We start from the raw sequence: 49,190 nt of genomic DNA, 5'->3' as shown, positions 1-49,190 counted from the left end.
CAGGCTTCAAAAAAGTGGACGATGCCCATACGCAACTGGAAACCGGCAATGGCGCAGTTCGAGATTATGTATCAGGATCGGATTTAACAGTGCAATCAGCCATTTACACAAAATCTTTTACAGTCTCCTTAGAACGAAAAAGCCTCTTCTATGTTACCCGTAAGGTATTTAGCAAAAATGCAAACGAAGTTGCGGATGCTTTGATTGAAATGTTACAACCTTGTCAATCACTTGTGCAGACGATTACTGCGGACAATGGTTTGGAATTCGCCGAGTATAAGTGTATCGCCAAGGCTTTAGATGCAGATGTGTACTTCGCTGACCTGTATGCGTCTTGTCAGCGAGGCGCAAACGAAAATGCAAATGGTCTATTGCGTCAATATGTTCCGAAAGGCACCAGCTTGCGGACATTGACCAATGATATGCTAGCCAAAATGCAGCAGCGTATAAACTACAGACCACGTAAAGTTTTAGGGTTTAAGTAACCACATGTGATTTTAAAAGAGCAATTGCAGTACGCGCAAAGCGAGTGTTGCAGTTATTAGTTGAATCTAGAGTAATATTTTCAAGATCTCTTTCCCTTTCCACAATATCCCCTTCGTTCTGAATGCCCTAACTAGTAAAGAGGTAGTGCTTACATAGCGTTCTCATAAGATATTCTAAGCAGTATCCTTTAGTGTGTTTTTTAAAACACTCTTACCAATAAAGACACTCATAACCAACCAATAAATCGCGTAGTTAATTGTGTGCGCTATCGCGACGCCTTCCAAGCCATAACTATTTGTAAGTAAATACGTCCAACCGTAAAACCCTGCTGCAAAGAAGATCTGACTAGCTATAAATAACTTCATCATAGCTTTACCAAGCATTAAATAAGCCAATATCCAGCTCCCAATCTTCAGTGTATCCCCAACCATTTGCCAAGCAAAGAGCTCACGCATGGGCATAAAGTCTTCGGTAAATAGAACAGTAATAATAACATCGCGTAGATAATAAATAGCTAAACCACATGCAGCTGCTGCGGGCAGGATAATTTTGTAACCTTGAACGATTTCCGCTTTTATTTCCCTTGGGTCTTTCAGCTCCGACAGTCTAGGTAAGTAATACAGACTTAAAGTTGTAGTTACGAGCATTAAGTATGCACCACTCAAGCGCCACATTGCCTCCCAGTACCCCGCTGCTTCCGGCCCTAGAGTTTCTCCAAGATGTGTCCGGATCAGTATGTGACTTACCGGTATACAAGCAGCAGTAGTCAAGGCCATTGCTGTGAATTTGCTTAAATTAAGTAAAATCTGCTTATTCAAGCTTCCAAACAAATAGCTCAATTTAAACCAATCTGCTTTGTAGCAAAGATATAGTGTAATAATAAACGAAAAGGATGGATGAATCGCCAGTGCAGTCAGTGCACCAAGTAAACCAAACTGAATTGCTAATATGCTTGTGACTACTAATGACAAAAGGCTTCCTGCAATGTTGGCAATGATGTAGCGGTGGATTTCTTTTTTGCCATTTAGTACTGCGAGTAAAAGTGTATTAAAAATAAAGAAGAGAAGCGTGACTGAGAACCAGATAAAAACAGTGTTGTAACTTTCGTCCCGTAAAAACCAGAGCGCTATTTGCTTGCTGAATACAGTTACCCCTATTCCAGTAATAACTGATCCGAGCACAGCAATTGTGCCGGCAGTGCGCCACACTTGCCGCTGTTTCTCTTCATCGTTATGGTATTCAGCCGTGTACTTCACCACTCCGGTATTAATGGCACCGCTTGCAAAAGTACTAATCATTTGCACAGCGTTTTGAAAGTTACCTATGGCTGCATAACCTGCTGGACCAACGTAGATAGCGAGAATCTTGTTGAGCCCAAGCATGGTGAACATCTTTATCACTACTGCAATGCCGTTGAGCAGGCTAGTTTTTATTAGTGTCACAAGATTAATTCTTGATGAGTAATTTTAAATTTTGAATATGTTTATAGCTGCAATCACTTTTTTGACGTCTTCCATCGTAACGGTCGGCCCCATTGGCAAGCTCAGCACCTGCTGGTGAATTATCTCCGACACTGGATAGCTTTGCATATTCCACTCTTTATAGGCTTGTTGCTGATGCGGTGGGATTGGATAGTGAATTAAAGTATGAATGCCATGTTTTAGCAAGTGCTTTTGCAAGGCTTCCCGCTGTTCGCAGCGAATGACGAACACATGGAATACATGAGCTTCGTTCACTAATTTTGAATTACTAGAGTTCAATCCTGACTGAATAGCCGGCAGTGTGATTGCAGGATTAGATATGCCATTTAAGTAGGCTTGAGCTATTTTGCGGCGGTGTGCTGTTTCGGTGTCTAGATGTTTTAGCTTGACGCTGAGCATAGCCGCTTGGATTTCGTCTAGGCGGCTGTTGGAGCCTTGAAACAAGTTTCTATATTTCTCGTGCGAGCCATAGTTTCGCAGTGCGCGCAGTGTTTCGGCTAGTTGGTCATCGTTGGTCGTGACTGCACCGGCATCGCCTAATGCTCCGAGGTTTTTACCCGGGTAAAAGCTGAAGCCACTGGCATCGCCCCAGTTACCCGCCTTTCTACCGTTTAGTTCTGCACCATGGGCTTGCGCGGAGTCTTCCAGAACCAATAAATTGTGACGCTGAGCAATATCCGAAATTCTCGGCATGTCCGCTAACTGACCGTAAAGATGCACAGGTAAAATGGCGCGTGTTTTAGCTGTAATTGCAGCTTCTGTTTTGGCTGGGCAAAGGTTATAAGTTGCTAAATCAGCCTCAACCAACACCGGCACAAGGCCGTTGGCACTAATAGCTAGGATGCTGGCAATGTAGGTGTTGGAGGGAACGATCACCTCATCACCCTCTTTGAACTTGCCCTGCTCTTTCCAAGCACGCAGGGTCAGAACAAGTGCATCAAGGCCATTGGCCACACCGATTGCATGTTTAGTGCCGCAGTAGCTGGCGAACGCTCGTTCAAACTGTGCGAGTTCATTGCCAGCGATATACCAGCCAGAATCGATAACGCGGATACAGGCGGCGATAAGTTCGTCACGATATTGGCCGTTGATGGCTTTTAAATCTAAAAAAGGGATCATTTAGCTTATTTTCTCTTTTAATCTATATTTTTCTTTGAACACTGATTCTAGGGGTATTTCAAACAATAAATCCAGTTATGTTTCAGCGGCTTGATTTACACCCATCTTTTATCAAACAAAATTACATTAGCATTTTCTTTTCTAACATCAAAATGAGATTTCGTATAGCCAAGCTCTTCAAAACCAAATTAATACACCAAAAAATCACTTTTAGTTTTAGCAGAACGGGTTTTATCTTTGTCTAGTATCCAGTTGCACCAGCAAAAAGAATCTTCACGCAAATCGTAGACTCTTAACGTGCCGCAAGTTTCTCTATCCGAGCGTTCAATAATGCAATAGAAATTTTTTTTAGCTGCTTCGTCTGCTTTGTATCTTCTTATCAAGCCTTTTTGTATTTGCACATCTAGGTTTACACTGGATAGAAACTTATTGTATCGTTCGACCAAACGCAGCTTTTAAATAAGCCAGCATCTGATTCTTCGACATAACGTATGCGAGTAGTTTTGCTGGTTAGTGCCTTCATGCTGTGTACCTCGCAGCATAAAAGCTACTTACTCTGCCTATTAATAGTGTTCATGGCTAAATCCTTATTTTGTTGAATTATTTTTGCTGGATTACCAACCACAACTGCATAATCAGGTACATTTTTAGTAACAACTGCACCTGCACCGACTATCGCTTTTTTACCAATAGTAATACCCGGTAAAATGGTAGCGTTCGCCCCGATACTACAACCTTCCTGTAAAGTTATGCCTTGAAAAGCTTCGGGATATTGTTTAGAGCGAGGTGTTTTGTCATTGGTTAATGTGGCATTGGGACCAAGAAAAACATTGTCCTCTATTCGCGTACCATCCCATATCTGCACCCCTGACTTTACGGTAACGTTGTTCCCGATAATGACATCGTTTTCAATCAGTACATGCGCGTTTATATTGCAGTTTTTCCCCATTACTGCGCCTTCCAAAACCACGCAAAATTGCCACACTTTGCTGTCTTTACCTATATTCTTACTGTGTACATCAGCTAGCGGATGAATGTAACTCATAAAATTCAGAACCTGTCATAAATGTATTTAAGTTAGGCATAAAGTTTAGCTTTAGATTGTCATGTCGCTGCGCTTCTAGCATTAATGGAAATATTAATTTTTGCCAGCAAAGTGGTAGAGTTCATCTTTTCCATTTAAAATTCAAATTAAGCATTCACGATCTTTTTGAACTCATCATAATCACGAATATAATCAGCTTCATCATAATGTTCGCTGGCTAGCACTAACAATAAACAGTCTTCACTGAAGTCGTGCATTTCCCCCCAAATCAGGGCATCTTGAAATAGGCCTTTACTGGGGTGATTTAGCTCATAAGTTTGCTTTACTTTGCCGTTATCCAGCGTAACCTTGCAACTACCATTAACGGCTATTAAGTACTGCTGAATGGCATGGTGTGAATGCTGCCCGCGCGGAACGCCAACTTGAGTTCCAAAAATATAAAAAATACGTTTAATTTCAAAAGGGATATCTATACCCGCCTCTAATGCGACTAGCTTACCCCGATGATCACCTAAGATCTTATGTTCTTTAATCGACATTTAAGCGCTCACTAATTCCAATAAGTACTGCCCATAACTATTTTTACTAAGCTGCTGACCTATACGCCTTAAATCTTCTTTGCTAAGCCAGCCATTATTGAAGGCTATCTCTTCTAAGCAAGCAATTTTATAGCCTTGGCGTTTCTCAATGGTTTCGACAAACATACCAGCCTCAAGCAAACTTTCGTGTGTACCGGTATCCAGCCATGCAAAGCCACGGCCAAGCAACTCAACATCTAAATCGCCGCGCTCTAAATAGGCTTGGTTAACGCTTGTAATTTCTAACTCGCCACGCTCTGAGGGTTGCACTTGTTTGGCGATTTTCACCACATCGTTATCGTAAAAATACAGGCCTGTCACGGCATAGTGTGATTTTGGTTTCCGTGGCTTTTCTTCAATGGAAATCACACGTTGATTCTCATCGAACTCAACGACTCCAAATCTCTCGGGGTCTTTGACTTCATAACCAAACACAGTTGCACCACTTGGTTGCTTGGCAGCATGTTTAAGTTTGGGACTAAAGCCTTGACCGTAAAAAATATTGTCGCCTAGTACCAAGCAAACGCTATCGTTGCCAATAAATTCTTCACCAATTATGAATGCTTGTGCAAGGCCATCAGGGCTCGGTTGTTCTGCATAGGAAAGCTTGATGCCAAACTGTGAACCGTCTTTGAGCAATTTCTTAAAGTTGGGTAAGTCTTCAGGTGTAGAGATAATAAGTATCTCATTAATGCCCGCTAACATGAGAACAGAAAGTGGATAATAGATCATGGGTTTATCATAGATAGGAAGCAACTGCTTCGACACTCCCATAGTGATGGGATACAAACGAGTACCCGAGCCTCCTGCCAATACAATTCCTTTCATACCCTTTCTCCCTTTGTGTGAGATTGCCCCAGACGCTCTCGCTGGTAGCTACCGTCTTGCACGCGTTGGCACCACTCTCTATTCGATATATACCATTCCACCGTTTTACGTAATCCTGATTCAAAAGTTTCTTGAGGTTTCCAACCTAGTTCGACTTCGATTTTAGTTGCATCAATCGCATATCGAATATCATGTCCTGGGCGGTCGGCCACAAAGGAGATTAAATCTCGATAACTCGTTACGTTTTCTGGTTTGCTGGGTGCTAACTCTTCTAGCAGTGAACAAATAGTTTTTACTACCTCAATGTTCTGCTTCTCATTGTGCCCACCAATGTTGTAGGTTTCCCCTACTTTTCCTTCCTTCACGACTGTCAGCAGCGCGCGCGCATGATCCTCTACATATAACCAATCTCGAATTTGATTACCCTTACCATATACTGGCAATGGCTTGCCTTCTAAAGCATTCAATATCATCAAAGGGATGAGCTTTTCCGGGAAATGATAAGGGCCATAATTATTTGAACAATTCGTGATAATAGTGGGTAGCCCATAGGTACGTTGCCAAGCTCTCACCAAATGGTCGGAGCTTGCCTTACTCGCAGAATAAGGCGAGCTTGGTGCATAGGGAGTGGTTTCTGTGAATAGGTCATCCGTCCCCTCCAAGTCACCGTAAACCTCATCCGTTGAGATATGATGAAAGCGGAAGCTTTGCTTCTTCTCACTACTTAGCCCTTGCCAATACTTGCGAGCGACCTCAAGTAATGTGTATGTCCCCACAATATTGGTATGGATAAAATCAGCTGGACCATCGATGGAACGGTCCACATGACTTTCCGCTGCTAGGTGCATCACTGCATCGGGTCGATGTTTTTGGAAGACTACTTCTAATGCGCTCGTGCTACATATATCAATTTTTTCAAACGCATAACGCTCGCTTTCTGCAACACTAGCTAAGTTTTCAAGGTTACCCGCATAGGTCAGTTTATCGACGTTTACAACTTTATCCGTTGAGTTGCGGATTATTTCGCGTATTACCGCGGATCCTATAAATCCCGCGCCACCAGTCACTACAATCTTCATAATTTTTATGGTTCTTTATATAAGAATAAACTTACTAGTTTTAAGATTAACTTCGGAAAATATTGATCGCTAGAACGATAACAAGACCAAGAAAGCCACCCAAAAAGGTTCCAATGATTGCAATCAGTGCTCGAGAAGGTTTGGCGCGCTGCTCAGGGATAACGGCAGGGTCTAAAACTCGAAAAACATACTCAGGACGGACATTAGCTAACATAATTGTCTGAGTTTGTTGTTCGAGAAGGGAGGCGTAAACCTGTTGTGTGTTTGCTAAACGCGCTTTCTCGAATTCATTTTCGATATATTGAATACTACGCTCTGCTTCCTCGATGTCTCTTCTGCGCATTTCATTATTGATATCTTCAATCAACCAATCGACCCAATTCTTGGCGACGATGGGTGATTGATGCTCAATAGAGAGTGACACAATACCCGTTGCAGTATCCTGACTAATTCTTAAAATTTCTCTTAATTCTTCGACAAGCTCCCACGCAGTCGGAATCGTTTGTTTGGGGTGCCTTACTTCACGCATCCAAGTTTGGGTTTGTGCATTATAAATCTCTGGGTCATAGCTGATTTCACCCGTGCGTGGGTCCCATTTCTCGACAGCTATGAGATCAGGAGCGATTTGTCGACGCTCCGCAAAGTCCGCGAGAAATGCGCGCGAGCGCATAATTTCTTGCGCCATACGCGCGTTATCCACTTGACCGCGGGGGAGATTCACACCGGCAAGGGATGCTAGGCCACCTAGCTGCCCAAGGCTTCCGATACCATTTCCTTGGCTCTCTTTGGTGGGTGCTAGTTTCGCTTCGGCTTGGTAAATATTGGGAAGGCTCAATGCATAGAGCACAGAACCCACTGCAAACACAAAGGTGACCACAATAATGATCCATTTACCATTCCAGAGAATGCGAAATAGTTCGCGGAGGTCGATCTCGTCGTCGGCGAGTTGGCGTGTGGGTTGGTCAGGATTTTGATGTTGAGTCATTGGGTGTTCCTGAGATATGCGTGGAATTTGGGTTGGTGCTATGCCGAGCGGTGCACGGCCTACGATTATATTCCTTCGGGTTTACGTCCGCGCCGTGCGGTGTACGGCCTACGTTAATCACTGTTGAATAGGTCTCGGGTATACACTTTGTCCTGCACGTCTGTCAGGTCATTCGACAGTCGGTTGGACACGATAACGCAGGCGGTGTTTTTAAATTCTTTTAAATCGCGGATCACGCGCGAGTTGAAGAAGTGTTCGTCTTTGAGTGCTGGCTCGTAAACTACCACTTCAATCCCTTTGGCTTTAATCCGCTTCATGATGCCTTGGATTGCTGAAGAGCGGAAATTGTCACTTCCCTCTTTCATAACCAAGCGATAGATACCCACCACCTTCGGGTTTCTAGCGATTACGGCATCGGCAATGAAATCTTTGCGGGTGCGATTCGCTTCCACAATGGCCTGGATCAGGTTTTGCGGAACGTCGTCGTAGTTAGCCAACAATTGCTTGGTGTCTTTCGGGAGGCAATAGCCACCGTAGCCAAAGCTTGGGTTGTTGTAGTGGGCGCCAATCCGTGGGTCTAAACATACGCCATCGATAATTTGGCGTGTATCTAAGCCGTGAATTTCTGCGTAGGTATCGAGTTCGTTGAAGTAAGCTACGCGGAGCGCTAGGTAAGTATTAGCAAACAATTTTATTGCTTCTGCCTCGGTGCTGTCTGTAAACAACACGGGAATATTTTGAGCGATCGCACCCTGCTGTAAGAGGCTCGCAAAAACCTCCGCGCGCTCCGAACGTTCCCCCACAACAATGCGGCTAGGGTACAAGTTATCATGTAGTGCTTTCCCCTCTCGCAAGAATTCTGGGGAAAAGATGATGTTGTTAGTATTGAATTTTTCTTTAAGTTCTTTCGTGTAGCCTACCGGTATAGTGCTCTTAATCACCATCACTGCACTTGGGTTTACATCCATGACCTGTGAAATAACAGATTCTACCGAGTTCGTGTTAAAGAAATTTGATTTTGGGTCATAGTCAGTGGGCGTTGCGATAATCACATACTCAGCATCTTCGTATGCTGATTGAGCATCGGTCGTTGCACTCAAATAAAGCGATTTATTGGCTAGGAATCGCTCAATATCCTTATCCTGAATTGGTGATTTCTTATGATTCAGCAACTCAACTTTCTCTGACACCACGTCTACTGCTGTGACTTGATTGTGTTGCGCGAGTAAAACTGCGTTCGAGAGGCCTACATATCCCGTTCCTGCGACAGCGATCTTTTTCATCCCATTACTTCTTCTTATTTAGCGGTAAACAAACTGCACCAGTGAAACCCAAAACCTCAGCAAAAATAAGCTTTCTCGTTAATTGTCTAAACACTCTGAAAATAATCACGGTACCAACGAACAAACTTGGGAATTCCCTCGTTCAACGAGTAGCGAGGTCGATAATCGATTGCAGCAAACAAGTCTTCTGTTTCCGCCCATGTCGCCACCACATCCCCTGCTTGCATACCTCTTAACTCTTTTTCCGCTTTTTGGCCAAGTTCTAGTTCAAGCGTATTGATAAAATCCATCAGCTTTGTTGGACGACCCGCACCAATATTGAAAATTTTATACGGAGCACTGCTTGTATCCGCCGCGCCGTCCTCAGGAGACCAATTTGGATTCCGTACCGGAATAACCGGGATGAGTCTGACAATTCCCTCTACGATGTCATCCACATACGTAAAATCACGTTCCATCTTTCCGTGGTTGTTAACGTGAATCTTATCACCCTGCACGATCGCCTTTGTAAAAATCATCGGCGCCATATCCGGGCGTCCCCATGGCCCATATACCGTAAAGAATCGAAGCCCCGTCGTTGGTATGCCGTACAAGTGTGAATATGTGTGACTCATCAATTCATTAGCTTTCTTGGTTGCAGCATACAAACTCACTGGATGATCAACTGAATCTGCCGTTTTGAATGGCATCTTTGTATTCATCCCATACACCGAACTTGAACTTGCATAAATAAGGTGTTTAATTTTGCTATGACGACAGCCTTCTAAAATGTTTAGATGACCGACCAAATTCGAGTCAGCATAGACATGCGGATTTTGCAATGAGTAACGGACACCCGCTTGAGCTGCAAGATGAATCACATAATCAAACCCAACGTCAGCAAAAAGCGTCGCTACACCTTGACGGTCTGCAATATCTAGCTTTAAGAAATGAAATTTTTCCGCATTCTCATGCTTCTCAAGTTCATTCAAGCGTGCCTCTTTTAACGACACTTCGTAATAGTCGTTGAGGTTGTCAATGCCTACCACATCGAAACCATCACTCAACAGGCGCATACACGTATGAAACCCGATAAACCCAGCAGCGCCTGTAACTAAAACTCTATTCATGATGCTAATTCGTTTCTCATTCTTAAAGGTTTGAAATTCCACTCTCCAGACACGCTACCGCCCTTAGGTTCAGGGCCCTAAATCCCGAGGAACGTTTGGTTGCGGCCCAACGCGGTGCGTTGGCTACGCGTTGTCTTCTCCTGCCCAACGCGGTGCGTTGGTCACGTGTATCCAGCCCATCGCGCCGTTACAAAACGTGCGTTGGTTACGGTTTCGTTAAGCTTTGTGCTTCAATTTCTAGTTGTTGCTGCTTGCCGAGCATCTCGAGCAGCACAATGCAGCGGTCTTCGCCTTTTGGCATTTGGTACACCGCCTGCAACCCAGCAAACGCCCCGGATATAATAGTCACAGAGCTGCCTGCGGCGAACTCTGGAATAACATCATTTTGAGCGCTTTCTTCCGCCGTTTGCCGAATCTTTGCAATTACAGCCGTCGGGACTTTGGCAAGATTCCCCCCAAAACGCACAACGCCGCGAACACCACGCGTGCTTCGCAGCGCATTTAAATTCATTTGTTCAGGTTCAGCTTCAATAAAGACGTAATTGGGGAATAAAGCTTCACGCACGAGCTTACGTTTGCCTGCAACACGTTTTTGTTGGGTAAACATGGGACACAAGGCACGAAAGCCCTGGTTTTCAAGATTTGCGATGGCACGCTCTTCCTGGCGTGCTTTGCAATGGAGTACATACCATGCCGGCATAATTCCGATACATCCTTAAATATCGCGAGATAAAACACGGCGAACTCCTGTTCGCACACTGACCGTCCCTGGGCGCAACAAACCCGTTACCTTATTCTCATTTTTCTATTCGGAACGGCACAGATTGTACGTTATTTTCGGTGCCCGTAAAAGGCCCAAAAGCCACAGAATATCAGCAGAAAAACAAAAACAAGGCTTGAACCGAGCCCTACCTCACGAATACTATAAATCTTAAATTTCAAAGGGCGCGTATGTTACCTACACTCTAGGTGAACCGCCGCATACGCTCGGTACGCACAACCGACCGAGCCATCAACACGAACTGTTAACATAAGTGATAAAAGGACTTAGGCCCATGAACGACACCCATCGCTACAGCGAATCTCACCTCACCCGTGAGACATTCCGCACCGAGCTCAATGGTTTAGTGTACGATTGGAGCTATCAGTTCCTTACCCACGAACAACTTCGTGATTACGCCCAGTATAAACTACCCGAGGACTTTGCGACAAAACGTGACGCATTGTTGGCAGGTGAATACCTTAACATCTCCGAGAGCCGCGAAGTCGCCCATACCCTCTCGCGCGGCAAATACTCGGTGGTGCGTGAAGGTGAAAAATCAAAGTTCGTCCAAATGGTACGCAAACTGCGCTCCGGCAAATGGCGGGGCGCCACCGGCAAGCCGATCACCGACATCGTCAATATCGGAGTCGGCGGCTCCGATCTCGGCCCCTTGATGGCCTCGTTTGCGCTACGCGAATTTGCCACCGACATTCATGATCACCACGTTGATACCCATTTCGTCTCCTCCATGGACGGCGGCCAACTCTATGCCGTGCTGCCTATTTGTGATCCCGAAACCACCCTGTTTATTATCTCCTCGAAGTCCTTTGGCACCATCGACACGTTCGCCAATGTCGATACCGCCCGCGAGTGGATGCTCGAGCATTTCGAGCCATTAAACTTAGGCGTTAACGATTGGCTTGAGCACCACATTATTGGCGTTTCCGCCAACGCCAAGAAAATGGACGCCTATGGTATTCCGGCGCCCCACCAGCTGCTCTTCCCAGAGACCATCGGTGGACGTTTTTCCCTGTGGTCGGCGATAGGCCTCTCGATTGCCACCACCTGTGGCGTGCAAGTATTTCAACAAATGCTTGAAGGCGCGCGCCTAATGGACGAGCACTTTGCCACAGCCCCTGTGGATGAAAACATCCCCATGCTGATGGCCTTAATTGGGGTGTATAACCGCGAGGAACGCGACATCAATAACTTGGCAATTTTGCCCTACGATGGTCGCTTTCGAATGCTCCCTTCCTATTTGCAGCAGCTCGATATGGAATCCAACGGCAAGCAATACAATGCCGCCAACGAAGCGATAGATTACCCGACCGGCCCGATTGTCTGGGGTGGTTTTGGCCCCAACGGCCAGCATGCGTTCTTCCAGCATTTGCACCAAGGATATGATCAGTTCACTGCAGATTTTGTGTTAGTGCTGCACAGAACCGATAAACGTTTTTCCAAACGTGTCCAAACATCGCTCGCCGAGCAACAGCGCTTGTCCGTGGCCAACTGCTTGGCCCATCGTCGCTTGATGGCTTTTGGCTCAAAATCCGACGTGCCGTCTGAGAACTACCCGGGCGGACACCCGACATCACTGCTCGCATTGCGCGAGCTGACCCCCGAGAGCTTTGGGGCGATCATTGCCGCGTATGAGCACAAGATTTTTACTCAAGGGGTGATTTGGGGACTGAATTCATTTGATCAGCCCGGTGTGGAAAAAGGCAAGCAAGTGGCCTTGGATACGTTCAAGGCCTTGCATGGGGAAGATATCTCGTTCGACCCATCCACCGATGCGATCATCAAGATGGTTTGATGGGTTGGAGCCTTGCCCCAACGCGGTGCGTTGGCTACCGGTGCGTTGGGTTGGGTTCGACCCTGGCCCCAACGCGGTGCGTTGGTTACGGGTATGGTGTATGTAGCCAACGCAATGCGTTGGGTTCGAATCTGGCCCCAACGCAATGCGTTGGTTACGGGTATGGTGTATGTAGCCAACGCAATGCGTTGGGTTCGAGTTGGGTACATAGCCGCGCCAAATTTGCTAAAAACAGGCTCTATGTGTATCTTTTAAACACAGTTGGTCGCTTTAAACAGGGAGATCATGTTATGAGCAAACAAGCCAATCAAAAAGCTCGCGTTCTCGTTAGAAACGATGGCGGATTTGAGCTAAACATAGCAAACGAACAAGTTCGAAAGGACTTCGTGCGTTCGCTGCACTCATTTGATGACACCAAACTGATGCAAGCGATGCGTCGCCTATCAGACGCGCAGGAAAATGCGAAAGCATCTACTGGGTAACTACACCTATTCATCAACAAGGACAACCACGGATGGTAACCTTTTCTCTCGTTATTTTACTGATATCGTTTGTGGGCTTTATATCAATAAAATACAGCCCTGACGGTGGTATCAAAATCAAGCGCACACCAACCGCACTGCTTTCTATGCAAATTATAGTAAGGGGCGTTGGCTTTTCTGTTCTTGCAGCTTTTTTCACATATATTTTTGCTCATCTTGGAAACTCTCTTGCAAAGTTCTCGGGCGGACGTCAACATCTTGGACTTCAAACCTCGTTGAACGCGCAGGCTGCCGGTTTTGACGTTAACCTTACTGCGGGACATCTCCTGTTTCTTTTATTCTTACTTATCATTCTGTTTTTAAATTCAAAGGCCTGGCAGCATCTGAGTTCCGATCACGACGACAATAATATAGAGCGCCATACAACTAACGAGATGGAGAAATTGTTTCTTGGTGCATTACGGAAGGAGAATGAGACCCCGCTTGGTACCTCTTCGGCTGCACTTCTACGAGTTAACTTAGATAACAGAAAGGTTTATATCGGGAATTTGATTAAATCAGATCTTGAGCAAGGAGAACTGGAGAATATCGTTATCGTGCCGTTCTACAGTGGTTATCTCGATGAGTCGACACTTGAGTTGACCTTAACGGAGTTCTACCGCGAGCACTACACCTCCAAGTTTCAGAAGGAAGACACGCCAAATCAAACACAACTTGAACTCTTTTTGGAGCAATATGCTGTGACGATTCCAGCTAGCAAAATTATTTCAGCGAGCATGTTTCAAATCGATGTTTTTACGGCTTTTTTAGATAACAAAACCCAAAGAATTTGAGCAACTTTCCACGTTGCTCCGTTATCAATCCGGCCCCGCTCCCCGCACCCAGCCATCATCTTCTGACTAAAAGTTCCCATGCGTACCTTAATGACTATTTGTTTCATTTTATCGGGCGCATTTACGGTCGCGACATCTGTCAATCGGCAGGCTATGGATATGGATCCTAATATTGATCTTAACCCCGAGACGATCGAGTGGGTGCTGTTTAAGCGGCAAGCTTGGTTATCTTCCAAACGCTGTAACATGGATCGAGTATCAGATCTGATGAACATCGCCCCACCACGGTGCACGTGATGTAGCCAACGCATGGTCCGCAACGGTGCGTTGGGTTCGAGCCTGCCCCCAACGCAATGCGTTGGCTACGGGATGAAAAAAGGGCCGAACTATATCAGTCCGACCCCCGGGTCCCCCGATGACCCCAAGTTAAATGCTTTCACTCAACGCAAATTCAACGCTTTAACATGCGCAACGAGCCACGTATCCGTTGCTTTCAGCTCTGTGATTCGTCCGTCAGGACTATAAATGCACGCATGCGTCGCCTGCTCTGTTTTATTGAGTTCTTTTAACACCGTTTCCGTCACAACAAACACAGACTGCGTCGACGGGACCTTCAATGTAAGTACCACCTGATCTCCGACCATGATGAGTGCCTGAAAGTTCTGTTGATTCATGATCTCGTTCATCTCTTTCCCTAGATTAAATGCAACCCGTAAGGCTGGATTTGCGTTGATTTTCTTGCATGTCCGTTAACTTCATACAATAACCTGAGATTTCCATCACACAAGTCAAAAATAGGGGAAAACCCCTAAATGTTTGAGGAACTGACTATTTTGAAAATTATGATATGGTGATGTAACCAACGCATGTTCCGTAACGGCGCGTTGGGTGCGGGGCCGATATGATCACAGGTACCGAGACGATACGTTGGATACGACAAATAAGGGAACAACATGGACGTGAAATTACAACACCACGGGGCGCGAGTCGGTGTCACTGGCTCGTGTCACGAACTTTGGTATACCGAGACCGACTCGGTTCTGATCGATATTGGCCTGTTTCAAGGGGCGGAAACCTCGCCCGGCTCCGCCACACAAGACAACCAAGCTGTCGATTTTCCGCTTGATAGCGTGCGTGCGCTGATTGTCACTCATTGCCACATCGACCACGTCGGTCGTCTGCCCTGGCTTTTAATTGCCGGCTTCCGTGGGCCAATCTACTGCACCGAAGCGACCGCTCACTTACTCCCTCTGGTCATCGAAGATGCCCTCAAAGTCGGCATGACCCGCAATGGCGCCTTGATTGCACAAGTGGTTGGGCTTATCCAAGAACTTCTGCGTCCTGTGCGCTATGAAGAGACCATCACTGTTGCCGAGAACCTTGAGATTTCATTTCATCAAGCAGGCCATATCCTTGGTTCATCTTTTGTGCGGTGCCGGCTGCCAAACAGCAGGCGCCAAATTGTTTTCTCCGGCGATTTAGGCTGTAAAAACACCCCCCTTTTGCCAGATCCCGCTCCCCTCCCCGCACACACCGACTACCTTGTGCTGGAAAGTACCTACGGGGATCGTAATCATGAAAATCGCGCCGAACGGGCACAACGATTGCAAGCCATTGTTGAACATTGTGTCGCGGATCGCGGTGCGATCTTAATTCCCGCATTTAGCATTGGGCGAACCCAAGAGTTGCTCTATGAACTCGAGGATATTATTCATCGGGAAGGTAGCAATCCAGACTCGCCCCACCACGATACTTGGCGCAAGATGACCGTGATTGTGGATTCGCCAATGGCGGCACAATTCACCCAACAATATCGGCGTATGAAAGAACTCTGGGATGAAGAGGCAACGCAACGGGTGCACGAGGACCGTCATCCACTCAACTTTGCGCGGCTCCATACGGTAAATGGCCACGAGGAGCACGAGCGGATCGTCAATTATTTGCGCAGTACGGGCGATCCCTGCATTGTGATTGCCGCCAGCGGCATGGCCACCGGTGGGCGCATGGTGAATTATTTACGGGCGCTGTTGCCAGATCCACGCACGGATGTCTTGTTTGTCGGCTATCAAGCGGCCGGCACACCAGGGCGTGATATTCAGCGTTATGGCCCGCGCGGAGGTTGGGTTGAACTCGAGGGCCAGCGAATCGATATCAAAGCGCAAGTGCATACCTTGGGCGGCTATTCCGCTCATGCAGATCAGCAGGAGCTGATGGAGTTTGTCGGGAATGTGAAAACCGGTGACGCCTTTGTCCGCGAGGTTCGCTTGGTGCATGGGGATGTTGACGTGCAACGCACCTTTGCTGACAAGCTTCAGCGCGTATTTCCCAAATTAACCGTGTCCTGCGCCGCCGACACGTGATGCGGATCACCGATGACCGGGCGGTACGACGGATGTAGCCAACGCAATGCGTTGGGTGCGGGGTAGATGCGTTTTATCGGGCCGTGGCCCAACGCGATGCGTTGGCTACGGTGCGCTTGATGTAGCCAGCGCAATGCGTTGGGTGCGGGCCGATATGATCACGGATGCCGGGGCGATACGATGGATGTAACCAACGCACTGCGTTGGGTCCGAGGTATATACGTTTTATCGGGCCGTGGCCCAACGCGGTGCGTTGGCTACGACGTAATGGATGTAACCAACGCAATGCGTTGGGTGCGGGGCCGATATGATCACGGATGCCGGGGCGATACGATGGATGTAACCAACGCAATGCGTTGGGTCCGAGGTATATGCGTTTGATCGGGCCGGGACCCAACGCACCGTTACGGAACATGCGTTGGGTCCGAGGTATATACGTTTTATCGGGCCGGGGCCCAACGCGGTGCGTTGGCTACGGTGCGCTTGATGTAGCCAACGCAATGCGTTGGGTCCGAGGTATATGCGTTTGATCGGGCCGGGGCCCAACGCGCCGTTACGGAACGTGCGTTGGGTTCGGGGTATATACGTTTTATCGGGCCGGGGGCCCAACGCAATGCGTTGGGTGTGGGGTATATGCGTTTTATCGGTGCGGGGCCGATATGATCACCGGTACCTGAAGTGGTGGTCATTGCGGATACCCTAACGGCATCTAGATGCGCGAATCGAGGAATATGTTACAATATGGAACATCATCAAAAGGAGATTGTATGTCTATTCGACGCGCTGAAGCCGCCGCACAGAAAGCTCTCGAGATAGCATGGGATGAAAAATTCCCGATCGATCCCATTGCCATCGCGCGCAAAATATCGGTTCAAGCACAGGAGCAAAGATACGCTATCCAAATGATTGGTGTGTCTAACGAAGATTTAAACGGGGCTAGTGGCAGTGCAGAGTTCTCTGCAACTGATGGTTACATCTGCAAGTTCAATAAAGATGAGTATGGTGCTCGAAGTCGCTTCACTCAAGCTCATGAGCTTGGCCACGTGATATTGAACCACGTAAACGAAGAGACAACCCTGCTAAGAGATGACCGTTTTATCAACTCTGATGCTAGAGAAACTGAAGCGAACGCGTTTGCCGCCGAACTTTTAATGCCAAAAAAACATATGCCAACGCTGCTTAAACGCGCATCGTCGGTGTCGTCACTTGCTCAAGAACTGGGTGTTTCTGTCTCTGCTCTCAGTTACCGTCTGAAAAATTTGGGATTACTTTAAATAGGAGGACAGGATGTCCGAAGAAAAGCACGATCTTGCTGGCAGTGAAGAAGAGGATTTGACACTCGCTGCTCTCAGAAACCACGAGCTGGGAGAGAAGCGTGCAAAGCAGCGGGTCTTTTACACTGCAGCCATTATGAGCTCAATACTTGCCCTCTCTTCATTCGTTATGGTCTTTTGCCATGTCGCAAATTTCATGACGATCTATCAATTCCATGCTCACCTGGGTAATGGAATTAATGAGACAACGTCTTCCCTTGCCCCATTTTTGATTCTCTTCACGCCAGTTACCATTTTTTCTACTCTCTTTGTCATCACATTTATTGCAACGATGCGGTTTGTGGCGGCATATGTGAATGACAGGGTTAGTTCGAGAACCGAGGACAGCACGCAAAATCAGGCACTCATGGCATCCATCCCTATTGTTGCTCAGACATCATAATGCGTTGGGTGCGGGGCCGACATGATCACCGATGACCGGGCGGTACGATGGATGTAGCCAACGCACCGTTACGGAACATGCGTTGGCTACAGGGCTCGGTTTTTTAAGGAGGTGTAAACTTTGCCTTTCTCTCGCTTACCAACGGCTAAAACATACACAACAAGCTCATCATCAATCACCTCGTAAACTAATCGATATCCAGCTGTACGAAGTTTAATTTTATAGACTGAGTCATAATTCCTTAGCTTGTCTGCCAGTACACGTGGGGTTTCGAGGCGCTGGGCCAACTTCTTTTTGAATTGACTTTTGATCGGGGCAGCGAGCCTTTCCCACTCCTTGAGCGCTGCAGGAACAAAGCGCAGCTTATAGGTCATCCAAGGACACCGCTATGGCTTTATCTTTATCGGCACGGCGTTCCTCGACGAGTTTCGTCAATTCGTAGTCTTCAATTGTGTCCATCAGCGCTTCATAAGTTTCCGCCGGGATCAGATACGCTGCAGGCTTGTTGTGATTCAGGACCGCTATGGGTGAGCCACTTGCCTGCGTTAGTAATGCCGTTGGATTCTTCTTCAGCTCTGAGATACTTACAGAGAAATCAGCTAACACTTGGCGCATTAAGACCTCTTTTAAAATCTAAATAATGGTCTTATTTTAGGTCATATTTAATGTTCGTGCAAAGGATTTGACCAACGCGCCGTTACGGAACATGCGTTGGGTCCGAGGTATATGTGTTTGATCGGGCCGTGGCCCAACGCGGTGCGTTGGCTACGACGTAATGGATGTAGCCAACGCAATGCGTTGGGTGCGGGTTATATGTGTTCTATCTGGCCGTGGCCCAACGCGCCGTTACGGAACATGCGTTGGTTACAACATCGCTTGTCGGACGACGAGGTGGTTGCGTAGGGTCACGACAAATCGCGCGCCCGCGGGCATGTCGTCTATCGGCGCACAGGCTTCTGAGTCTGCTGCATCGGCAAAGAGTAAATGCCGTTGCTGGTCTTCGTAGCGCCAAGCGAACGCGGCATGTGGGAAGGTATCTGCAGGCCACTCAAAACACACCTGCCCGTTGGTTTGGGTTGCCGTCAATTCTCGCAGAAGCTCATCTTCAAAGTCTGGGAACGTATGCTGTGTGGTTTCAAAAATCAGATCCGGCCCGTAGAAAATCCGCAAGCTGTAGATGTCCTTCATGGGGATGCTGATCTCAAAGAGCTTATCGGTGCCCCGCGACATTTGCTGCACGTCAAAGGTGTATTGATTACGGACCCCATCGCTGGTTTGCGTGGCCATTGTATACGGCCCTGTGCTCGCCCGCGCCGGCGTACGTTGGGGAATGACCTGACGAATGTGGACGCCACTTTCATCAATCTTCCCTGAGATCACCATGCTTTGGGCTTCTTCGAGCCAGGTTGCACCGTTGCCTTCCGAGCGGGTTTGGCTCGGGCCGCAGGCGGTGAGTGTCAGTGCAGCACCGAGCATTGCAGCGAAGACGACGCGTTGTGTGTGATGCATAGTTTTCGTCCTTTTGTGTCTGGGCCCCAACGCTGTGCGTTGGCTACGTTTTGCTTGATGTAACCAACGCATGTTCCGTAACGGTGCGTTGGTTACATATCTAGGCCCAACGCTGTGCGTTGGCTACCTCGTGGGTTGCATATCGACGGCCAGCAGCTCGGTATCGTTGCGCAAAATGCGCAGGCGCACAATATCCCGAACCTCAGTGAAGGCGGAGAAGATTCCCCCTTGGCTACCATCGGAATAGGAATCCGCGAGCATTGCGACCGAGGCATAATGCAAGGCGCCTTGCGAATCCTCAATTTCAAGCATAAATGCACTTGAGCCAAATGTAATATCGCGCGCCGAAATTTCGTTTTTACTTACAATTCGAGTGCGCCCCAAAGGCTCAATCACGCCATTGATTTCCAACACCGTTGGGCTTGAAGCCAAGCTCGACATATCCTGGGTTACTTCGGCAACAGCCGTTCCGGTAAACGGCAGCGAAGGCGTTCGACGCAGGTAATCCATGGCTTTCTCGTAGACCCAATCTGAGATGTGCCGCGGGTGACAATAACTCATCAAATCGGTGGTATTCGTCGGATTAAAGACAATGTTGTTATCGAGACCAACACCAACACTGCCCAACTGATTCGGATCATAGGGGAAATCGTTCTCCACACCCTCCGGCCCACCACAGTTGATATGGCCAATTGAGAAGTTATGCCCCAGTTCATGACTGAAGGTATCGGAGTCCTGCTGATCCCAGGTTACACCAGAAGTCCCCGGACGATACGCCATACCTGCATAACGCTTATCCTCGATCGCGTTACGATTAAAGAACCCGTGATAGTGCTCTTGTGCTCCCTCAGCATTGCGCAAATCACGCAGCACGATTAAGAGGTCTCGCAAGTCTTTCACATTGGCGTTGGCGGGAACATTATACGGCGCTCGCACTCGAATATTCACCTCACTGAGCGGCCAATGGCTTTCTAGCATATCGCGCATCCATGCTTCGCTTGGCATATTTGGAGCGGTGCCACCAATCACCATGGGCACGGCCGTAATATAGAGCGGAATTGGCTCAACAAACGTGGGCGTGTGTTCGTAGAGAGTCTCCCCTCCCACCTCAACTCGGATTTGTAGTCCGTCTTGCATCTGCGCTGCGGGCACTTCCACATGATAACTTTGGTTGAGCGAAATGTAGTTCGGCGTGCTGCCCAAGCTCGACGGCTTATTCATGGTGAGGGTTTGCGTGCCATTCACACCACTTAAGCGGAGCGTCACATCCGGTGGCGTGACGCCCGTTTCACTCAGTAACTCCACCCGATACATGGCGGCGCGGTTAGGAACCAAATATGGGTTGCGCTTCAGCACAGCTTGTCCCCAGTCCGCGTTGGCCAAGAACAAGGCGCGATCACGATTTGGATTCAGTGCTTGCGGAGTATTCACGCGCACCGGCGCATGCAACCCATCATCCACCACCAAACTCACCCGGGCGTGGTCGAAGAATGTTTCTAACTCGAGTTCACCCGATGCAGGACACGATTCTACTACCGCATGAGGTACCCGTGTTGTTTGGCGTTGCAGGTTGATGTGTAACTCACAGGTGGCGTCTTCTGGACTCACCAAGTTCGTAATATTCCACTGTGCGACAATATTCCCCGCGTCATTGAAGTCCATCACGATATCCGCAATTGGCCCTTGATCTTCCGGGCAGTCTTGACGCGTCGTGAAATCGGGCAAGTAGGTCATCACCCCGCGTTCTGCAAGGGTCTCGTCTACACGTCGGCTAATCGCTTGCGTCGACGAAACGCATCCAGAGTAATAGGCGATGCTATCCTGTCCAAGGCCGCTTTCGAGTAATGGGCGTAAATCGGTTACCCGAGTCGATTGCAGATTGGCCACATTCAGTGAGGCCAAACTCGCAAGGCCTGAAATATCGGAAATCGTTGTGAACGAGAAGCGCAGATCAATCATATCTGAGAACGACTCAATTCCGTCTAAACGCTCAACATTGGATTCCTCAATGTGCAGGCGCTCAAGGGGCGCCCCAAACAATGCATCAATCCGAGAAACAGCGGTGCGATCGAGTAGAACCGTCTCAAGAGGCAGACCATGCAACGGCGAAATATCACTCAAGTCGCGGTTATTGTTGAGCTGCAGGGTGTGCAAATTCACCGCATGTTCAAGGCCCACCAGTGAGGTAATGTTCCGTCCATTGGCGTTGAGTTGCGTCAAATTCGCCATTTGCTCGCGTGTAACGCTCACTGGGGTAATATTGAGTGCACTTCGCACGGAATTTCGCAGATTGTCATCTTCAAAATAAACGAGGCTATCATCAATAAACTGCGCCTGAATGCCGCAGTCTTCGGTCATGGGCGCAGTGGTGAATGTCAGTCCATCGAGGCTGCCGCCACATCCGGAGACTCCGACTAATTCATACCCTTCGTCGGGAGTAAACTCGAACGCGAGTGTTTCTTGGAAGTTGGCCTGCTTTTCTTCTGCATCCACCGAACCTCCGCCATGAACGATGACGCTCGCAGTATAGAACACATCATTACCGGGCAGATCTGCTTGGACCTGCACAGTACAGGCGGCGAACAGGGGTTGGGTACGAATCCGGAAACGCCGATCGCCAAGATCTTCCGGCTCTTCGGTGGCACAGCCGGTGATCTCGGTGATGCTATAAAACTCATTAAGCTCCGCGGTGAACTGAGTCGTTTGGCCGCTCTCAATGCTATTGCTGCTGGGGTTGATGCTCCCCGCTTCTGGATTGATGCTGCTGCGAATGGTGAGCTGTGCGACACGTGCTGTCGCAGAGACGGTACACGGGCTATTAATCGGGCCCGTTGTGTAAACCCCATCGCTGTAACTTCCGTTACATCCTTCGATTGTGCTCAACTCAAAGCCGCCCGAGACTTGGACATCAAATGCCGTCGTTTGACCTTGGGGAACTTGAGCGGAAGTGGGTGCGAGGGTGATTCCCTCATTCGTACTCGTGGATACAGTAAACGTGGTTGTCGTGCCGCCTCCGCCCCCGCCGTTGCCACCGCCAGAATCCCCACCATCCGATGAGCCGCCACCACAGGCGGAGAGTACGAGTGCGCCAAGGAGGCAGCTTGTTAGTTTTAGGGCAGAGAATTGAGGATGTTTCGGATCTTGCATGTGTGTTTCCTAACGCTTGACGAACACACACCCAACATCTTGATCGTTGCTACATGCTATTCGTACTTACTAATCGAAACACCATCTTAACAATTTCGACGAAAACATCACCTTTAGAAATGTAAACAAATGTTGATGGATGTGGGGTATATGCGTTTTATCGGGTTGGGGCCCAACGCGGTGCGTTGGCTACGACGCAATGGATGTAACCAACGCAATGCGTTGGGTGCGGGGCCGATATGATCGCGGATGACCGGGCGATACGATGGATGTAACCAACGCAATGCGTTGGATGTGGGGTATATGCGTTTTATCGGGTTGGGGCCCAACGCGGTGCGTTGGCTACGACGTAATGGATGTAACCAACGCAATGCGTTGGGTCCGGGGCCGATATGATCGCGGATGACCGGGCGGTACGATGGATGTAACCAACGCAATGCGTTGGGCCCGGGGCCGATATGATCGCGGATGACCGGGCGATACCATGGATGTAACCAACGCAATGCGTTGGGTGCGGGGTATATGCGTTTTATCGGGTTGGGGCCCAACGCGGTGCGTTGGCTACGGGGCCGATATGATCGCGGATGACGGGGCGGTACGATGGATGTAGCCAACGCAATGCGTTGGGTCCCAGGTATATGTGTTTTATCGGGTTGGGGCCCAACGCATTGCGTTGGGTTAGTACCCCACCAGCACGGCGATGGAAAGCAACACGACGCAACATACGATATAAATCCCCACCAACGGCATCACGAAACGTGCCCACGTCGACCATGGCACCTGCGCAGTCGCGAGATACGCTAACAAGGTTCCTGAGGTTGGGGTGAAAATGGTGCCAATGCCGTTACCAAATAGGAACGCGAGAACCGTGGTATTCGGCGTAAGACCAACCAACTGTCCAATTGGCCCCAAAATCGGCATGCTGACCGCCGCCTGACCTGAGGTTGAGGGAATCATGAAGTCCAGCATCAACTGCGACACAAACATGCCTTGCACGGCAAGCAATTGATTATCCTCTCCCACCAAACCGGTGAGTCGAAAAATCACCGTATCCATGATTTGACCATTTTGCAGCGTAACCGCTATTGCAAAGGCCACACCAATCAAAATGGCAGCGAGCAAGATCTTGCGCATCCCTTCGACGAAGGCATCCGCAGCTCCACTCGCCCCCAGCCCGCTTATCGATGCAAGCACCACCGCGAGCCCAATGTAGTAAGCGGTCAATTGCTGGTTGCGCCAGCCCCAAGACGTCGATGCATACACCAAGAGAGCAATCCCAAGACATAACACCACGAGCATCGCTGCGTGCCTTAAACTCAAACGCGACGTATCAAATTCAATCTCTGCATTGGGATCAAAGCCTTCGCGCTTGATCATCACCATCATGAAGATAATCCCCACAATCGTGAACACGAAAAACGCGACCAAGCGCATACTGATCCCACTGAACACGGGAACATCCACCAGCGGCTGTGCCACCGTCAGTGCGACAGGATTCGTGACCGAAGCAAGGAATCCTGCTTTCACCGGAATAGTCAGTATGGCCAATCCCATCAGCCGGGACATGCCCAGTCGACGGGCCATCTCCACCATGAGCGGGATCACCAGAAGGTATTCAGACGCAAGTCCTAGGAAGGTACTGCCGGCGGCAAACACAAACATTAATGAGGGAACGAGAACGTACACATTTCCGCGTACCGCACCGAGTAAGCGCTCAAGGCCCGCATGCACAGCTCCTGCCTTGGTCAGAATCCCAAACATCCCGCCAATAATGAGGACCATAAAAATTAGATTTGCACCACGTTCTAAACCTTGTGGAATCGCGAGTGCCAACTGCACGAGGCTGACCGGCTGGGCCACCTCGGGATCATCCCGGAAGCGGAATAAATTAGTGAGGGAGTTATCTTTCTCGAGGCTTTGATACGAACCCGGCACGACTAAATTGCCATCTCGCTCAAACTGCCCAGCGCCCACCAAGTACGTCAATGCGCCAGCGAGCAATAGAATACTGAGCAAAACAATAATGGGGTTGCTGCCACGCTTCTCTGTCTGTCGGTGCTTCGCTTTGAGGGCTTTTTGAGGCGCCCCATCGTCTGATTTTTGCAAACGGGCTGCAATTGTTTCTTCATGCGCCGAGCGCTGCTTTGAGCCCGTGGAGTCTGGATGCGACATCAAAACCTCTAAATTTTGGACTTCACGTATTCAGCCACAGACTGTGCAACTGTGCGAAGATCCTGTTGGAACGCATCAAAATTATCACTTTTCTCAAACGCCGCTTCGTTCATATAGAGCGCGCGATTAATTTCAATTTGGACACTATGTCGATTCCGGCGCGGATCGCCATAGGCTCGAATACAATGACCGCCTTTGTACGGGTAATTGACCGCCACCTTATATCCAAGCCCTTCAAACGCGTTCTGAATCACCGCTGTGAATTCAGGGTCTGCAGTCGTTCCATCGGCATCGCCAAGCACAATATCGGGCCTTGCCGTACCCGCGTCAATATTCATGGCGTTGCCTTTGGATTTCATCGAATGGCAATCAATATGCCACACGCCTTTGAAGTATGTGCTGTACAGATCCAACAAGTCATGCAAACAACGATGATACGGCAGATAAAAACGTTCAATGCGTGCCTCGACCTCAGCTATTGGTAAAAGCTCCGCATACATTGGTTTTCCGGGCAGTGCATAGCGACGGAGCAAACCCATACCCCGCTCTGAATATTGAGTCGGTTGAATATCACCGAGCCATGGCTCGGCTAACATCTCAGGATCAATATCTGTGACCGCACGATTGGGATCGATATACATCCGGGAAAATTTTGCAGCCAGCAGGCTCGCGCCTAGTTCCACCGCCGGTAGCCAAAGCTCGTCCACAAAGGCATCCCATCCGCTTTTGAGTTCGCTCTCCGTTGCCGAAGTCGGAAACGTGTCCGGGAAGTGTGCACTGCTGTGGGGGGAATCGAAGACCAACGGCAGATGCCCTTGCGAGCTTTGCCATAATTGGAAACTGTCTGGATTGGTCATTGAAATTCCTTGCTGTTCAGATCGTTCACATCATGTCAGGTGGTACGATTGGACGTTGGTGAGCCCCTGTGCACCATGCACAGGGACCACCACTTCTCCGGGACTCAGAAGTTATAAACCAATTGCACGTAGCTGAAGCGCCCTACTGGGTTATAGGTGTTGATATCAAAGTTAATATTGATATTCACCCGCGACGCAGGCGGCTGCTTATCGGTGATGTTGTTCACCCCAAAACGTGCCGTCAACCCATTACTGAAGTCATAGGCAACTGCTGCGTTGTGGTAGAACACCGAACCGATTGAGCGATCTTCGCCTTGGAACAGCTCGTTGGTGCTACCAATGTGACGCCAGCTGTAGTTTGCATACCAGCTGTTGCGACGCCATTGGACGTTCAAGTTGCTACGCCACTCTGGGTAAGCTGCACGAAGGATTGCGCGACCAGTGCGATCGTCTTCCACCGTTGAGCCATCGGCCAAGGTTGAAGTTTCTTTAAATTCTTCGAGTTTCGAAACGCTCAGCATGACATCCCAGTTACCGATATCGGTATCGAAGTTGTAGCGGCTGACCACATCAAACCCACGAACCGAGGTGCTGTTGAGGTTAACTGGACCATCGTTGATATTGGTGATTTCACCATTTGATGCCCGAGTAATCACGCCACAGTTACGGCCAGTGTTCGCACACAAGTTCACTAAGTTTTGCGCCCCAAAGGTACTGATGGTGTCCTCGATTTGAATATCGTAATAGTCAAACGTCAGGCTAAAGCCACGCAACGCTTCTGGAGTGTAGACAAAACCAACAGAGATATTCTCAGAGGTTTCTGGTTGCAGATCTTGGTTACCACCAACCGTCGTTGGAACCTGCGTTTCACCTTGTACGTAGTCGCTCGGAACGCCTGTACAACCAGGCAAATTTGCACCGCCTGAACATGGGTCGGCAACCGGCGAGAACGTCGAACGCTGACCTTCGAAGAGCTCAAGCACGGATGGTGCACGGAAGCCCTCGGCAAAGGTACCGCGGAACATGATGTCATCGTTCACGCGCCAGTTCAGACCGAACTTGGTGTTAAAGGTGCTACCAAAAGTGCTGTAGTTTGAATAACGGCCTGCGGCGGTCAGCTCGAGCATATCAATACCCTGACGGTCGGCCAGCAGTGGAATACTAAACTCTGCATACCCTTCATACAGGTCGTATTCACCGCGCGTGCCGGTCCGTGGAGCAGAAGAAGTCCGGTTCCCCGTAACAATTTCTGCTGGGCTGTTAATAAAATCGTCTGGGGTATCAATCCCTTCTTCTTTACGGTACTCAACGCCTGCCGCCATGCGCAGCTCACCCGCTGGCAGGTCAGTCAGCAAACCGGTCACGTTGAAGTTCGCGTTGGTTTGACGTGATTCGTTGGTATCGCGGCCGGTGAATCGAATGTAGTCCGCCATTTCAGGGGTTAGGTCGTTGAAGATGTTAACCGGTACACAGCCTTGCGCCGCCTCAATCGTGCCGGATAGTCCCGTTGTGTCACAAGCCCGCAAGCCAAGTGCGAGGTTATCCAAGTTGATCTGATGGTTCGATACGAACTCAGCACGGTTCCGTGCATATGAGACAAACGCATCCCAATCCCAATCTGCATTGATGTACCCGTCAAAGCCAAGGCCAACCCGAACCGTATCAACCGTTTGTGCATTCACACGAGGGCCGAGGTCATCAAAGTAGTTATCAATCCGGAAGCTATTGCCGCTGAGCTCAACGCCAAACGGGTTCACGGTTGGATTGTTAGGGATAAAGAAGCCTTGGTTGCCAAAAATGGCCGGTGGCGCTGGCGAGAACTGTTGGTCTGACTCCCGGCGGTTATAAAGCGCCTCAACACGCATGTTGAATTGCTCGTAAGGCACCAAGTACTGCGCAAACAATGCCGTCCGCGTCGATGGCCCCATCACGTAGTTATTGTCCCAACGGTTGTAACGATCAGCAGCTGTAATTTGACGCCAGTTATCTGGGTTCATGCCATCTGCGCCTGGATCGCGTGTAATTCCCGGCGTGGTGTCAAAATCATACAAATCTTGTAATTGCGGGGCACGAATCACGCCCTCACGTGTACCGAACGACAGCCCATTGAGCGGTACAGCGGTGAGGGAGCGGTCCTGGGAGAAGATCGGCTTTTGGTCCGCGTAGCTCAACGCAATCATTAAGTTGCTGTCGCCAATATCCGTGCCGTGGAGCAGGTCGAAATTCACGGACTCACGGTCACCCCGTGAACTTTCACCGTAGTAAGCCTTCACTTGTGTGCCGACGAAATCACGGTGGGTGTACATGTTGACCACCCCAGCAATCGCATCCGCACCATAGATTGCTGTGGCACCGTCTTGCAGCACTTCAACGCGGTTGATCATGATGGACGGAATGGTGTTGAGATCCACGAAGTCACGGAAACCCCGCGTCCCTGCACCGTTCACCCAACGCTGTCCGTTAACCAGCACCAAAGAACGGTTCTCACCGAGGTTCCGCAAGTTCAAGCTGGCCGTTCCGTGCGACGTACCGGCGGTTCCGTTGCTGTTTAAGCTGGCACCGACGCTTGGGAGCTCTTGTAAGATTTCCCCAAGGCTAAGCGCGCCTCGAATGTTCAGTTCATCTGCAGTCAGCACCTGAACCGGTGAACCAGATTCCTCGGCACGAGCAATCCGTGAACCGGTCACGGCGATCGTTTCAAAGCGCTCTTGCTCTTGCGCTTCTTCCTCTTGAGCGATTGCTGCTGAGGTTGATACCGCCCCCATCGTTGCCACAATGGCAAGTGCGAGTGTGCTGATCTTGAAGTCTGGCGTTTTCAAAGACGCGTTGTTGTGCGTTTTCATAATGAGCCTCGTGTTGTTACACAGTTTTGAATTGTTAGTATTCTGTAAGTCGAGGAGAAAACTAGCAGGCCTTCAAACCTCATGCAATATTATGCAATTTTCGCATCACCTGATAACATAATGTTATACACATAACCAACGCATTGCGTTGGGTTCGACACGATACACGTAGCCAACGCACAGCGTTGGGTTCGACACGATACACGTAGCCAACGCATTGCGTTGGGTTCGACACGATACACGTAGCCAACGCACAGCGTTGAGTTCAACACGATACACGTAGCCAACGCATTGCGTTGGGTTCGACACGATGTACGTAGCCAACGCACAGCGTTGGGTTCGACACGATACACGTAGCCAACGCATTGCGTTTGATTCAACACGATACACGTAGCCAACGCATTGCGTTGGGTTCAACACGATGTACGTAGCCAACGCATTGCGTTGGGCTCAACACGATACACGTAGCCAACGCATCGCGTTGGGTTCGACACGATACACGTAGCCAACGCACAGCGTTGGGTTCGACACGATACACGTAGCCAACGCATTGCGTTGGGTTCGACACGTTGGTCGGGCCGCAACAAAGATAACCAACAGGAGTCACCATGGCTGAAACCCCAAGTATCAAATGCCTTGAAGCTTTCCATGCCATTCTCATCACCGGTTCAGCAACCGCTGCCGGAAAACGACTGGGCACCACCCAACCGGCGGTTTCGCGCTTGCTTTCCACGTTTGAAGAGTACGTCGGTTTCCAATTATTTTATCGCGAACACGGTCGTTTAATTCCGACCGATGAAGCATTGGCCCTGCAAAAAGAAGTTGAGCTTACCCTTTCCAGTGTGGAGCGACTCGGTGCCCTCGCTACAAATATTCATCACTCCAATGTTGGCTCCCTAAAAATTGTCGCGCCAGTGAGTTTTCTCTCGGGCCCCCTTGCCGATGTAGTGGCCGACTTTATGCGAACCCACCCGAATGTTCGGATTAGTATGGACTCGCGCAGTCCCGAGTCGGCCCGTGAACTCGTGGCTCGGCGAACGGTGGATTGTGGATTTATTCAATTGCCTGAACATCACCCGGGATTGCGCGCAGAGTCTCTCTTAGCAGGACGTATGGTGTGTGTGATGGCACCGGATCACCCACTGGCGCAGCGCAAAATTTTGAAACCAAAAGACTTGCGTGATTCCCCACTGATTCTTCTTGGAAAAGGCAGGTACTCACGAGGACAAATCGAGAATGCGTTTCGAACGGAAGGAATTCCGATGCGCGTGAAGATAGAAACGCACACGGTGGCAACGGCCTGTGCTTTTGCAAAACGTGGGCTGGGGGTTGCGATTGTAAATGGGCTTTTGGCGGAGCAGTTTGCGCATGGCGCGCACATTACCAATTTCTCGCCCAAGATTAGTGTGGAGTATGGCTTTATCACCTCGGCTCATACGCCAATGAGCCGCCTTACCGAGGCATTTTTCGAACATTGTCAGCGGTGTTTATCCTGAACACCGAGATCACGGATGACGGGGCGGTACGATGGATGTAACCAACGCAATGCGTTGGGTCCGGGGTATATGCGTTTATCGGGCTGGGGCCCAACGCGGTGCGTTGGCTACGGGGCCGATATGATCACGGATGACCGGGCGATACGATGGATGTAACCAACGCAATGCGTTGGGTGCGGGGCCGATATGATCACGGATGACCGGGCGGTACGATGGATGTAACCAACGCAATGCGTTGGCTACGGGGCCGATATGATCACGGATGACCGGGCGATAAGATGGATGTAACCAACGCAATGCGTTGGGTCCGGGGCCGATATGATCGCGGATGACGGGGCGATACGATGGATGTAACCAACGCAATGCGTTGGGTCCGGGGTATATGCGTTTATCGGGCTGGGGCCCAACGCGGTGCGTTGGCTACGGGGCCGATATGATCGCGGATGACCGGGCGGTACCATGGATGTAACCAACGCAATGCGTTGGGTCCGGGGTATATGCGTTTATCGGGCTGGGGCCCAACGCGGTGCGTTGGCTACGGGGTATATGCGTTTATCGGGTTGGGGCCCAACGCGGTGCGTTGGCTACGGGGCCGATATGATCGCGGATGACGGGACGGTACGATGGATGTAACCAACGCATTGCGTTGGGTGCAGAATCGGAAATATCAGGTGTCGCAGTATCCGGCGGGAAATAACACAAGGTGGTCCATGTTCAGGCGCAGCCCGACATTCTGACCCACTTCGTATTCGTGATGCGATGGCGCCATACACAGCAGGTGGCTGCCATCTTGCAGCTCGGCGGTATAGAGGAAATGCGCTCCTCGAAATCCGCGGGCCACAATGGTCGCACGGCGTTCCGCACTCTCGTCGAGGACAATATCATCTGGACGGATTAACACGTCCACCGCTTCCCCTTCAGAGCCGCGAGGCACCTCTTCACCATGCAACAAACCGAGCGCTGTTTGCACACGCCGATCCGCCGTGATCGACCCATGCAACAACACCCCCACCCCAATGAAATCGGCAACCAAATGATGCGCTGGACGGTGATACAACCCATACGGCGTATCCCACTGCAGCAGGCGGCCGTGATACATCACCCCAGCTTTGTCGGCGAGGGCAAAGGCTTCTTGTTGATCATGGGTCACTAATAATGCCGTGATACCCTCTTCTTTGAGAAGCGCGCGCACTTCTGTGGCAAGGGACTCACGCAACTCCGCATCGAGCGATGAAAATGGCTCATCAAGCAACAATAGACGGGGTTTTGGCGCAAGTGCACGAGCCAGCGCGATGCGCTGCTGCTGACCACCACTTAACTGATGCGGGTAACGCGGGCCATAACCGGAAAGTCCAATATGCTCCAACAATTGGTGAACCCGACGCTTTTGTTCACTGCTACTCTGATCGCGAATGCCAAACGCAATGTTGTCGAATACCGTCAGGTGAGGAAATAGCGCGAAATCCTGAAACACCATGCCGACCCCGCGCTTTTCTGGGGGCACAAGCTGTGCTGGCGAGCTCACAAGCTTCTCGCCAAGCTCAATGCGCCCACCGCGTACCGGCTCAAACCCCGCGATAGCGCGCAACAGTGTTGTCTTGCCGCAGCCGCTTGGACCAAGCAGACAGCCGATTTCGCCCTCTTCTAATGAAAAAGAGACGTCATCGACAATTGTGGTCCGGTCAAAACCGACCTCAATTCCACTGAGTTTTAACAGGCTCATAGATCTCTCCAGGTTTCGGTTCACCCGCACGAATTTCATTTTGCAGATGCTGGCGTCGGTTCATCGCACGGCTCAATAAGATCACCGGAATCAGTCCGGCCAGTACAATCATCAGGGCCGCTGGCCCGGCGTCGGCAAGGCGCTCGTCGCCCGCCATTTCATATGCACGCACCGCCAAGGTATTAAAGTTAAATGGCCGCAAAACCAAGGTGGCCGGAAGCTCTTTAAGCACATCCACAAACACCAAGATACCGGCCGTCAGCAAACTTGTGCGCAGCAGCGGGAAATGAATGCGACTCATAATTTCATGTGATTTCAAGCCGAGAATTCGACCCGATTCGTCCATAGCTTTGCTAATCTGGCTTAACCCTGAGTCCACGGTTTGAATAGAAATCGATAAAAAGCGCACGGTGTAGGCAAACAACAGCGCAATAATGGTTCCCGAGAGCAACAATCCCGGATTAAAACCAAAGAACGCCTCGCTGAAGTCGATGATTCGGTTATCGAGCCACGCCAGCGGAACCATCACACCCACCGCAATGACCACACCAGGAATCGCATAACCAAGCGATGCAAACGCAACACTACCGCGCGTGAGTTTGCCGTTCGCCGCACGGTTACCGTTTAAGCTCGCTTCCCGCTTGCCGTAACACAGCCATAACGCAACCATCACCGTGATAAAGGCGGCAAGGCCCGCGAGAATCAAACTGTTGCGCACCAGCGTCCAAAATTGCGGGTCACTCCAAATGCTCAAGCGATCTGCCGACCAGAAAATAAGTTGCAATGCAGGGAGAATAAATCCAAACAGTACCGGTAAGAAACAGGCGATGAACGCCAACGCCGCTTTCCAGCTCTTCAGTTGCATAGGTCGCGTCGCTTGATTGCTCCGTCCTGCGTGGTGATAGCGGGATTGACGCCGCGAAATACGTTCGACCAACATCAAAACCACCACAGCACTCATTAAGATACTTGCCAGTTGCAGGGCCCCGACCGGATCGGCCATCCCATACCAGGTCCGGAAGATCCCCGTGGTGAAGGTGGTGACGCCGTAAAAATGGACTGTCCCGTAGTCTGCCAGGGTCTCCATTAAAGCTAAGGTCACGCCGGTTGCGATCGCTGGCCGAGCCATCGGCAAGGCAACGCGGTAAAAGCTCTGCCATGGACCAAGCCCAAGAGTCCGTCCGGCTTCAATCGCAGCGCGGGATTGCTCGATAAAAGACGCCCGTGTAATGAGATAGACATAAGGAAACAACACGAAGCCCATCACCAGCACAGCGCCGGTAAGGGAGCGAATTTCGGGGAAGCTGTATTCACCCAGTTGCCAGCCGGTGACTGCTCGAAGCGCTGATTGTACCGGCCCCTCAAAGCTGAGCATGCCGCTGTAAGTGTACGCGGTAATGTAGGCGGGCATGGCGAGTGGAAGTAAAAGAGCCCAACGCAACCAACGCACGCCCGGGAATTCGCAGGCCGTGGTCAGCCACGCAGCCGTGACACCAATGATGAGCGTAATCAGGCCGACACCGACCAAAAGGACGAGCGAATGACGAACGTATTCGCCAATTACGGTATCAAATAAATGCGCCAGAGTTTCTCGCTGCTCGGCGCCGAAAAGACCAATAAAGAAACTGGCAACAACCACCAATAACGGCAGACAGATCACGACCGCGACAAGCGGCAATGACCAATCGCGCAAGGTTCTCCACACATTATTTCCCGCAGTCGCTAAACCGCTGCGTATCGCTTCAACCATTCGTTATCCATTGTTTGTCGCCGTGCGTTGGATTTGATTTGGGTTCCCAACGCCGTGCGTTGGCTACACCCATTCCTTCGTAGCCAACGCATTGCGTTGGGTCCGGGGTATCCACAAACCCCGAGGCCGAATTCGATTTGGGTTCCCAACGCCGTGCGTTGGCGACACCCATTCCTTCGTAGCCAACGCATTGCGTTGGGTCCGGGGTATCCACAAACCCCGAGGCCGAATTCGATTTGGGTTCACAACGCGGTGCGTTGGCTACACCCATTCCTTCGTAGCCAACGCATTGCGTTGGGTCCGGGGTATCCACGAACCCCGAGGCCGGATTCGATTTGGGTTCCCAACGCGGTGCGTTGGGTCCGGGGTATCCACAAACCCCGAGGCCGAATTCGATTTGGGTTCCCAACGCGGTGCGTTGGGTGCTACGTTACCGCCATCCGGCGCGGTCCATTAACCGCACAGCTGCTGCGTTGTTGTCACCCAACTCACTCATCGGCAAATCATCGGCGATAAAATCACCCCAAGCGCGCAGTGTCTCACTCCACGGTGCGTTCGGGTTCGCAGGGTACTCCGAGTTTACTTCCGCATACCAGGTCTGTGCTTCTACACTGGCAAGGAAATCCATCAACTTCACAGCATGGTCCACATTGCGCGCGTGCCGAAGCAAACCAATCCCCGATACATTCACATGCACACCATGTTCCGCATTGGGCCACGCAATCGCGACTTTGCTGACCGTGTCGAGGTTTGTGGCATCGGTTGATTGCATCATGCCACCAAAATAGTAAGTGTTTGCTATCGCGATATCGCAGATACCCGAGGCAACTGCATGAATCTGTTCACGATCTCCACCGACTGGATTGCGGGCGAAATTTGCCACCAAACCCCGTGCCCAAGTCTCTGTTTCTTCAACACCATAGTGCGCAATCATCGCCGCTACCATGGATTGGTTGTACACGTTATCGGACGAACGCACACAGATACGGCCGCGCCATTTGGGGTCGGCAAGGCTCATGTAGTCAGTAATTTCCGATGGATCGACCCGGTCAATCGCAAAAAAGACGGGACGTGCACGCATGCTCAGGCCATACCAAAGACGATCGGTATCGCGCAAATGCTCTGGAATGGCGTTGTCCAGTGTTGCACTGCGAACAGGTTGAAATAGATCAGCTTCTTTGGCCCGATGCAAAGCACCGGCATCCACCGTTAAAAATAAGTCCGCGGGGCTATTCCGCCCTTCATTGAGCAAGCGTGATAGCAGCCCGTCGCCAGAACCGGTCAGAAGATTCACCCGAATGCCGGTTTCAGCCGTGAACTCATCAAGTAATGGTTTAATCAATCCCTCGTTTCGCGAAGAGTAGATATTCACCTCATCGGAACCGCCTGGGCTGCAGGCTGTGATGCCAATCGCGACTGCTGATAAAACCCCAAATCCTGCGATTAACGCTTTGAAATTCATCGTTGGATCCCTCTCCAAACTAAGGCATTAGTGTATGAGAATGATGCGTAAATAACAATCGTTATCATTCCCAACTAGACAATACCCACAGAATAGAACAACCGCAAATGAGAATCAATATCATTTAAGTAGCCAACGCACCGCGTTGGGAAATCAAATCGTATCCATCATCGTGGATGTAGCCAACGCACCGCGTTGGGAAACTCAATCGTATCCATCATTGTGGATGTACCCAACGCACCGCGTTGGGATATCAAATCGTATCCGTCATCATGGATGTAGCCAACGCACCGCGTTGGGAAACTCAATCGTATCCGTCATCATGGATGTAGCCAACGCACCGCGTTGGGAAACTCAATCGTATCCATCATTGTGGATGTACCCAACGCACCGTTACGGCATGTGCGTTGGTTATCTGTCCTCTCTGCGCACGGTGGTTTTTTTATCCATTGAGATGTGTGCCCAACTCTCCGGAACAACCCCAAGTCGAACATCTCGGTGAAATGAACTCCAGGGCCAATCACCTACCTTTTTGCAGTGGCCATGATGCACGGGGTTCGTGTAGATATATAACGTCTCATCATATAACTGTTTCTCACTCCGAATCGTTTTTTCGTAAAAACGAGGCTGCCATATCGAATGTCGGCGTGCATTTTTGTAGCCTTTCGTTCGATCCTCTGATGGTTGCTTTCCATAAAACTTAGTGGTCAGTGCCTTGATCAACCCTATGCGTTTGGATAACTCGTCGTCTTCGATACTGAGAATCCAATGGATGTGGTCGGGTAAAAGTACGAATGCGTGCGTTTGGAAAGGCAGTAATTCCTTTACGGTTCTCATAGCGTCTCTCAGAGCTTGACGTAATTCGGGATCGTTGAATAACGGAAGTCGTCGGTAAGTATTCATCGTGATTGAATAATAGCCGCCTCCCTTGTCATAAATACGAAACATTCGAGGGTTCTTTCGAGGTTCCATGGTTTGCATGCGCCATCCTTAGCGTTTGGTGATTGATTTTCGAAAAGAAGATCCGTTGACCTTTAATGGTAGCCAACGCATTGCGTTGGGAAAACCAATCCACGCGATCGCCATAATATTCGCAACCCACATATATGAGGGATATCCAAGACATCCGTGATCGCGGGTATCGCGGCCCCAACGCATTGCGTTGGTTACGGGGTACCGCGGATGTAACCAACGCATTGCGTTGGGAGACCAAATCCAATCCATCGATGAGGGATATCCAAGACATCCGTGATCGCGGGTATCGCGGACCCAACGCATTGCGTTGGTTACGGGACATCGCGGATGTAGCCAACGCATTGCGTTGGGAGACCAAATCCAATCCATCGACGAGGGATATCCAAGACATCCGTGATCGCGGGTATCGCGGACCCAACGCAGTGCGTTGGTTACGGGGTATTGCGGATGTAGCCAACGCATTGCGTTGGGAGACCAAATCCAATCCATCGACGAGGGATATCCAAGACATCCGTGGTCGCGGGTATTACGGCCCCAACGCATTGCGTTGGTTACGTATATATCGCGGATGTAGCCAACGCATTGCGTTGGGAGACCAAATCCAATCCATCGATGAGGGATATCCAAGACATCCGTGATCGCGGATATTACGGCCCCAACGCATTGCGTTGGGAGACCAAATCCAATCCATCGATGAGGGATATCCAAGACATCCGTGATCGCGGATATTACGGCCCCAACGCAATCCATCGATGAGGGATATCCACGACATCCGTGATCGCGGATATCGCGGCCCCAACGCGGTGCGTTGGTTACGGGATATCGCGGATGTAGCCAACGCATTGCGTTGGGAGACCAAATCCAATCCATCGACGAGGCATATCCAAGACATCCGTGATCGCGGGTATCGCAGACCCAACGCGCCGTTACGGAATGTGCGTTGGTTACGGGGTATCGCGGACCCAACGCAATCCATCGATGAGGAATATCCAAGACATCCGTGGTCGCGGATATCGCGGACCCAACGCATTGCGTTGGTTACGGGGTATCGCGTTGGTTACAGGACGTGGAATTCTTGGAGGGCTTCGCGTAATTCGGTCTCGAAGGATGGCTTGAGGTGCGAGATCCAAACGTGTTGAGGAGGAACCTCAAGCGCTTCAAGGGTATCGAACACCATTTCAGGCGTCATGTGTTTGGTCTGACGGGCCAGTTCATATTTATCGTCTGGGAACGAGCATTCGATCATCAACACATCGATGGCACCGAGTCGATGCAGCTGGTCATTCAAGAACGATCCTTCGGTCGTGTCTGAGGTGAAGGCAAAATGTGAAATCACGGTGTCATCTGCCAGTAAATCACCGCGCACGCTCACACCGACGGTCGGCACCGTGTGTTCGACTGGAAACAAATTAATTTCGAGACCTTCGAGCTTCAAACGATCACCCGGATCGACTTCATTGAGTACCACCACCGGACCGACGGGTCCCATAGACCGTGTAAAATCTGGCCAAATCTCGTCATTGAAGATATGCGTTTTTAATTTTTCAATGGTGTGGCGCAGGGCGTACACCTGCACTTGATGCTCGACACCCTCAAACATATTGCTCAAAAACATCGGCAAGGACGCAATGTGGTCCATGTGTGAATGCGTCAGGACCACATGCTTAATTTTACGCATCTGTTTCACGTTCAGACGGCTCAAGCCAGTCCCCGCATCAACTAAGATGCTCTCGCCGAGACGAATACAGGTGGACCCATTTTCAGCCCCTAGGCCTCCCGAGGCGCCGAGGACGTCGATTCGATGCGCTGCCATTAACTCACTGGCCCCACGCGGAATTCTGTCGCGATGGTGATAAACCACAAAAAGTGCGACCCCACCACCACAAATGTCACTGGGCGTCGCAAGTTTTGATACCAGGTGTCTCGAATGCGCCCTAAATCGTAGTTGAGCCAAAATAAATACATCAGCCCAAGCACTCCGAGTGCCCACAGGGCAGGCAGAAACGCATATGCGGCCCATGCGACCAACGAAGGCAGCATACAAATAATCAGGGAACCTTGCGCTCGCTCGAGTTTTCCAGACATCACGAGGCCCCAATGGATTCCCCCCAAAAATGAGAGGATCACCGCACTGTAAACTAGGAATACGTTGAGTAACTCGTATTGCCACGCGCCGATCGCGCCGACAATTGCGGTCACGATGAATGGCACCACCCCAGCCCATGTGAGGCGGTTGGCGATGACGATCGTTTCAGGAGTCATTGGTTCGTGCTTCATTTACACCTCGTTTTATTGCCCAACGCGCCGTTGCGAAATGTGCGTTGGTTACGGTGTTAACCCGCGATAATCCACACAAGATATCCGATATACACGGCGACGAAAAAACCGCCTTCAATTCGATTAATCCGCCCTGAGCGCTTCACACCGGGCAAGCGGAACGCGAATACAAAAAGCGCCAGCGTAAACAGCCCCATAATCAGATAATCACGGTAGACCACCGCGCTTTCAAACTCAAAGGGATGGATCATCCCCGCGATTCCCACTACGGCCAGCGTGTTAAATAAGTTTGATCCAATCACATTCCCAAGTGCCAGATCATGTTCATTCTTGCGTATCGCTGCCATTGCACTGGCGAGCTCAGGTAGCGAGGTTCCGATCGCCACGATAGTCAGCCCAATCACCAAATCGCTAACCCCAAACGCCTCGGCGATATCCACAGCGCCCCACACCAACACACGAGAGCTGGCTATCAACAGCAGCAACCCAACCACCAACCACATCAGGGCTTTTGGCAGAGACATGGGATGACTATCCAGCTCTGCTGTTGTCTCGGTGCCTAATGAGTCACCATTCCCCATTCCCTGCTTGATGGACCATCCCATGACCAGAGCGAACACACCGAGCAAAACCAAGGCATCGATCCGCGAAATCGTAAGATTCCACACAATCACAACACCTAATAAGGTCACACCCAGCAGCACGGGCATCTCGCGTCGCAGTACATTTGACTTTACGGCAATGGGCGCAATCAACGCGGTCAGACCGATGACCAACCCGATATTGGCCGTGTTGGAGCCAAATGCGTTACCAAGCGCCAGCCCCGGGTTCCCCTGCATGGCCGCAAAGGCCGAAACCACCATTTCGGGTGCCGACGTTCCGAATCCAATAATAATCATCCCGATCAGCAGCGGCGACATGCCAAAGTGACGGGCGGACGCAGCCGCACCGTCGACAAACCGGTCTGCGCTCCAAATCAGTAAAATCAATCCAAATAGAACCGCTGCAATCGCAGGCAACATGTCTTGCTTCCCTGAGAAATCCTTGAGGTCTGCTATCATACTGTAAAACCACAACAACGCACAGGGCATCCCACATGTCAGAAACGACCGCAAAACGGAAAGTTCTCATGAACCCACCAGTCTTCATTGGCTCAGGGATCATCGCCGCAATTTTTGTACTCTTCGGCATCATCGCACCCGACGCTTCAGCCGCCACATTTTCCGCCGTTCAAGCCTGGATCATGGACGCTGCCGGTTGGTACTACGTCATGGTTGTGGCCTTGTTTTTGATTTTTGTGGCCTACCTCGCATTTTCCCGTTTTGGACAAATTAAACTCGGTCCAGACCACAGCACCCCGGATTACAGCTACAAAAGCTGGTTCGCCATGCTATTTAGCGCGGGGATGGGGATTGGCTTAATGTTCTTTGGGGTCGCAGAGCCTGTGATGCACTACATCGCCCCGCCCGTGGGAGCCGGTGAGAATTTTGACGCCGCCCGCGAGGCCATGAACATCACGTTCTTCCACTGGGGACTTCATGCGTGGGCTATTTACGCAGTGGTTGCCCTTTCATTGGCTTATTTTGCCTTCCGGCACAACCTTCCGCTTACCATCCGTTCGTCACTTTATCCACTCATTGGCGATCGGATTCATGGGCCGCTTGGGCACGCAGTCGATATCTTCGCAGTCGTTGGTACCCTGTTTGGAGTCGCAACCTCGCTTGGGTTCGGTGTACTGCAAATCAACTCCGGCCTAAATGTTCTGATCGGGATTGAACAGTCGGTCTATGTGCAGATTGCACTGATTGTGATTATCACGCTGATTGCTACCATCTCGGTCGTCCTTGGCCTTGATGGCGGGATCCGTCGGCTGTCCGAGCTCAACCTGTTCCTCGCATTTGGATTGCTATTCTTTGTGTTATTCGCCGGACCAACGGTGTATTTGCTGCAATCCTTGGTGCAGAACATCGGGACCTACTTGTCTTCCATTGTGTCCATGACCTTTAATTTATACTCCTACGATCCTGCCACCTACGGCTTGCAAGAAGGCTGTAACGGGGATTGTGAGCCGAGTACTTGGTTAGGTGGCTGGACGCTATTCTACTGGGGTTGGTGGATCGCTTGGTCGCCGTTTGTCGGAATGTTCATCGCCCGCGTCTCACGGGGCCGCACCATTCGTGAGTTTGTGACCGGTGTCCTGCTCGTCCCGATGGGCTTCACCTTTATGTGGATGACCTTCTTCGGTAACACCGCCATCCACATGATTTTGATGGAAGGCATGACATCGCTGGGCGATGCGGTGATGGCGGATTCGTCGGTCGCACTGTTCCAGTTCTTTGATGCACTGCCGTTTAGTACGATTGCTTCGATGATCGCCACCATCTTGGTCGTGACGTTTTTTGTCACGTCTTCTGACTCAGGCTCACTGGTGGTGGATATCATTACCTCCGGTGGTGGTGATGAAGATTCACCCACCTGGCAGCGGATCTTCTGGTGTGGGCTCGAGGGTTTAATTGCCGTCGCGCTCCTGCTTGCTGGGGGACTTGGTGCGCTGCAAACCGCGTCGATCGCCTCGGCTTTGCCGTTCTCGATTGTCATGCTCCTGATGTGTTGGGGCTTGATTCGCGCATTGCGCTTGGAAGTCGTCAAACGGGTCTCGCTCGCGTCCGCCGTACCTGCGCCAGCGTTTGCGCAAGGCAACTGGCAGCAACAACTGCGCCGTTTAGTCCGACAACCGAAGCGAGACGAAGTCATGCAATTCATTGAAGGTCCCGTGATGGAGGCTATGCAAGCCGTGGCGGAGGAATTGAAGAAGCAGAACATCCCCGTCCACGTGAAGCGAGGCGACGATGGTCGCGCTTGGCTGCAAACGGAGCACGGCGATGAAATGGACTTTTTCTACTCCGTGCGTCCGCGCGAGTATCGTCCCCCGAGCTTTGTGATGCGCGATATCGCAAAAGGCCGGGATGAAAAACTGAAGTTTTTCCGGGCGGAAGTTCACCTGCGCGAAGGCGGTCAGGATTACGATATCTATGGCTGGAGCAAAGATCAGGTGATCGGCGACATCCTCCAACAATATGAGAAGCATTGGTATTTCCTCGACGCCGTGCGGTGAGTGTAGCCAATGCACAGCGTTGGGTGTAGCCAATGCACAGCGTTGGGTGTAGCCAATGCACAGCGTTGGGTGTAGCCAATGCACAGCGTTGGGTGTAGCCAATGCACAGCGTTGGGTGTAGCCAATGCACAGCGTTGGGTCACAGGCCTGACGCATTTATCAATCTAGACCCAACGCAGTGCGTTGGCTACGATGCGTTGAGTGCGAGGGCTGGAAGCGATTCCGTCGCCGAGTGTCTGCCGCATGGATGCGGCAGTCAAGCCCCCATGGATGGGTTCACGGCGTCCCGGAGAGGGCATGGTTCCAACCTGAGCAAAGCTCAACGCGTGAGGCTACGCTGTTGGATATATGACGTCGGTGATGCGCATGACGCGTTTGGCGCTCTCTTCAAATAACGCAATCACGTGCAAGCGACGGGTTGCTTCTGGGGCGCTTATGGCGCCGCTTCGGATCTCAGCGAGCAGCTCATTTCGTCGAGCTTTCCGTAGCGTTTTCACATGAGACATCGCCTCACCTCGCTGCACCTCATCCATTTGCTTCAGTTCTCCGGTGCGCAACAACCGCATGAAGGCCTCACGCAATTCCGGCGTGAGCGCCGCTTCAACATCTGCTTTCGGCGTGTCTTGCAAGTCATGGAATAACTCACGCAATTCCACACATTCTTCGCGCGCCCAGTTGAGATTAATAAACGACTCAGAATACTCGTCCATCCCGCCTTGAGCTCCAAGCTTATTGGAAAACTCTGCGATCGCATCAAGCAGCACGCTAGTATTCACATCCGCTTCCGGTGCCGGCTCTGCACCATCATCGAGTACTTTGCGCCCGCGCGCCAGCAACTGCTTAAACACCCGCTTAATTTCCGAGTGCATCGCAGGAACCCCCATGGCAGGCATGCTCAAAACCGTATCGTCCAAATAACGAGGGCGCTCTGAGGTCAGTTCTGGTTGTTTTATCCAACGCTCAACACGACGCAATAGGTGATCGGCAAGGAACCACATCAATAGAATGCCAAGCAGGTTAAATAGCGTGTGGAAGAGTGCCAGGCCTGTCGAGATATTGGTTCGTCCATCGCCACCCGCCAGCCAGTTAGATATCCACCACAAGGGCACGAGTAAGATGAGTGCGATTGTGCCGGTAAAGGCTTTTTCGGTCACATGAACCAGCGCCAAGCGCCGCGCATTGGTGGTTGCGCCAATGGACGCCAAAAGCGATGTCGCTGTGGTGCCGAGATTGGCTCCAATTACCAACGATGCTCCTAACAACGGGGTCAGTACACCGGTTACGGAGGCCGTTAGAATAATCGCTAATGCAGCCGATGAACTTTGAATCAGTGCGGTGAGCAAGGCTCCTGCAATGACCCCGAGAATGATGCCGTACCAACCGGTTGTGCCCAACCGCTCGATCGGAATCCATTCTGCTGCATCAATGAACCCATCACGCAGCATTCCAAGGCCAAGGAACAGCACACCAAACCCCGCAAGTGCCACGCCAATATGAGCCGCGCGGGAGTTCTTAAAGAAAAGCTTCAGGAGCATGCCGATCCCAATCAGCGGCAGCGCAATGATTTCAACTCGGATTTTCAGACCAATCAACGCGACAATCCACGCTGTCATGGTGGTCCCGACGTTACTCCCAAACACGACCCACGCGGCTTGTTTCAACCGCAACATGCCGGCATTGGTAAAACCAAGGGTGGCGACGATCACCGCAGAGGACGATTGAACGAGCGCTGTGATCCCAAACCCCGTCATCAAGGCACGAAGCCGAGTTTGGGTGGACCGCTCCAGGACCACGTGCAACTTATTCCCCGCTGCACTTTTTAAGCCTTCGGTCATCATGTTCATGCCGAGCAGGAGGAGCCCGAGTCCCCCGAGCGCCATGGTCACCACGACCCAAGACATACTAACCTCCTGCTAGTTGGCGAAAAATTCGTATAAACTCAGTATACCAATGGCCACAAAAATTGCGAAGCCAGTGTAACGAATGACCTGCATCGGAATCCGTTTGGTGAGCCACGCGCCAAAGAACACCACCGGAACCAACAATAAAACCATGCCGACCACAGCGCCCGCCGCGATGGTCACGATCGCCTCATAGTGCGCTGCCAACATCATGGTCGCGATTTGTGATTTATCGGCAATCTCGGACAGGCTAAAGAGTAAAAAACTCGCTGCAAAGGCCCCAAACCGTAAATATCTATGGTTTACATCATCAGACCCTTCGGGCTCTTTTCGTAAAATGGCCAAACCCATCACGATAAAAAGGATACCGACCACAAGGGCTGTATAATCGCCGACAACGAAATCGCCCAAATAGAAACCAAGGGTCGCCGCCAGCCCGTGCATTAGCGTTGCTGCTGCGATGAGTCCTAGAATGATGGCCCATTTTTGTTTGGCGTAACGGGCGGCGAGCAACAAAGCGATAAACTGAGTTTTATCTCCCAGCTCAGCCGCAGCCACCGCCAACAGTGCTGTGAAAAATTCCGTAATCATTAATATTCCCTTGGTTTTGTAGCCTGTTATAACGCACAGCGTTGGCTACAAAAAAGGCCCTGCGTGGCTGAGCCAGCAAGGCCTTATGCAACGAATCTGTCGGTAATTATCGCACTGATTCCCTAATAAATGCTATACCGAGCGATGACATGCTCAATGTAACCATCGTCCACTAAAACTTGCAGGGCATCGTTAAATTGCTCCACAAACTCGTCGTCTACTGATGCACGGCTGAACATAACATACACTTCTGTACTCGGTAGGCTGATCGCGTGTTGGTCAATTAATGCACCGAGACCCCGCCGACGGATAATCGAAGATGCCACGAGGTTATCTTCTAAAAATCCATCAATTTCGCCATCGAGCACCCGCGCGACATTCAGTTCATTGATCATCGAACCGATAAACTGACTCGTATAATCCGAATCATACATCAGGCTTTGCAGTTCTTCACCGTAGTAATACTCGTTCACGACACCCACGCGATACCCTGCCGCTACGAACTCTTCAACGGTTGATTGATCGAAGCGGTTCCGTCGATCACCGCGAACAAACAAACTAAATTGCTCATCCCGATAGGGGACTGAGAAGTAGGCAAACTGCTCACGTGCTTCCGTCCGTGATGCGCCCATAAGAAAATCGATATCCCCATTTTGCAGAAGTTCCAGCAGCTCCATCCAAGAGCCCTGTTCTACACGCAGGGTACAGTTCATGTGTGAAAATGCTTGTTGTGCGATTTCGAAATCAACCCCACCGACTTCTCCGCCGGGGCTTAGATACTGATAGGGTTCCCAACTTTCAAACCCCATGGTTAATTGACAGTGAGATGCTTGGACATCGGTCATTTCAGCTTCAGTGACACCATGCTCAGGTGCCTGAATTTCTTGCCGTTCTGCCGGCGAACATGCCGTTAAAGTGACTACAAAAACCGCGAGCAACCAGTTGGATAGCCGTCTCATGAGGGCCTCCTTAGTTAGAGTTTACGAGCCTCCTTGTTAGTGTAGAACACCTCCCAACTTGCGCAAGAAACCACCACCGCAGTGACCGTTACGAAATTGAATGTAGCCAACGCATTGTGTTGGGTTCGGTGTTGGGTCTTTTTTCGCGCTGGAACCCAACGCATTGCGTTGGCTACGGGGCCAACGCGCCGTTACGGAATATGTGTTGGGTTCGGTGTTGGGTCTTTTTTCCCGCTGAGACCCAACGCACCGTTGCGGAACATGCGTTGGCTACAAATTGTAACTTTTATCGTATATTTTGTAGGATGTTCATTCTAAAACGAGATCACAACGAGAAGGACAACAATATGAGTGGTAAAAAAGTTCGCGTTGGCATTAATGGTTTTGGACGGATTGGTCGCCTTGCGCTGCGCGCAGCGTTTGGCTCCGATGAATTTGAATTTGTTATGATCAACGATCCGGGTGGTGACGGGAATTTAATGGCTCACCTGTTGGAGTTTGACTCCACCCATGGCCGGTGGAACCGCACCATCACCAGCGATCCAAACTCGATCACCATCGACGGTGAACGTATTCGCCTCACACAGCACAAAGACATCGGCAGCGGCGATTGGTCTGGCTGCGACTTGGTCATTGAGGCATCAGGCCGCTTCAAAACAACCGAAGTTTTGCAAGCCTATCTTGACCAAGGCGTCGACCACGTTGTGGTGAGCGCTCCAGTGAAAAGCAAAGGCGTTCCAAATATCGTTGTGGGCGTGAATGACCTCGATTTCGATCCCCTCGAGCAATCCATCGTCAGTGCAGCCTCCTGCACCACAAACTGCTTAGGCCCTGTAGTATCAGTCATTCTTGAGAACTTTGGGATCAAACATGCCTCGATGACGACCATCCATGCACTAACCAATTCGCAAAGTATTTTAGATGCACCTCACAAAGATATTCGCCGGGCCAGAGCACTGAGCTCATTAATTCCGACCACGACAGGTTCAGCATCCGCCATCACCGTGATTTTCCCAGAACTTGTCGGGAAGATTAACGGTCACGCAGTGCGCGTCCCACTTGATTCGCCGTCGTTGACCGACATGGTCTTTGAAGTCGAGAAACCAACCACCGCGCAAGAGGTGAACAAAGCGCTGAAAGCTGCCGCCGAAGGCGATATGGCCGGAATCCTGGGTTATGAGGAACGCCCGTTGGTGTCAGTTGATTACAAAACAGATCCACGTTCCTCGGTTGTCGATGCATTGTCGACCTTGGTGATTGATGGTACCCACGTCAAAATTTACGCGTGGTATGACAACGAATGGGGCTACGCCAACCGCGTTGTGGATTTAGCCAAACGGATCGCGAATCGATAAAACCAAATTCGTTTCCAACGCACAGCGTTGGTTGCGAGGCCCGATGCATTTATCAGTCTTGGCCCAACGCATTCCGTTGGCTACCACCATATTTTATGTAGCCAACGCACCGCGTTGGGAGCGAGGCCCGATGCATTTATCAGTCTTGGCCCAACGCCCCGATACGGAACATGCGTTGGCTACCACCATATTTTATGTAGCCAACGCACCGCGTTGGGAGCGAGGCCCGATGCATTTATCAGTCTTGGCCCAACGCCCCGATACGGAACATGCGTTGGCTACCACCATATTTTATGTAGCCAACGCACTGCGTTGGGAGCGATGAGAATTAGCGTGAACTTAAAACAATATCTGGTAATTACCGGCAACTACTGGGCTTTTACGCTGACGGACGGCGCGCTGCGAATGCTCGTCGTCCTTTTCTTTCATCAGCTTGGCTACTCTCCGTTAGAGATCGCCATGCTGTTTATTTTTTATGAGTTTTTCGGTGTCGTCACCAACTTAGTGGGAGGCTACCTCGGCGCCCGCATTGGCCTCAACCGGACCATGCAAATTGGTTTGGTGATGCAGATCATCGCCCTCGCCGCCCTTACCGTGCCTACCGAGTACCTCACAATTTTGTGGGTAATGGCAGCGCAAGCACTCTCGGGAATTGCCAAAGATCTGAATAAGATGAGTGCCAAAAGCGCCATCAAACTTTTGGTCCCGGATAACGCCCAAAGCACTCTGTATAAGTGGGTCGCCATCCTAACGGGCTCAAAGAATGCCCTTAAAGGAGTGGGCTTCTTCCTTGGTGGCTTACTCCTGACGCTGCTCGGTTTTGTCGGCGCACTCTATGCACTCATGGCCCTGCTGACAGTAACTTGGCTGCTGAGTCTTGTTTTGTTGCAAGGTGAGCTTGGAAAGGCCAAAGCCAAGCCCAAGTTCCGGCAAATCTTCTCCAAATCACGTGCCATTAACATACTCTCCGCCGCACGAATGTTCTTGTTTGGTGCGCGCGATGTCTGGTTTGTGATTGCGCTGCCCGTCGTCCTCAGTCAGCAGTTTGCCTGGGATCATTGGCAGGTCGGGACATTTTTGGCGGTCTGGGTCATTTTCTATGGCTTCATTCAAGGCATCGCCCCCCGTCTTACAGGAAAAGACCGTAGCCAACGCACTGCGTTGGGCGCAGAACCTAATCGTAGCCAACGCACTGCGTTGGGCGCAGAACCTAATCGTAGCCAACGCACTGCGTTGGACACAGAGCATGGTCCAAGCCAACACGCCGTCGTTCTTTGGGCCGCAGGCTTAACGCTCATTCCTCTTGGGATCGCACTGCTGTTGAATGCGGGGATTGCGCCGCAACTCACCATTATGATTGGGTTGTTACTATTTGCTCTGATGTTCGCCGTGAACTCCTCACTGCATAGCTATCTTATCATTCGCTTCGCCGATGCGGACGGTGTATCGCTCGACGTGGGCTTCTATTACATGGCGAACGCCATGGGGCGCCTGATTGGAACGGTTCTCTCGGGGCTTGTGTTTCAAACTGCGGGATTCGTCGCCTGCTTGATCATCTCGACCCTCTTCCTCGCTGCAAGCACCGTGATTGTGAGACGGTTGTAGCCAACGCAGTGCGTTGGGTGCAATGCCAGATGCACTTATCGATCTTGGGCCCAACGCATTGCGTTGGCTACCGGCTGCAAGCACCGTGATTGTGAGACGGTTGTAGCCAACGCAGTGCGTTGGGTGCGATGCCAGATGCACTTATCGATCTTGGGCCCAACGCGGTGCGTTGGCTACCGGCATATTTTATGTAGCCAACGCAGTGCGTTGGGTGCGATGCCAGATGCACTTATCGATCTTGGACCCAACGCGGTGCGTTGGCTACCATCGCGTGCATACTAGGTATTCAGCACTTTTATAAACGGGGGAGTTCGTTTCTGGTATGGTGAAGGGTCAACTATACATTTGACCGGAGCTTGTATGGAAGGACTCTACAGCGCGACGACGCATGCCAATCATGAACGTGACAACTGTGGTTTTGGTCTGATTGCTCACCTCGATGGAGCGCAAAGCCATACCACGGTCGAACGTGCGATAACCGCCCTCGCCCGCATGATGCACCGTGGAGCCATTGGTGCAGATGGTAAGACCGGCGATGGCTGCGGCATCATGATGCAGTTTCCCGATTCATTTTTTCGGACCATTGCCACTGAGCACGGGTGGAAACCCGGGAAAAAGTTCGCGGTTGGCCAAGTCTTTCTAAGTCACGATCCCAAAAAACAAGCACGCGCTAAAGATATCCTCAATGAAGAACTCCAACGAGAAACGCTCACTGTCGACGGTTGGCGCGAAACACCGATAGACCCCGACAGTCTCGGTGAAATCGCGCGCCACTCACTGCCCGCCATGGCACAAGTATTTATTACCGCCCCACCCGGCTGGCGTAAAAAAGACCTAGAGCGCCGATTATTTATGGCCCGCCGCCGCGCCGAACAGCGCCTGCAAGCAGATCCAGATTTTTATATTCCGTCTTTGAGCTGTTTGGTCATGGTCTACAAAGGCCTGATGATTCCCGAAGATCTCCCTAAGTTCTATCAAGACTTGCGTGACCCGCGCCTCGAAACTTCTAATTGCGTTTTTCACCAACGCTTCAGCACCAATACCCAGCCCCGGTGGCCGCTCGCCCAACCGTTTCGTTTTCTTGCGCACAACGGTGAAATCAATACCGTCGCTGGCAACCGGCAATGGGCCAAGGCCCGCAGTTACAAGATGCACTCCCCCCTGCTTCCGGATCTGCAAAATGCATCGCCTTTCGTGAGCGAAACCGGATCAGACTCTGCCGCGCTGGACAACATGCTTGAAGTGTTGCTCGCCGGTGGCATGGATTTATTTCGAGCCATGCGGCTACTCATTCCCCCAGCATGGCAAGGGGATGCCACCATGGATGACGATTTACGCGCATTCTATGAGTTTAATTCCATGCATATGGAGCCCTGGGACGGACCTGCAGGAGTAGTCTTGAGTAACGGGCGCCAAGTCGCCTGTTGTTTAGATCGCAACGGGTTGCGACCCGCTCGCTTTGTCGTGACCAAAGACCGCTACCTCACCGTCGC

The 49,190-nt window shown here is 50.7% G+C and carries 43 protein-coding genes and 1 pseudogene (1 of these 44 only partly in view); 14 read left to right on the top strand and 30 right to left on the bottom strand.

Going from position 1 to position 49,190, the window contains the following annotated elements:
• Nucleotides 1-125: 125 nt before the first annotated feature.
• Nucleotides 126-485 (top strand): annotated as a pseudogene (locus tag CWE11_RS07665) (IS30 family transposase); the annotation flags it as partial.
• A gap of 174 nt (nt 486-659) precedes the next feature.
• On the opposite strand, the gene CWE11_RS07660 reads toward CWE11_RS07665, so the two are convergent.
• From CWE11_RS07660 to rfaH, 10 genes are all read right to left on the bottom strand, one after another.
• Nucleotides 660-1,928, bottom strand: coding sequence for an O-antigen translocase (locus CWE11_RS07660; RefSeq protein ID WP_126777025.1), 1,269 nt, complete (start codon nt 1,926-1,928; stop codon nt 660-662).
• A 24-nt stretch (nt 1,929-1,952) separates the two neighbouring features.
• Entirely contained in the window at nt 1,953-3,086 is a 1,134-nt protein-coding gene (locus CWE11_RS07655; RefSeq protein WP_126777024.1) for a DegT/DnrJ/EryC1/StrS family aminotransferase, read from the bottom strand.
• A 547-nt stretch (nt 3,087-3,633) separates the two neighbouring features.
• Entirely contained in the window at nt 3,634-4,131 is a 498-nt protein-coding gene (locus CWE11_RS07650; protein ID WP_126777023.1) for an acyltransferase, read from the bottom strand.
• A gap of 146 nt (nt 4,132-4,277) precedes the next feature.
• Nucleotides 4,278-4,670 (bottom strand): sugar 3,4-ketoisomerase, encoded by a 393-nt coding sequence (locus CWE11_RS07645; RefSeq protein WP_126777022.1) that lies wholly within the window; start codon nt 4,668-4,670, stop codon nt 4,278-4,280.
• Nucleotides 4,671-5,537, bottom strand: coding sequence for a glucose-1-phosphate thymidylyltransferase RfbA (gene rfbA, locus CWE11_RS07640; RefSeq protein WP_126777021.1), 867 nt, complete (start codon nt 5,535-5,537; stop codon nt 4,671-4,673).
• A complete protein-coding gene (gene rfbB, locus CWE11_RS07635; RefSeq protein ID WP_126777020.1) occupies nt 5,534-6,616 on the bottom strand; it encodes a dTDP-glucose 4,6-dehydratase in 1,083 nt (360 codons plus the stop codon). Before rfbB ends, rfbA begins: the two co-directional genes overlap by 4 nt.
• Nucleotides 6,617-6,662: 46 nt before the next feature.
• Nucleotides 6,663-7,601, bottom strand: coding sequence for a Wzz/FepE/Etk N-terminal domain-containing protein (locus CWE11_RS07630; RefSeq protein ID WP_126777019.1), 939 nt, complete (start codon nt 7,599-7,601; stop codon nt 6,663-6,665).
• Nucleotides 7,602-7,714: 113 nt separating this feature from the next.
• On the bottom strand, nt 7,715-8,884 hold the full coding sequence (locus CWE11_RS07625; RefSeq protein WP_126777018.1) for a nucleotide sugar dehydrogenase: 1,170 nt from the start codon (nt 8,882-8,884) through the stop codon (nt 7,715-7,717).
• 86 nt (nt 8,885-8,970) lie between these two features.
• Entirely contained in the window at nt 8,971-9,993 is a 1,023-nt protein-coding gene (locus tag CWE11_RS07620; RefSeq protein ID WP_126777035.1) for an NAD-dependent epimerase, read from the bottom strand.
• Between the two features lie 205 nt (nt 9,994-10,198).
• Nucleotides 10,199-10,693 (bottom strand): transcription/translation regulatory transformer protein RfaH, encoded by a 495-nt coding sequence (gene rfaH / locus CWE11_RS07615; RefSeq protein ID WP_126777017.1) that lies wholly within the window; start codon nt 10,691-10,693, stop codon nt 10,199-10,201.
• A 355-nt stretch (nt 10,694-11,048) separates the two neighbouring features.
• Between rfaH and pgi the strand changes: the two genes are divergently transcribed.
• The 3 genes from pgi to CWE11_RS07600 all read left to right on the top strand — a co-directional run bounded on the left by pgi (nt 11,049) and on the right by CWE11_RS07600 (nt 13,884).
• Nucleotides 11,049-12,569, top strand: a complete 1,521-nt coding sequence (gene pgi / locus CWE11_RS07610; protein WP_126777016.1) for a glucose-6-phosphate isomerase — start codon at nt 11,049-11,051, stop codon at nt 12,567-12,569.
• Nucleotides 12,570-12,859: 290 nt separating this feature from the next.
• Nucleotides 12,860-13,051, top strand: a complete 192-nt coding sequence (locus tag CWE11_RS07605; protein WP_126777015.1) for a hypothetical protein — start codon at nt 12,860-12,862, stop codon at nt 13,049-13,051.
• Between the two features lie 32 nt (nt 13,052-13,083).
• Complete coding sequence (locus CWE11_RS07600; protein WP_126777014.1) at nt 13,084-13,884, top strand: hypothetical protein; 801 nt, start codon at nt 13,084-13,086, stop codon at nt 13,882-13,884.
• 440 nt (nt 13,885-14,324) lie between these two features.
• Here the strand turns inward: CWE11_RS07600 and CWE11_RS07595 are convergent, their stop codons facing one another.
• Entirely contained in the window at nt 14,325-14,570 is a 246-nt protein-coding gene (locus CWE11_RS07595; protein WP_126777013.1) for a hypothetical protein, read from the bottom strand.
• Nucleotides 14,571-14,843: 273 nt separating this feature from the next.
• Here CWE11_RS07595 and CWE11_RS07590 point away from each other — a divergent pair, with 273 nt between their 5' ends.
• Nucleotides 14,844-16,244: an MBL fold metallo-hydrolase RNA specificity domain-containing protein gene (locus CWE11_RS07590; RefSeq protein WP_420808390.1), complete on the top strand. Its 1,401-nt coding sequence runs from the start codon at nt 14,844-14,846 to the stop codon at nt 16,242-16,244.
• Between the two features lie 73 nt (nt 16,245-16,317).
• Here CWE11_RS07590 and CWE11_RS12100 read toward each other — a convergent pair whose 3' ends face one another.
• Nucleotides 16,318-16,659 (bottom strand): hypothetical protein, encoded by a 342-nt coding sequence (locus CWE11_RS12100; RefSeq protein ID WP_157981321.1) that lies wholly within the window; start codon nt 16,657-16,659, stop codon nt 16,318-16,320.
• Between the two features lie 316 nt (nt 16,660-16,975).
• Between CWE11_RS12100 and CWE11_RS07585 the strand changes: the two genes are divergently transcribed.
• Both CWE11_RS07585 and CWE11_RS07580 read left to right on the top strand, forming a co-directional pair.
• The gene (locus tag CWE11_RS07585; RefSeq protein ID WP_157981320.1) at nt 16,976-17,518 is read left to right on the top strand and encodes an ImmA/IrrE family metallo-endopeptidase; all 543 of its coding nucleotides are present in this window, start codon (nt 16,976-16,978) and stop codon (nt 17,516-17,518) included.
• 13 nt (nt 17,519-17,531) lie between these two features.
• Nucleotides 17,532-17,960 (top strand): hypothetical protein, encoded by a 429-nt coding sequence (locus CWE11_RS07580; protein WP_126777010.1) that lies wholly within the window; start codon nt 17,532-17,534, stop codon nt 17,958-17,960.
• An 86-nt stretch (nt 17,961-18,046) separates the two neighbouring features.
• Here CWE11_RS07580 and CWE11_RS07575 read toward each other — a convergent pair whose 3' ends face one another.
• The 7 genes from CWE11_RS07575 to CWE11_RS07545 form a co-directional block, all read right to left on the bottom strand.
• Nucleotides 18,047-18,334, bottom strand: coding sequence for a type II toxin-antitoxin system RelE family toxin (locus CWE11_RS07575; protein ID WP_126777009.1), 288 nt, complete (start codon nt 18,332-18,334; stop codon nt 18,047-18,049).
• On the bottom strand, nt 18,324-18,575 hold the full coding sequence (locus CWE11_RS07570) for a type II toxin-antitoxin system Phd/YefM family antitoxin (RefSeq protein WP_126777008.1): 252 nt from the start codon (nt 18,573-18,575) through the stop codon (nt 18,324-18,326). Before CWE11_RS07570 ends, CWE11_RS07575 begins: the two co-directional genes overlap by 11 nt.
• 249 nt (nt 18,576-18,824) lie before the next feature.
• Complete coding sequence (locus CWE11_RS07565) at nt 18,825-19,469, bottom strand: hypothetical protein (RefSeq protein ID WP_126777007.1); 645 nt, start codon at nt 19,467-19,469, stop codon at nt 18,825-18,827.
• A gap of 123 nt (nt 19,470-19,592) precedes the next feature.
• Nucleotides 19,593-22,616: a M66 family metalloprotease gene (locus CWE11_RS07560; RefSeq protein WP_126777006.1), complete on the bottom strand. Its 3,024-nt coding sequence runs from the start codon at nt 22,614-22,616 to the stop codon at nt 19,593-19,595.
• Nucleotides 22,617-23,294: 678 nt separating this feature from the next.
• Nucleotides 23,295-24,788 carry a YfcC family protein gene (locus CWE11_RS07555; protein WP_126777005.1) on the bottom strand — a complete coding sequence of 498 codons (1,494 nt, stop codon included), beginning with the start codon at nt 24,786-24,788 and terminating at the stop codon, nt 23,295-23,297.
• An 8-nt stretch (nt 24,789-24,796) separates the two neighbouring features.
• Nucleotides 24,797-25,645 (bottom strand): N-formylglutamate amidohydrolase, encoded by an 849-nt coding sequence (locus CWE11_RS07550; protein WP_126777004.1) that lies wholly within the window; start codon nt 25,643-25,645, stop codon nt 24,797-24,799.
• Nucleotides 25,646-25,749: 104 nt separating this feature from the next.
• A complete protein-coding gene (locus CWE11_RS07545; RefSeq protein ID WP_241971753.1) occupies nt 25,750-28,488 on the bottom strand; it encodes a TonB-dependent receptor in 2,739 nt (912 codons plus the stop codon).
• A 608-nt stretch (nt 28,489-29,096) separates the two neighbouring features.
• Here CWE11_RS07545 and CWE11_RS07540 point away from each other — a divergent pair.
• On the top strand, nt 29,097-29,984 hold the full coding sequence (locus tag CWE11_RS07540) for a LysR family transcriptional regulator (RefSeq protein ID WP_126777003.1): 888 nt from the start codon (nt 29,097-29,099) through the stop codon (nt 29,982-29,984).
• 75 nt (nt 29,985-30,059) lie between these two features.
• Here CWE11_RS07540 and CWE11_RS07535 read toward each other — a convergent pair whose 3' ends face one another.
• The 5 genes from CWE11_RS07535 to CWE11_RS07515 all read right to left on the bottom strand — a co-directional run bounded on the left by CWE11_RS07535 (nt 30,060) and on the right by CWE11_RS07515 (nt 35,867).
• Nucleotides 30,060-30,347: a hypothetical protein gene (locus CWE11_RS07535; protein WP_126777002.1), complete on the bottom strand. Its 288-nt coding sequence runs from the start codon at nt 30,345-30,347 to the stop codon at nt 30,060-30,062.
• A gap of 304 nt (nt 30,348-30,651) precedes the next feature.
• A complete protein-coding gene (locus CWE11_RS07530) occupies nt 30,652-31,701 on the bottom strand; it encodes an ABC transporter ATP-binding protein (RefSeq protein WP_198675619.1) in 1,050 nt (349 codons plus the stop codon).
• Entirely contained in the window at nt 31,679-33,457 is a 1,779-nt protein-coding gene (locus tag CWE11_RS07525) for an ABC transporter permease (RefSeq protein ID WP_198675617.1), read from the bottom strand. The genes CWE11_RS07530 and CWE11_RS07525 overlap by 23 nt, the downstream gene beginning before the upstream one ends.
• A gap of 430 nt (nt 33,458-33,887) precedes the next feature.
• Nucleotides 33,888-34,919 carry a Fe(3+) ABC transporter substrate-binding protein gene (locus tag CWE11_RS07520; protein ID WP_126777000.1) on the bottom strand — a complete coding sequence of 344 codons (1,032 nt, stop codon included), beginning with the start codon at nt 34,917-34,919 and terminating at the stop codon, nt 33,888-33,890.
• A 411-nt stretch (nt 34,920-35,330) separates the two neighbouring features.
• Nucleotides 35,331-35,867, bottom strand: a complete 537-nt coding sequence (locus tag CWE11_RS07515) for an REP-associated tyrosine transposase (protein WP_157981319.1) — start codon at nt 35,865-35,867, stop codon at nt 35,331-35,333.
• 158 nt (nt 35,868-36,025) lie between these two features.
• Between CWE11_RS07515 and CWE11_RS07510 the strand changes: the two genes are divergently transcribed.
• Complete coding sequence (locus CWE11_RS07510; RefSeq protein WP_126776998.1) at nt 36,026-36,532, top strand: hypothetical protein; 507 nt, start codon at nt 36,026-36,028, stop codon at nt 36,530-36,532.
• Between the two features lie 419 nt (nt 36,533-36,951).
• Here the strand turns inward: CWE11_RS07510 and CWE11_RS07505 are convergent, their stop codons facing one another.
• The 3 genes from CWE11_RS07505 to CWE11_RS07495 are packed head-to-tail and all read right to left on the bottom strand — an operon-like array spanning nt 36,952 to nt 39,193.
• The gene (locus tag CWE11_RS07505; RefSeq protein WP_126776997.1) at nt 36,952-37,707 is read right to left on the bottom strand and encodes a 3',5'-cyclic-nucleotide phosphodiesterase; all 756 of its coding nucleotides are present in this window, start codon (nt 37,705-37,707) and stop codon (nt 36,952-36,954) included.
• On the bottom strand, nt 37,707-38,171 hold the full coding sequence (locus CWE11_RS07500; RefSeq protein WP_126776996.1) for a DUF3429 domain-containing protein: 465 nt from the start codon (nt 38,169-38,171) through the stop codon (nt 37,707-37,709). The genes CWE11_RS07505 and CWE11_RS07500 overlap by 1 nt, the downstream gene beginning before the upstream one ends.
• Nucleotides 38,172-38,227: 56 nt before the next feature.
• On the bottom strand, nt 38,228-39,193 hold the full coding sequence (locus tag CWE11_RS07495) for a calcium/sodium antiporter (protein ID WP_126777032.1): 966 nt from the start codon (nt 39,191-39,193) through the stop codon (nt 38,228-38,230).
• A 74-nt stretch (nt 39,194-39,267) separates the two neighbouring features.
• Between CWE11_RS07495 and CWE11_RS07490 the strand changes: the two genes are divergently transcribed.
• A complete protein-coding gene (locus CWE11_RS07490; RefSeq protein ID WP_126776995.1) occupies nt 39,268-41,286 on the top strand; it encodes a BCCT family transporter in 2,019 nt (672 codons plus the stop codon).
• Between the two features lie 332 nt (nt 41,287-41,618).
• Here the strand turns inward: CWE11_RS07490 and CWE11_RS07485 are convergent, their stop codons facing one another.
• From CWE11_RS07485 to CWE11_RS07475, 3 genes are all read right to left on the bottom strand, one after another.
• Nucleotides 41,619-43,187, bottom strand: a complete 1,569-nt coding sequence (locus CWE11_RS07485; RefSeq protein ID WP_126776994.1) for a Na/Pi cotransporter family protein — start codon at nt 43,185-43,187, stop codon at nt 41,619-41,621.
• A gap of 12 nt (nt 43,188-43,199) precedes the next feature.
• Entirely contained in the window at nt 43,200-43,778 is a 579-nt protein-coding gene (locus CWE11_RS07480; protein ID WP_126776993.1) for a TMEM165/GDT1 family protein, read from the bottom strand.
• Nucleotides 43,779-43,900: 122 nt separating this feature from the next.
• Nucleotides 43,901-44,737 (bottom strand): substrate-binding periplasmic protein, encoded by an 837-nt coding sequence (locus CWE11_RS07475; RefSeq protein ID WP_126776992.1) that lies wholly within the window; start codon nt 44,735-44,737, stop codon nt 43,901-43,903.
• Between the two features lie 347 nt (nt 44,738-45,084).
• Here CWE11_RS07475 and CWE11_RS07470 point away from each other — a divergent pair, with 347 nt between their 5' ends.
• The 4 genes from CWE11_RS07470 to gltB all read left to right on the top strand — a co-directional run.
• A complete protein-coding gene (locus tag CWE11_RS07470) occupies nt 45,085-46,092 on the top strand; it encodes an ArsJ-associated glyceraldehyde-3-phosphate dehydrogenase (protein ID WP_126776991.1) in 1,008 nt (335 codons plus the stop codon).
• 43 nt (nt 46,093-46,135) lie between these two features.
• Nucleotides 46,136-46,417 (top strand): hypothetical protein, encoded by a 282-nt coding sequence (locus tag CWE11_RS07465; protein ID WP_126776990.1) that lies wholly within the window; start codon nt 46,136-46,138, stop codon nt 46,415-46,417.
• Nucleotides 46,414-47,697: an organoarsenical effux MFS transporter ArsJ gene (arsJ, locus tag CWE11_RS07460; RefSeq protein WP_126776989.1), complete on the top strand. Its 1,284-nt coding sequence runs from the start codon at nt 46,414-46,416 to the stop codon at nt 47,695-47,697. The genes CWE11_RS07465 and arsJ overlap by 4 nt, the downstream gene beginning before the upstream one ends.
• 360 nt (nt 47,698-48,057) lie before the next feature.
• On the top strand, nt 48,058-49,190 hold the 5' end (the start) of the coding sequence (gene gltB / locus CWE11_RS07455) for a glutamate synthase large subunit (protein WP_126776988.1). It continues 3,346 nt past the right edge of the window; 1,133 of the gene's 4,479 nt are visible here — the first part of the coding sequence; its start codon is at nt 48,058-48,060; its stop codon lies off the right edge, out of view.

This window comes from Aliidiomarina sanyensis (genome assembly GCF_003987175.1).
GTDB classification, from domain to species: Bacteria; Pseudomonadota; Gammaproteobacteria; order Enterobacterales; family Alteromonadaceae; genus Aliidiomarina; species Aliidiomarina sanyensis.
Note: the sequence above shows the minus strand (reverse complement) of the source record. Positions and strands in the feature narration are given on the sequence as shown.

Bases quoted from the DNA above. Each gene is read 5' to 3' on its own strand.
- CWE11_RS07600 (WP_126777014.1), top strand. From the start codon at position 13,084: ATGGTAACCTTTTCTCTCGTTATTTTACTGATATCGTTTGTGGGCTTT.
- CWE11_RS07490 (WP_126776995.1), top strand. From the start codon at position 39,268: ATGTCAGAAACGACCGCAAAACGGAAAGTTCTCATGAACCCACCAGTC.
- pgi (WP_126777016.1), top strand. From the start codon at position 11,049: ATGAACGACACCCATCGCTACAGCGAATCTCACCTCACCCGTGAGACA.
- CWE11_RS07540 (WP_126777003.1), top strand. From the start codon at position 29,097: ATGGCTGAAACCCCAAGTATCAAATGCCTTGAAGCTTTCCATGCCATT.
- CWE11_RS07585 (WP_157981320.1), top strand. From the start codon at position 16,976: ATGTTACAATATGGAACATCATCAAAAGGAGATTGTATGTCTATTCGA.
- CWE11_RS12100 (WP_157981321.1), bottom strand. From the start codon at position 16,659: ATGTTCCGTAACGGTGCGTTGGGTCCCGGCCCGATCAAACGCATATAC.
- CWE11_RS07595 (WP_126777013.1), bottom strand. From the start codon at position 14,570: ATGAACGAGATCATGAATCAACAGAACTTTCAGGCACTCATCATGGTC.
- rfbA (WP_126777021.1), bottom strand. From the start codon at position 5,537: ATGAAAGGAATTGTATTGGCAGGAGGCTCGGGTACTCGTTTGTATCCC.
- CWE11_RS07555 (WP_126777005.1), bottom strand. From the start codon at position 24,788: ATGTCGCATCCAGACTCCACGGGCTCAAAGCAGCGCTCGGCGCATGAA.
- CWE11_RS07550 (WP_126777004.1), bottom strand. From the start codon at position 25,645: ATGACCAATCCAGACAGTTTCCAATTATGGCAAAGCTCGCAAGGGCAT.
- CWE11_RS07645 (WP_126777022.1), bottom strand. From the start codon at position 4,670: ATGTCGATTAAAGAACATAAGATCTTAGGTGATCATCGGGGTAAGCTA.
- CWE11_RS07575 (WP_126777009.1), bottom strand. From the start codon at position 18,334: ATGACCTATAAGCTGCGCTTTGTTCCTGCAGCGCTCAAGGAGTGGGAA.
- CWE11_RS07495 (WP_126777032.1), bottom strand. From the start codon at position 39,193: ATGTTGCCTGCGATTGCAGCGGTTCTATTTGGATTGATTTTACTGATT.
- CWE11_RS07630 (WP_126777019.1), bottom strand. From the start codon at position 7,601: ATGACTCAACATCAAAATCCTGACCAACCCACACGCCAACTCGCCGAC.
- CWE11_RS07625 (WP_126777018.1), bottom strand. From the start codon at position 8,884: ATGAAAAAGATCGCTGTCGCAGGAACGGGATATGTAGGCCTCTCGAAC.
- CWE11_RS07545 (WP_241971753.1), bottom strand. From the start codon at position 28,488: ATGAAAACGCACAACAACGCGTCTTTGAAAACGCCAGACTTCAAGATC.
- CWE11_RS07650 (WP_126777023.1), bottom strand. From the start codon at position 4,131: ATGAGTTACATTCATCCGCTAGCTGATGTACACAGTAAGAATATAGGT.
- CWE11_RS07525 (WP_198675617.1), bottom strand. From the start codon at position 33,457: ATGGTTGAAGCGATACGCAGCGGTTTAGCGACTGCGGGAAATAATGTG.
- CWE11_RS07475 (WP_126776992.1), bottom strand. From the start codon at position 44,737: ATGAGACGGCTATCCAACTGGTTGCTCGCGGTTTTTGTAGTCACTTTA.
- CWE11_RS07480 (WP_126776993.1), bottom strand. From the start codon at position 43,778: ATGATTACGGAATTTTTCACAGCACTGTTGGCGGTGGCTGCGGCTGAG.
- CWE11_RS07470 (WP_126776991.1), top strand. From the start codon at position 45,085: ATGAGTGGTAAAAAAGTTCGCGTTGGCATTAATGGTTTTGGACGGATT.
- CWE11_RS07485 (WP_126776994.1), bottom strand. From the start codon at position 43,187: ATGTCTTGGGTCGTGGTGACCATGGCGCTCGGGGGACTCGGGCTCCTC.
- CWE11_RS07510 (WP_126776998.1), top strand. From the start codon at position 36,026: ATGAGGGATATCCAAGACATCCGTGATCGCGGGTATCGCGGCCCCAAC.
- CWE11_RS07515 (WP_157981319.1), bottom strand. From the start codon at position 35,867: ATGTTTCGTATTTATGACAAGGGAGGCGGCTATTATTCAATCACGATG.
- CWE11_RS07465 (WP_126776990.1), top strand. From the start codon at position 46,136: ATGCATTTATCAGTCTTGGCCCAACGCATTCCGTTGGCTACCACCATA.
- CWE11_RS07560 (WP_126777006.1), bottom strand. From the start codon at position 22,616: ATGCAAGATCCGAAACATCCTCAATTCTCTGCCCTAAAACTAACAAGC.
- CWE11_RS07580 (WP_126777010.1), top strand. From the start codon at position 17,532: ATGTCCGAAGAAAAGCACGATCTTGCTGGCAGTGAAGAAGAGGATTTG.
- rfbB (WP_126777020.1), bottom strand. From the start codon at position 6,616: ATGAAGATTGTAGTGACTGGTGGCGCGGGATTTATAGGATCCGCGGTA.
- CWE11_RS07505 (WP_126776997.1), bottom strand. From the start codon at position 37,707: ATGGCAGCGCATCGAATCGACGTCCTCGGCGCCTCGGGAGGCCTAGGG.
- CWE11_RS07605 (WP_126777015.1), top strand. From the start codon at position 12,860: ATGAGCAAACAAGCCAATCAAAAAGCTCGCGTTCTCGTTAGAAACGAT.
- CWE11_RS07570 (WP_126777008.1), bottom strand. From the start codon at position 18,575: ATGCGCCAAGTGTTAGCTGATTTCTCTGTAAGTATCTCAGAGCTGAAG.
- CWE11_RS07500 (WP_126776996.1), bottom strand. From the start codon at position 38,171: ATGAAGCACGAACCAATGACTCCTGAAACGATCGTCATCGCCAACCGC.
- CWE11_RS07520 (WP_126777000.1), bottom strand. From the start codon at position 34,919: ATGAATTTCAAAGCGTTAATCGCAGGATTTGGGGTTTTATCAGCAGTC.
- CWE11_RS07565 (WP_126777007.1), bottom strand. From the start codon at position 19,469: ATGCATCACACACAACGCGTCGTCTTCGCTGCAATGCTCGGTGCTGCA.
- CWE11_RS07620 (WP_126777035.1), bottom strand. From the start codon at position 9,993: ATGAATAGAGTTTTAGTTACAGGCGCTGCTGGGTTTATCGGGTTTCAT.
- CWE11_RS07655 (WP_126777024.1), bottom strand. From the start codon at position 3,086: ATGATCCCTTTTTTAGATTTAAAAGCCATCAACGGCCAATATCGTGAC.
- arsJ (WP_126776989.1), top strand. From the start codon at position 46,414: ATGAGAATTAGCGTGAACTTAAAACAATATCTGGTAATTACCGGCAAC.
- rfaH (WP_126777017.1), bottom strand. From the start codon at position 10,693: ATGCCGGCATGGTATGTACTCCATTGCAAAGCACGCCAGGAAGAGCGT.